The 46,325-nt window shown below is 65.3% G+C and carries 41 protein-coding genes and 4 pseudogenes; 31 read left to right on the top strand and 14 right to left on the bottom strand.

Features of this window, described 5'->3' with window-relative positions; genetic code table 11:
- Nucleotides 1–49: 49 nt before the first annotated feature.
- From OOZ63_RS27260 to OOZ63_RS27250, 3 genes are all read right to left on the bottom strand, one after another.
- Complete coding sequence (locus OOZ63_RS27260; RefSeq protein ID WP_266008832.1) at nt 50–547, bottom strand: hypothetical protein; 498 nt, start codon at nt 545–547, stop codon at nt 50–52.
- Nucleotides 548–568: 21 nt separating this feature from the next.
- Nucleotides 569–1,036, bottom strand: a complete 468-nt coding sequence (locus OOZ63_RS27255) for a hypothetical protein (RefSeq protein WP_266008830.1) — start codon at nt 1,034–1,036, stop codon at nt 569–571.
- 228 nt (nt 1,037–1,264) lie between these two features.
- Nucleotides 1,265–4,225, bottom strand: a complete 2,961-nt coding sequence (locus OOZ63_RS27250; RefSeq protein ID WP_266008828.1) for an Rne/Rng family ribonuclease — start codon at nt 4,223–4,225, stop codon at nt 1,265–1,267.
- A 751-nt stretch (nt 4,226–4,976) separates the two neighbouring features.
- Here OOZ63_RS27250 and OOZ63_RS27245 point away from each other — a divergent pair.
- The 16 genes from OOZ63_RS27245 (at nt 4,977) to OOZ63_RS27170 (ending at nt 21,995) form a co-directional block, all read left to right on the top strand.
- Nucleotides 4,977–5,987: an RluA family pseudouridine synthase gene (locus OOZ63_RS27245; protein WP_266008826.1), complete on the top strand. Its 1,011-nt coding sequence runs from the start codon at nt 4,977–4,979 to the stop codon at nt 5,985–5,987.
- Entirely contained in the window at nt 5,984–6,643 is a 660-nt protein-coding gene (locus OOZ63_RS27240) for an HAD family hydrolase (protein ID WP_266008824.1), read from the top strand. The genes OOZ63_RS27245 and OOZ63_RS27240 overlap by 4 nt, the downstream gene beginning before the upstream one ends.
- A complete protein-coding gene (locus OOZ63_RS27235) occupies nt 6,640–7,032 on the top strand; it encodes a Rieske (2Fe-2S) protein (RefSeq protein ID WP_266008822.1) in 393 nt (130 codons plus the stop codon). The genes OOZ63_RS27240 and OOZ63_RS27235 overlap by 4 nt, the downstream gene beginning before the upstream one ends.
- A 15-nt stretch (nt 7,033–7,047) precedes the next feature.
- Complete coding sequence (locus OOZ63_RS27230; protein WP_266008820.1) at nt 7,048–8,049, top strand: S49 family peptidase; 1,002 nt, start codon at nt 7,048–7,050, stop codon at nt 8,047–8,049.
- Nucleotides 8,050–8,174: 125 nt separating this feature from the next.
- Nucleotides 8,175–8,399 (top strand): hypothetical protein, encoded by a 225-nt coding sequence (locus tag OOZ63_RS27225; RefSeq protein WP_266008819.1) that lies wholly within the window; start codon nt 8,175–8,177, stop codon nt 8,397–8,399.
- The gene (locus tag OOZ63_RS27220; protein ID WP_266008818.1) at nt 8,396–8,713 is read left to right on the top strand and encodes a type II toxin-antitoxin system RelE/ParE family toxin; all 318 of its coding nucleotides are present in this window, start codon (nt 8,396–8,398) and stop codon (nt 8,711–8,713) included. Before OOZ63_RS27225 ends, OOZ63_RS27220 begins: the two co-directional genes overlap by 4 nt.
- A gap of 230 nt (nt 8,714–8,943) precedes the next feature.
- Nucleotides 8,944–9,033, top strand: coding sequence for a K(+)-transporting ATPase subunit F (gene kdpF, locus OOZ63_RS27215; RefSeq protein ID WP_137943016.1), 90 nt, complete (start codon nt 8,944–8,946; stop codon nt 9,031–9,033).
- Between the two features lies 1 nt (nt 9,034).
- Nucleotides 9,035–10,813, top strand: coding sequence for a potassium-transporting ATPase subunit KdpA (kdpA, locus tag OOZ63_RS27210; protein ID WP_266008817.1), 1,779 nt, complete (start codon nt 9,035–9,037; stop codon nt 10,811–10,813).
- 2 nt (nt 10,814–10,815) lie between these two features.
- A complete protein-coding gene (gene kdpB / locus OOZ63_RS27205) occupies nt 10,816–12,915 on the top strand; it encodes a potassium-transporting ATPase subunit KdpB (RefSeq protein WP_266008816.1) in 2,100 nt (699 codons plus the stop codon).
- A gap of 10 nt (nt 12,916–12,925) precedes the next feature.
- Entirely contained in the window at nt 12,926–13,498 is a 573-nt protein-coding gene (gene kdpC, locus OOZ63_RS27200) for a potassium-transporting ATPase subunit KdpC (RefSeq protein ID WP_266008815.1), read from the top strand.
- 66 nt (nt 13,499–13,564) lie between these two features.
- A complete protein-coding gene (locus OOZ63_RS27195) occupies nt 13,565–14,377 on the top strand; it encodes a TorF family putative porin (RefSeq protein WP_266008814.1) in 813 nt (270 codons plus the stop codon).
- A gap of 16 nt (nt 14,378–14,393) precedes the next feature.
- Entirely contained in the window at nt 14,394–15,359 is a 966-nt protein-coding gene (locus tag OOZ63_RS27190) for a magnesium and cobalt transport protein CorA (RefSeq protein ID WP_266008813.1), read from the top strand.
- A complete protein-coding gene (locus OOZ63_RS27185; protein WP_266008812.1) occupies nt 15,356–18,055 on the top strand; it encodes a DUF4118 domain-containing protein in 2,700 nt (899 codons plus the stop codon). The genes OOZ63_RS27190 and OOZ63_RS27185 overlap by 4 nt, the downstream gene beginning before the upstream one ends.
- The gene (gene kdpE, locus OOZ63_RS27180) at nt 18,048–18,749 is read left to right on the top strand and encodes a two-component system response regulator KdpE (protein ID WP_266008811.1); all 702 of its coding nucleotides are present in this window, start codon (nt 18,048–18,050) and stop codon (nt 18,747–18,749) included. Before OOZ63_RS27185 ends, kdpE begins: the two co-directional genes overlap by 8 nt.
- A 58-nt stretch (nt 18,750–18,807) precedes the next feature.
- On the top strand, nt 18,808–20,913 hold the full coding sequence (locus OOZ63_RS27175) for a TonB-dependent siderophore receptor (RefSeq protein ID WP_266008810.1): 2,106 nt from the start codon (nt 18,808–18,810) through the stop codon (nt 20,911–20,913).
- Nucleotides 20,913–21,995 carry a PepSY-associated TM helix domain-containing protein gene (locus tag OOZ63_RS27170; RefSeq protein WP_266008809.1) on the top strand — a complete coding sequence of 361 codons (1,083 nt, stop codon included), beginning with the start codon at nt 20,913–20,915 and terminating at the stop codon, nt 21,993–21,995. Before OOZ63_RS27175 ends, OOZ63_RS27170 begins: the two co-directional genes overlap by 1 nt.
- Nucleotides 21,996–22,001: 6 nt before the next feature.
- Here OOZ63_RS27170 and OOZ63_RS27165 read toward each other — a convergent pair whose 3' ends face one another.
- The 3 genes from OOZ63_RS27165 to OOZ63_RS27155 all read right to left on the bottom strand — a co-directional run bounded on the left by OOZ63_RS27165 (nt 22,002) and on the right by OOZ63_RS27155 (nt 24,450).
- Nucleotides 22,002–22,730 (bottom strand): type 1 glutamine amidotransferase, encoded by a 729-nt coding sequence (locus OOZ63_RS27165; RefSeq protein ID WP_266008808.1) that lies wholly within the window; start codon nt 22,728–22,730, stop codon nt 22,002–22,004.
- A 127-nt stretch (nt 22,731–22,857) separates the two neighbouring features.
- Nucleotides 22,858–23,874, bottom strand: a complete 1,017-nt coding sequence (locus tag OOZ63_RS27160; RefSeq protein WP_266008807.1) for a choice-of-anchor A family protein — start codon at nt 23,872–23,874, stop codon at nt 22,858–22,860.
- Nucleotides 23,875–24,039: 165 nt separating this feature from the next.
- Nucleotides 24,040–24,450: a hypothetical protein gene (locus tag OOZ63_RS27155; RefSeq protein WP_266008806.1), complete on the bottom strand. Its 411-nt coding sequence runs from the start codon at nt 24,448–24,450 to the stop codon at nt 24,040–24,042.
- Between the two features lie 420 nt (nt 24,451–24,870).
- On the opposite strand from OOZ63_RS27155, the gene OOZ63_RS27150 reads away from it, so the two are divergent.
- Entirely contained in the window at nt 24,871–25,278 is a 408-nt protein-coding gene (locus OOZ63_RS27150; RefSeq protein ID WP_266008805.1) for a GreA/GreB family elongation factor, read from the top strand.
- Nucleotides 25,279–25,370: 92 nt separating this feature from the next.
- Nucleotides 25,371–26,264, top strand: coding sequence for a universal stress protein (locus OOZ63_RS27145; RefSeq protein WP_266008804.1), 894 nt, complete (start codon nt 25,371–25,373; stop codon nt 26,262–26,264).
- Here the strand turns inward: OOZ63_RS27145 and OOZ63_RS29330 are convergent.
- The 3 pseudogenes from OOZ63_RS29330 to OOZ63_RS27135 form a co-directional block, all read right to left on the bottom strand.
- Nucleotides 26,265–26,351 (bottom strand): annotated as a pseudogene (locus OOZ63_RS29330) (PEP-CTERM sorting domain-containing protein); the annotation flags it as partial.
- Nucleotides 26,352–26,372: 21 nt separating this feature from the next.
- Nucleotides 26,373–27,200 (bottom strand): annotated as a pseudogene (locus tag OOZ63_RS27140) (collagen-binding domain-containing protein); the annotation flags it as partial.
- A 509-nt stretch (nt 27,201–27,709) separates the two neighbouring features.
- Nucleotides 27,710–28,291 (bottom strand): annotated as a pseudogene (locus OOZ63_RS27135) (IS1595 family transposase); the annotation flags it as partial.
- Between the two features lie 191 nt (nt 28,292–28,482).
- On the opposite strand from OOZ63_RS27135, the gene OOZ63_RS27130 reads away from it, so the two are divergent.
- Both OOZ63_RS27130 and OOZ63_RS27125 read left to right on the top strand, forming a co-directional pair.
- On the top strand, nt 28,483–28,686 hold the full coding sequence (locus OOZ63_RS27130; RefSeq protein WP_266008802.1) for a hypothetical protein: 204 nt from the start codon (nt 28,483–28,485) through the stop codon (nt 28,684–28,686).
- A 66-nt stretch (nt 28,687–28,752) separates the two neighbouring features.
- On the top strand, nt 28,753–30,504 hold the full coding sequence (locus OOZ63_RS27125) for a hypothetical protein (RefSeq protein WP_266008801.1): 1,752 nt from the start codon (nt 28,753–28,755) through the stop codon (nt 30,502–30,504).
- Between the two features lie 226 nt (nt 30,505–30,730).
- Here the strand turns inward: OOZ63_RS27125 and OOZ63_RS27120 are convergent, their stop codons facing one another.
- From OOZ63_RS27120 to hemP, 3 genes are all read right to left on the bottom strand, one after another.
- Nucleotides 30,731–31,030: a hypothetical protein gene (locus OOZ63_RS27120; RefSeq protein ID WP_266008800.1), complete on the bottom strand. Its 300-nt coding sequence runs from the start codon at nt 31,028–31,030 to the stop codon at nt 30,731–30,733.
- Nucleotides 31,031–31,242: 212 nt separating this feature from the next.
- Nucleotides 31,243–32,535, bottom strand: a complete 1,293-nt coding sequence (locus OOZ63_RS27115) for a DUF2325 domain-containing protein (RefSeq protein ID WP_266008799.1) — start codon at nt 32,533–32,535, stop codon at nt 31,243–31,245.
- A 45-nt stretch (nt 32,536–32,580) separates the two neighbouring features.
- Complete coding sequence (gene hemP / locus OOZ63_RS27110) at nt 32,581–32,796, bottom strand: hemin uptake protein HemP (protein ID WP_266008798.1); 216 nt, start codon at nt 32,794–32,796, stop codon at nt 32,581–32,583.
- Between the two features lie 180 nt (nt 32,797–32,976).
- On the opposite strand from hemP, the gene bfr reads away from it, so the two are divergent.
- On the top strand, nt 32,977–33,447 hold the full coding sequence (gene bfr / locus OOZ63_RS27105; protein WP_137942997.1) for a bacterioferritin: 471 nt from the start codon (nt 32,977–32,979) through the stop codon (nt 33,445–33,447).
- A 128-nt stretch (nt 33,448–33,575) separates the two neighbouring features.
- The gene (locus tag OOZ63_RS27100; RefSeq protein ID WP_266008797.1) at nt 33,576–33,809 is read left to right on the top strand and encodes a (2Fe-2S)-binding protein; all 234 of its coding nucleotides are present in this window, start codon (nt 33,576–33,578) and stop codon (nt 33,807–33,809) included.
- 24 nt (nt 33,810–33,833) lie between these two features.
- On the opposite strand, the gene OOZ63_RS27095 is transcribed toward OOZ63_RS27100, so the two are convergent.
- Nucleotides 33,834–34,745, bottom strand: a complete 912-nt coding sequence (locus OOZ63_RS27095; protein WP_266008796.1) for a LysR family transcriptional regulator — start codon at nt 34,743–34,745, stop codon at nt 33,834–33,836.
- Nucleotides 34,746–34,843: 98 nt separating this feature from the next.
- On the opposite strand from OOZ63_RS27095, the gene OOZ63_RS27090 reads away from it, so the two are divergent.
- Genes OOZ63_RS27090 through leuD form a run of 4 tightly spaced genes read left to right on the top strand, consistent with a single transcriptional unit; the run spans nt 34,844 to nt 38,751 of the window.
- Nucleotides 34,844–35,815 (top strand): tripartite tricarboxylate transporter substrate binding protein, encoded by a 972-nt coding sequence (locus tag OOZ63_RS27090; protein ID WP_266008795.1) that lies wholly within the window; start codon nt 34,844–34,846, stop codon nt 35,813–35,815.
- Nucleotides 35,816–35,822: 7 nt separating this feature from the next.
- Nucleotides 35,823–36,719: an alpha/beta fold hydrolase gene (locus OOZ63_RS27085; RefSeq protein ID WP_266008794.1), complete on the top strand. Its 897-nt coding sequence runs from the start codon at nt 35,823–35,825 to the stop codon at nt 36,717–36,719.
- Between the two features lie 3 nt (nt 36,720–36,722).
- Nucleotides 36,723–38,126 (top strand): 3-isopropylmalate dehydratase large subunit, encoded by a 1,404-nt coding sequence (gene leuC / locus OOZ63_RS27080; RefSeq protein WP_266008793.1) that lies wholly within the window; start codon nt 36,723–36,725, stop codon nt 38,124–38,126.
- On the top strand, nt 38,119–38,751 hold the full coding sequence (gene leuD / locus OOZ63_RS27075) for a 3-isopropylmalate dehydratase small subunit (protein ID WP_266008792.1): 633 nt from the start codon (nt 38,119–38,121) through the stop codon (nt 38,749–38,751). The genes leuC and leuD overlap by 8 nt, the downstream gene beginning before the upstream one ends.
- Before the next feature lie 12 nt (nt 38,752–38,763).
- Here the strand turns inward: leuD and OOZ63_RS27070 are convergent, their stop codons facing one another.
- The gene (locus OOZ63_RS27070; RefSeq protein WP_266008791.1) at nt 38,764–39,117 is read right to left on the bottom strand and encodes a hypothetical protein; all 354 of its coding nucleotides are present in this window, start codon (nt 39,115–39,117) and stop codon (nt 38,764–38,766) included.
- Nucleotides 39,118–39,699: 582 nt separating this feature from the next.
- Between OOZ63_RS27070 and OOZ63_RS27065 the strand changes: the two genes are divergently transcribed.
- The 5 genes and pseudogenes from OOZ63_RS27065 to OOZ63_RS27045 all read left to right on the top strand — a co-directional run.
- Nucleotides 39,700–40,824 (top strand): tyrosine-type recombinase/integrase, encoded by a 1,125-nt coding sequence (locus OOZ63_RS27065; RefSeq protein ID WP_266008790.1) that lies wholly within the window; start codon nt 39,700–39,702, stop codon nt 40,822–40,824.
- Nucleotides 40,821–41,822, top strand: a complete 1,002-nt coding sequence (locus OOZ63_RS27060) for a tyrosine-type recombinase/integrase (RefSeq protein ID WP_266008789.1) — start codon at nt 40,821–40,823, stop codon at nt 41,820–41,822. Before OOZ63_RS27065 ends, OOZ63_RS27060 begins: the two co-directional genes overlap by 4 nt.
- Nucleotides 41,815–42,834, top strand: coding sequence for a tyrosine-type recombinase/integrase (locus OOZ63_RS27055; RefSeq protein ID WP_266008788.1), 1,020 nt, complete (start codon nt 41,815–41,817; stop codon nt 42,832–42,834). The genes OOZ63_RS27060 and OOZ63_RS27055 overlap by 8 nt, the downstream gene beginning before the upstream one ends.
- Before the next feature lie 511 nt (nt 42,835–43,345).
- Nucleotides 43,346–44,707 carry a HipA domain-containing protein gene (locus OOZ63_RS27050; protein ID WP_266008787.1) on the top strand — a complete coding sequence of 454 codons (1,362 nt, stop codon included), beginning with the start codon at nt 43,346–43,348 and terminating at the stop codon, nt 44,705–44,707.
- A 1,315-nt stretch (nt 44,708–46,022) separates the two neighbouring features.
- A pseudogene (locus OOZ63_RS27045) lies at nt 46,023–46,199 on the top strand (IS110 family transposase); the annotation flags it as partial.
- Between the last annotated feature and the right edge of the window lie 126 nt (nt 46,200–46,325).

Raw genomic sequence — 46,325 nt, 5'->3', positions numbered from 1 at the left:
TGGTCGCACGTCACGGCCGTCACGCTCAACCCGGAGCGCGAATCGGTCGTCACTGCGGCCTCGCGTTCCCGAAATACTCAGCCATTGGCTGCATGAATGAGGCGACAGGTAGCTTGACGCGCGCCGACCCGCCCAAAGCAACTATGCGCGGTGCATCTAGCCCTTGCACATACTGCACCGACTGCTCTGCAGTTATCGAAGGCCCGGCCCAAACGTGAATCGCTTCCCCGTCCGGAATGAAGACAATGCGTGGCCAGACGAAGCCATGGTTGGCGGCCCCGAGTTCATGCGCCATGCGCCAGTCATGGCTTGGCTGCTGTGTCGGTAGAGGTTCGTGGTTCATGCGCCACCACGAGCTCGCAAACCACATAGCCAATGGGTATGCTGACAAGAATACGTTGTCGCGAACAGTCTTTGCCCACACATCCTGACTTCGCGTCAGGCTGACGTTATCGACGGAAATGTTGAGCATCCCTGCCGTTGCCGCTACTTCGGGCTCCCCCGATCCGGCGGGCATCCATTCGGCGCTGATACGAAGGTCAGCCATTGAGACGCTCCCAACGGCGAATTACTTCGTGCGATAGCGAATGTCCGGCATTGGGTAACCGTGATACGTCCCCGCAGCCGAATTCTCAAGTTGCGCTTCCATCGGAATGCCATCGTCGGTGACGGACCAGACGAGCCTTGGCCAACCGTCCTTCTCGCGGTCGCTGACCAAGCCTTTGCGCAGACCCACTCTGAGCAACTCCAAAGCCTCATCGCGCCTGAAAACCTTGGCGACATCGCACAGCGACTTGCCCTGACGTGGATCGGATGGTGGCGTCAAGTTGAAGTCGCCTGGATTCATCTTGTGCTCAGGGTTGCCGCCATACCCGACGCGTTCGGCCAATTGGTCAAACTCGTTCGCGCGCGCTTGTGCCTCCGCTGGCGTAAGCAGCTTGCGCTTAGGATTGAACTGACCATAACGCGGCTTCATGGTGTGGATGATGGGGGAGTCGCTTGCTAGCAGTTTACCGGTCGGCTCGAAGAAGCGCACTGGGGCTCCTTCCGCAGGTACATGGACGGTGCATTTCGTCTTGCACAGGGCTTTTGCCGCTGACGCGACGGGCGGTTTACCGCTCGCTTCGCACCAATCAAAGATGACTTTGCCAGACGTTTACAGCTCAGGCTCCTCCCGGAAAGACCACGCAATGAAAAAACGCCGCTCCGGGGCAACCCGGCGCGGCGTCTTTGATGTCTGGTGGCCCGCAGGCCACCGTTGCTTTCAGTGCTCGAACGGCAGCTTGGTCTGGCTCAGATCCTTGCGGGTCTCGACCAGCACCAGCGGGCCTTCGTCGACGACGACGACCGGCTTGGGCTCGCGCGGCACATGCACGGGCTTGGGCTCGGCCGCCATGGCCGCCTGGGCGGCGCGGATCTTGTCGGCATCCGAGTTCACCCACTGCAGGCCGGCAGTCTCTGCGATGTTCTGCAGATCACCGATAGCCAGCTCGAAAACGGGCACTGTGGGTGCCGCCGGGGCGGCGACCGGCTCGGCAACTGCGGCCATTGCGGCGGCCGGCGCAGCGACTGGTGCTGCAGCGGGTGCGGCAGCTGCGACTGGCTCGACCGAGGTCGGCGTTGCGTCGACAACAGGCGCATCAGCCGGAGCTGCCGCCTGCTCGTCGGCCGGCAGATCATCGCGGCGCTCGCGACGATAACGATCACGGCTGCGACGACGACGGCCTTCGCCGCCTTCGGTTTCTTCGCCGGCTGAGGGCTGCGCGTCGCCCGCCACAACGTCGGCAACACCTTCGACTGCAGCCTCTGCCATCGCCTCGACCGGCGTCTCGACGCCCGCGACGTCCTCACCATTGACGCCACGGCTGTCGTCACGATCCCGACCGCCACGGCGGCGACGGCGGCGACCCGGACGCTCATCGCTGCCCGCCTCTTCGCCGGCAACCTGCTCGGCCACCGGCAGCAGCGCCGCCGCTTGTTCAGGCATATCCAGGCTGGCTTGCAGCGGTGCCGTGTTCAGCTCCTCAGCCTTCTCCACCACGCGCTCGCCGCGCTCGGAGCGCTCACCACGCTCACCACGCGGGCGACGGTTGCCTTCGGCACCCCGGTCGCCGCGTTCGGCACGGTCACCGCGCTCCGGGCGCTCGCCGCGCTCGGGACGTTCCGCGCGTTCCGGACGGGCGGCCTCAGCCCCCTCCACCGGTTTGTCGGCGCGCGGCTCATTACGGCGGCGGCTGTCGCCACGGCTGCCTTCGCGACCCTCGCGCGGCTCGTTGCGGCCACCGCCTTCACGCTTGCCCTCACGTCCACCTTCGCGTCCGCCTTCGCTCTTGGCGCCGCGCTCACCGCGCTCACCGCGGTCGCCACGATCGCCACGATCGCCGCCACGGCGACGACCGTCACGGCCCTCGCGACCTTCACGCGGCTTGCGCTCGCCGCCCTCGGAGGCGGGCTTGGTCTCGGTCTTGGCCGGGGTCGGTGCCACCGGCTCGGCGCCGCCGAACAGCTTCTTGATCCAACCGAAGAAACCGCCACCGGCATCGGCAGCGTCCACCGGGGCCGCAGCCACCGGTGCGGTGGCCTTGACCGGCTCGGGCTTCGGTGCGGCCACCGGGGCGGGCTGCTCGGGCAGGATGCCCTTGATGACCGGCTCCTGCTTGTTCTTCTTGTCGCCCGCGTCGCGGCGGGTGATGCCCACCTCGTCGGTGGCTTCCTCGATCATCGTGTAGCTGGCCTGCAGGTTTTCCAGACGGGGGTCGTCGTGGCGCAGGCGCTCGAGCTTGTAGTTGGGCGTGTCGAGGTGCTTGTTGGGCACCAGCAGCACGGTAACGCGCTGCTTCAACTCGATCTTGGTGATCTCGGTGCGCTTTTCGTTGAGCAGGAAGGAGGTCACTTCCACCGGCACCTGCACATGCACGGCGGCGGTGTTGTCCTTCATCGACTCCTCTTGGACCATGCGCAGAATCTGCAGTGCGCTGGACTCGGTGTCGCGAATGTGGCCGGTGCCGTTGCAGCGCGGGCAGGTGATGTGGCTGCCTTCGCTCAGCGCGGGGCGCAGGCGCTGGCGGGAGAGCTCCAGCAGACCGAACTTGCTGATCGAGCTGAACTGCACGCGGGCGCGGTCCTGGCGCAGCGCGTCGCGCAGCCGCTGTTCGACCTCGCGGCGGTTCTTCGACTCTTCCATGTCGATGAAGTCGACGACGATCAGGCCGCCCAGGTCACGCAGACGCATCTGGCGCGCGATCTCGTCGGCGGCTTCCAGATTGGTGCGGGTGGCGGTTTCCTCGATGTCGCCGCCGCGGGTGGCGCGGGCCGAGTTGACGTCCACCGAGACCAGGGCCTCGGTGTGGTCGATCACGATGGCGCCGCCCGAGGGCAGGTTGACCGTGCGGCTGAACGCGGTCTCGATCTGGTGTTCGATCTGAAAGCGGCTGAACAGCGGCGCGTCGTCGCGGTAGCGCTTCACGCGATGGCCCTGGTCGGGCATCACGTGGTTCATGAACTGCTGGGCCTGGTCGTACAGGTCGTCGGTGTCGATCAGGATCTCACCGATGTCGGCGGTGAAGTAGTCGCGGATGGCACGGATCACCAGGCTCGACTCCTGATAGATCAGGAACGCGCCCTTGCCGCCCTTGGAGGCGTCGTCGATCGCGCTCCACAGTTTGAGCATGTAGTTCAGGTCCCACTGCAGCTCGGCGGCCGAGCGGCCGATGCCGGCGGTGCGGGCGATCAGGCTCATGCCCTTGGGGTATTCGAGCTGGTCGAGGTTTTCCTTGAGCTCTTCGCGGTCTTCGCCCTCGATGCGACGGCTGACGCCGCCGCCGCGCGGGTTGTTGGGCATCAGCACCAGATAGCGGCCGGCCAGCGACACAAAGGTGGTCAGGGCAGCGCCCTTGTTGCCGCGCTCTTCCTTCTCGACTTGCACCAGCAACTGGTCGCCTTCGCGGATCGCGTCCTGGATCTTGGCGGCGCGAACATCGGTGCCGTCGCGGAAGTATTGGCGCGAGATCTCCTTGAAGGGCAGGAAGCCGTGGCGGTCTTCACCGTAGTCGACGAAGCAGGCTTCGAGCGAGGGCTCGACCCGCGTCACCACGGCCATATAGATATTGCCCTTGCGCTGCTCGCGGCCCTCGATCTCAGTCTCGAAGTCCAGCAGTTTCTGGCCATCAACAATCGCGAGGCGCCGCTCTTCGGGCTGCGTCGCATTGATCAGCATGCGTTTCATGTCGTCACTCCTGGCGCGTTTTTGGTCTTTGGAGGACCTTCAAACGCGCAGCATCACTCACGTCGCCCCTGACCCTGTCAGTGGGCGACTCTTCGATGCACGTACAAACGTGGAGGAACCGAGGAAGGAATCGCCCTGGACTGTTGGTGATCGTTAGCGATCAAACCAGCAGCGTTGGCGCGCGCGTGGCAGCAGGCGGTGCATCACCTCTGGCCCCTGGACGCGCTGATAGCGCGGCCCGGCCACGGCTGCGCAGTCCGGCCTCAGCGGCATGATGCCGGGGCAGCGCTTGCGAGCGGTGGGGGGTAGGGGAGGTCAGAGGGCTCATCCGCGAGGACTACTGGAACGCTGGCACAAGGTCGTCAGATACTGGATCGACGGGCCTTGCGCGGTGTAAACCTTGTCTTGTGCCGGCTCCTGCGCCCGAAATCCGGGGGCCCGAGACGGCGTGGCTCTTTCTACGTCTGCGCTTCCACGCAGGACTCGAAGCCGCCCCCTCACTTGGGGATGGGGCCCGCTTATTGCCCTGCGCGTTGCATCACCGATTGTTGGCCCGGCTTACGCCGTGCCACCACGCCCGCGCCATTCGCTGCCGTGCCCGCTAAAATCAGGCAAATCAAACACTTACGGCGCAATTGTGGTTCGCAACATTATAAGGGCTAATAAGGCCAGGCCAGCTGGCAAGCCCGCCACAGCCGCATCAGCACAAACCAGGAGGCCGGCCCATGGGCCGGCGTCGCGCGGTGAGCGCGTGCCCACTACGCCGGCCAAGATCGCACCGGTGGCTGTCGGGCCCGCGCCAGCACCTGCCGTGCGCCGTGTGTTGATCGACGAAAACTCGGCCGGCCAGCGGCTGGACAATTTCCTGCTGCGTGAACTCAAGGGTGTGCCCAAGACCCATGTCTACCGCGTGATCCGGGCTGGCGAGGTCCGGGTCAACAAGGGCCGCGCCCAGGCCGACACGCGGCTGGAGCTGGGCGACGAGGTGCGGGTGCCGCCGGTGCGTCTGCCCGAGCGCGTCAGCGCCCCGGTCGACTTCGTGCCGGCCAAAGAGTTCCCCGTCGTCTACGAGGACGAGCACCTGCTTGCCGTCAACAAGCCGGCCGGCGTCGCGGTGCATGGCGGCTCCGGGGTCAGCTTCGGCGTCATCGAGCAGTTGCGCCGCGCCCGGCCGGAGGCCAAGTTCCTCGAATTGGTGCACCGGCTTGACAAAGAAACCTCAGGCCTGCTGCTGATCGCGAAGAAACGCAGCGCGCTGACCGCCTTGCAGGACCAGTTCCGCGAACGGGAGACCGGCAAGACCTATGCGGCCCTGGTCATTGGTGAGTGGGCCGACAACAAGAAGGTGATCGATGTGGCGCTGCTGAAGTTCACCGGCAGCGACGGCGAGCGCTGGGTGCGGGCGGTCGAGAATTCTCACGACCCGCAGGCCGACCAGGCCAAGCGATCGATCAGCCTGGTGAGGGTGGCGCGCCGGCTGGCGGGTTACAGCCTGCTCGATGTGACCATCAAGACCGGCCGCACGCACCAGATCCGGGTGCATCTGCAGCATGCCGGTCATCCGATCGTCGGTGACCCGAAGTACGGCGACTTCGAGGCCAACCGTCTCATGGCTCGCGGCGCGCTGAAGTTCGAGCGCATGTTTTTGCATGCCAAGCGGCTGAAGTTCAACCACCCCGCCGGCGGGGCCGAGATCGAACTGCTGGCGCCGCTGCCGCCCGAGTGTGAGAAGCTGTTGAAAGACCTGAGCCTGCCCCAATGAGACCGCAACGTTTTGACCTGATCGCCTTCGACTGGGACGGCACCCTGTTCGACTCCACCGCCTTGATCACCCGCTGCATCCAGGCGGCCGCCGTCGATCTGGGCCTGGACAGGCCCAGCGATGCCGATGCCAGCTATGTGATCGGCATGGGCTTGCAGGAGGCGCTGGCCCATGCCGTGCCAGGCCTGGAGCCGGCGCGCTACCCGGAGCTGGGCCTGCGTTATCGCCACCATTACTTTGCGGCCCAGCATGAGGTCACCCTGTTCAATGGCACGCTGGAGATGCTGGCGGCGCTCAAGGCTCGCCATCACTGGCTGACCGTCGCGACCGGCAAAAGCCGGCGCGGCCTGGACGAAGCGCTGAAGGTGGTCGAGCTGCAAGGCCTGTTCGACGGCAGCCGCACCGCCGACGAGACCGCCGGCAAGCCCCATCCGCAGATGCTCCATGAGCTCATGCGCGAGTTCGGCGCCGAGCCCGCGCGTACCTTGATGATCGGCGACACCAGCCATGACCTGCAGATGGCGCTGAATGCCGGCACCGCCAGCGTCGGTGTCAGCTATGGCGCTCACGACCACGAAACCTTCGACGCCTTCAATCCCTTGCACATCGCGCACTCGGTGCCTGATCTGCATGACTGGTTGATCAAGAACGCATGAGCGATACCCCGACGATAAAGCCCGATCCGCTGCCGCTGTGCAGCTCTGAAGAGTTGCAGGAGCGCGGCCGCGCCCACAGCTTCGACGTGCTGCAATGGCGCGAGCCGGCGCGCGCCTTCGCGCTGCGCTTCGACGGCCAGGTGGTGGCCTATCTCAACCGCTGCGCCCATGTGCCCACCGAGATGGACTGGCAGGAGGGCGAGTTTCTCGACGGCGACAAGCAGTACATCATGTGCTCCATCCATGGCGCGGTTTACGATCCGCTGACGGGGCGCTGTGTGAGCGGCATGTGCGGCCGCATGGGCCTGACCAAGATTGAGGTCGAGGAACGCCAGGGCCAGGTCTATTGGTATCCTTCCCGCGACACCAAACCGGCTTTTGACGAGTAAGAAAACGAACTCCGCATGAATCCCAACGACGACTTGCCGCAAGCCATCCCCGACCCGATCGGCAGCCCGGCCCGGGCCTCTGAGTCCGGCGCGCCCGCCAGCCAAGAGGCCGTGCTGGCCCAGTTTGCCCGCGACTATCTGCGCGACCGCCGCAGCGAGCGCCGCTGGCGTGTGTTTTTCCGGCTGGCCTGGCTGGTGCTGGTCGTGGCGGTGCTGTGGCTGCTGCTGGCGCAGCGCCAGGTCGGTACCGCGCCGAACACGCCGCACACCGCCTTGGTCGAGGTACGCGGCGAGATCGCCGTCGATACCGAGGCCAGCGCAGAGCTGATGCTGTCGGCGCTGAAGAGCGCCTTCGAGGACCAGGGCGCCCAGGCCGTGGTGCTGCGCATCAACTCGCCGGGCGGCAGCCCGGTGCAGGCCGGCATCGTTTACGACGAAATCCTGCGCCTGAAGGCCAAGCATGGCAAGAAGGTCTACGCGGTGGTCGAGGAGATCTGCGCCTCCGGCGCCTACTACATCGCTGCCGCCGCCGACGAGATCTATGTGGACAAGGCCTCGGTGGTTGGCTCCATCGGCGTGCTCATGGACGGCTTCGGCTTCACCGGCCTGATGGACAAGCTGGGCGTCGAGCGCCGCCTGATCACAGCCGGCGCCAACAAGGGCATGCTGGACCCGTTCTCGCCCGAGGACGAGGCCCAGCGCGCCTACGCCCAGGCCATGCTGGACCAGATCCATCGCCAGTTCATCAAGATCGTCAAGGACGGCCGCGGCAAGCGCCTGAAGGAAACCCCTGAGACCTTCTCGGGCCTGTTTTGGAACGGCGAGGAGGCCGTCAAGCTGGGCCTGGCCGACCATCTGGGCAGCCTCGACTACGTGGCCCGCGAGGTCATCAAGGCCGAGGAAGTGATCGACTACACGCCGCGCGACAACGTCGCTGAACGCCTGGCCAAGCGCTTCGGCGCCGCGATGGGCGAGGGCGCGGTCAAGGCCTTGCGCTCGCTGGCGCCGATACGCTGAGCGTCACCGCCTTGCGCATATTCAACCGTAGCTCTATTGTCGCTGTATCGCATCGGCGATACAGCGACGCATGAAATCAGCGACCATCCCCCCCGGCACGCATCGAGCCCGAGTTTCGTGAGGAGATGGAACAGGCGCTCGAAGAGGGCGAAACCATGGCCGCGCTGGTCGAGAAGGCCGTGCGGGGCGAAGTGACCCGGCGCCGTGAGCACGCGGAGTTTGTTCGCCGCAGCCTGGCTGCGATCAAGCCAACGGTGGAGGCTGGCGATGGGATCCCGGCCGACGCCGTGATCGCCAAGCTGCGAGCCAGGGTGGCGCAGGCGCGCAAGAAGAGGGCGCAGACGGCATGACTTACCAGGTCTTCTTCAGTCCTGAGGCTGAAGAGGATCTGCAGCGGCTTTTCAGCCACGCTGATGAGCGCGAGTTGCACAGCGCGGCCGGCGATCTAGACATTCCCGAGCGGGCGATTGATGCCACCGAGCAAGCCCCATCCTTCCTGCGCGTCAGTCCCTTCAGTTGCCGCAAGGTGGGTGGCAGCGGCTTGGTCCGTGAACTGGTCATTCCCTTTGAGGCGACCGGATACGTGGCGATGTTTGAGATCGCCGATGCTCGAACCGTCGTCATTGGGGCGGTCCGCCATCAGCGAGAAACTGACTTCCACTGAGTTGTTGCGTCACACCCTGGGCCGCGCCGACGCCCGTCTTTATACGATCTTGATACCGCCCACCCCAGCTTCTACGACAAGCTGAGGCCCCAATTCCTAAGCTCTGCACATCTCAACTGAGCGTGTGAGCACAAGATGATGGATTGGGTATTTCTGGGCTTGAGCCTGGCGCTGTTCGGCTTGGCCCTCGGCCTAGCCGCTGCCAGCCACAGGCTGGAGGGCGGCAAGCAATGAGCGGGCTCTATATCGTCAGTGGCCTGGTGGCCGCTGGCTTGTTTGTCTATCTGGTCGTGGCATTGTTCCGCGCCGAGGAGTTCTGAGATGAACTCCTTGGCATGGATCAATCTTGGCCTGTTCATGGCCTTGCTGCTGCTGGCGGCCTGGCCGCTGGCTGGCTGGCTGCACCGGGTGGCCGAGGGCCGCCTGCCGCGCTGGATGGGCGCAGTCGAGGGTGGGCTGTTCCGGCTGGCCGGTGTCAAGCCGGCCGATGGCATGCACTGGAAGCAGTATGCGATCGCGCTGCTGCTGTTCAATTTCATCGGCGTGCTGGCGGTCTATGCGCTGCAGCGCTTTCAGGGGCTGCTGCCGCTGAATCCGCAAGGCATGGCGGCGATCACGCCCGACTCGGCCTTCAACACCGCGATCAGCTTCGTCACCAACACCAACTGGCAGGGCTATGGCGGCGAGTCCGCGATGAGTTATCTGAGCCAGATGCTGGCGCTGACGGTGCAGAACTTCGTCTCGGCCGCCACCGGCATCGCCGTGGTTTTCGCGCTGATCCGCGGTTTCGCCGGCAAAAGCCTGGCCACCATCGGCAACTTCTGGGCCGATCTGAGCCGCATCACCCTGTGGGTGCTGCTGCCGATCGCCTTTGTGCTGGCGATCTTCTTTGTCGGCCAGGGCGTGATCCAGAACTTCGACGCCTACAAAGAGCTGAGCACCGTTGAAGCCACCAGTTACCAGACGCCCAAGCTCGGCGCCGACGCTCAGCCGCTCAAAGACGCGCAGGGTCAGGTCTTGATGGACGATGTCCAGACCACCACCCAGACTCTGGCGATGGGTCCGGCTGCCTCGCAGCTGGCAATCAAGATGCTGGGCACCAACGGGGGCGGTTTCTTCAATGCCAACTCGGCGCATCCCTTCGAGAACCCGACCCCGCTGTCCAACCTGGTGCAGATGCTGGCGATCTTCCTGATCCCGGCGGCGCTGTGCTTCATGTTCGGCCGCATGGTGGGCGACTCTCGCCAGGGTGTGGCGGTGCTGGCGGCGATGAGCCTGATGTTTGTCGCGGCGGTGTTCGCGGCGACCAGCGCCGAGCAGGCCGGCAACCCGGCGCTGACGGCTCTGGGCGTCGAGGCCGGTGTCGGCAATATGGAGGGCAAGGAGACCCGTTTCGGCATCAATGCCAGCAGCCTGTTTGCGGTGGTCACGACGGCCGCTTCCTGTGGTGCGGTCAATTCGATGCACGACTCGATGACGCCGCTAGGCGGCATGGTGCCGCTGGTGATGATGCAATTGGGCGAGGTGGTGTTCGGCGGCGTCGGCACCGGTCTGTACGGCATGCTGGTGTTCGCGTTGCTGGCCGTCTTCATCGCCGGCCTGATGATCGGCCGCACGCCCGAATACCTGGGCAAGAAGATTGAGCCTCATGAGATGAAGATGGTGTCCATCGCCATCCTGATCACGCCCATTGTCGTGTTGGTCGGCACGGCCATCGCGGTGCTGGCCACGGCGGGCAAGGCCGGCATCCTGAACCCGGGTGCCCATGGATTTTCCGAGGTGCTGTATGCGCTGACCTCGGCCGCCAATAACAACGGCAGCGCCTTCGCCGGCCTGTCGGCCAACACGCCCTTCTACAACACGTTGCTCGGTGTTGCGATGTGGTTGGGCCGCTTCGGCGTGATCGTGCCGGTGCTGGCGATCGCCGGCAGTCTGGCCGCCAAGAAACGCATCCCGCAGACCAGCGGCTCGATGCCCACGCACGGCCCGCTGTTCATCGTGCTGCTCATAGGCACGGTGCTGCTGGTGGGCTTGCTGAACTATGTCCCTGCACTGGCGCTCGGGCCGATTGCCGAGCATCTGACGCTGTGGGGAGTCTGATCATGACGACACAAGACAACAACAAACTCTCTTTCCTCGATCCCGCCTTGCTCAAGCCGGCCGTCGCGGCCTCCTTTGGCAAGCTGGACCCGCGCACGCAGTGGCGCAACCCGGTGATGTTCGTCGTCTACGTCGGCGCCGTCCTGACCAGCGTGCTGTGGCTGGCCAGCCTGAAGGATTCGGCCGTCGCCGGCACCGAGGGATCCGTCTTCATGCTGGCCATCGCGCTGTGGCTGTGGTTCACGGTGCTGTTTGCCAACTTCGCCGAAGCGATGGCCGAGGGTCGCAGCAAGGCGCAGGCCGCGTCGCTGCGCGGCCTGAAGACCAAGACCTGGGCCAAGAAGCTTGAGGAACCCAGGCACGGCGCCAAATGGCATCCTCTGCAGTCCGATGAGTTGCGCAAGGGCGCGGTCGTGCTGGTCGAGGCCGGTGACCTGATTCCGCTGGACGGTGAGGTGATCGAGGGCGTGGCCTCGGTGGACGAGAGCGCCATTACCGGCGAGTCGGCACCGGTCATCCGCGAGTCGGGCGGCGATTTCTCCTCGGTCACCGGCGGCACCCGCGTGCTGTCGGACTGGCTGGTGGTGCGCATCGCCGTCAATCCCGGTGAGTCCTTCCTCGACCGCATGATCGCGATGGTGGAGGGCGCCAAGCGCCAGAAAACGCCCAACGAGATCGCGTTGACGATCTTGCTGGTGGCGCTGACCCTGGTCTTCCTGGTCGTCACTGTGACCTTGCTGCCGTTCTCGGTCTTCAGCGTCGAGGCAGCCGGCGCGGGCACCGTGGTGTCGATCACCGCGCTGATCGCGCTGCTGGTCTGCCTGATCCCGACCACCATCGGCGGCTTGCTGTCGGCCATCGGTGTGGCCGGCATGAGCCGCATGATGCAGGCCAATGTGATCGCGACCTCGGGCCGCGCCGTCGAGGCGGCCGGCGACGTGGACGTGCTGATGCTGGACAAGACCGGCACCATCACCTTGGGCAATCGCCAGGCCAGCCTGTTCGTGCCGGCGCCCGGCGTGAGTGAGCAGCAGCTGGCCGATGCGGCTCAGCTGGCGTCGCTGGCCGATGAGACACCGGAGGGTCGCAGCATCGTGGTGCTGGCCAAGACCCGCTTCAATCTGCGCGAGCGCGAGCTCTCGGGCCTGGATGCGCAGTTCGTTGCCTTCACCGCGCAGACCCGCATGAGCGGCGTCGACCTCGGCTCGCATGCGCAGCAGCAGCGACAGATCCGCAAAGGCGCCGGCGATGCGATCCGCCGCCATGTCGAGGCCCTGGGTGGCAGCTTCCCCAAGGAAGTCAGCCAGGCCATCGACGAGATCGCGCGGCGCGGCAGCACGCCGCTGGTCGTCTGCGATGGTGCCAAGGTGATGGGTGCCGTTGAGCTCAAGGACATCGTCAAGGGCGGCATCAAGGAGCGCTTTGCCGAGCTTCGCCGCATGGGCATCAAGACCGTGATGATCACCGGCGACAACAAGCTGACCGCCGCAGCGATCGCGGCCGAGGCCGGCGTCGACGACTTCCTGGCTGAGGCTACACCCGAGGCCAAGCTCAAGCTGATACGCGACTACCAGGGCGAAGGCCGCCTGGTGGCGATGACCGGCGACGGCACCAATGATGCGCCAGCGCTGGCCCAGGCCGATGTCGCCGTGGCGATGAACACCGGCACCCAGGCCGCCAAGGAGGCCGGCAATATGGTGGACCTGGACTCCAACCCCACCAAGCTGCTGGAGATCGTCGAGACCGGCAAGCAGCTCTTGATGACGCGCGGCTCCCTGACCACCTTCTCGATTGCCAACGATGTGGCCAAGTACTTCGCCATCATCCCGGCGATGTTTGTCGGCGTCTATCCGCAGCTGGCCTCGCTGAATGTGATGGGCTTGCACAGCCCCAGCTCGGCCATTCTGTCGGCGGTGATCTTCAACGCGCTGATCATCATTGCGCTGATCCCGCTGGCCCTGAAGGGCGTGCCTTACCGCGCCATCGGCGCGGCCGCGCTGCTGCGCCGCAATCTGGCCATCTACGGCCTCGGCGGCCTGATCGTGCCCTTTGTCGGCATCAAGGCCATCGACCTGTTCCTGGTCGCCACCCATCTGATTTGAGGAGCTTGCCATGAAAGCCCATCTTCGTCCCGCGCTCGTGAGCTTCGTGCTGCTCAGCGCGATCACCGGTCTGCTCTATCCCTTGGCCGTCACCGGCGTCGGCCAGTCGCTGTTCCCGAAACAGGCCGCGGGTAGCCTGATCGAGCAGGGGGGCAAGGCGGTCGGCTCCGAGCTGATCGGTCAGAGCTTCAGTTCGCCCAAGTACTTCTGGGGCCGTCCCTCGGCCACCGGACCTATGGCCAATAACGCGGCTGGCTCCGGCGGCTCCAACCAGGGGCCGATGAACCCGGCGCTGGCCGATGCCGTCAAGGCTCGCATCGCCGCGCTGCACGCCGCCGATCCGGGCAACACGGCGGCGGTGCCGGCCGATCTGGTCACGGCCTCGGCCAGCGGCCTGGACCCGCACATCTCGATGGCCGCCGCTCGCTACCAGGCCGCCCGTGTGGCGCGCGAGCGCGGCCTGCCGCTGGCCGAGGTGCAGCGCCTGATCGCAGCCAACACCGAGGGCCGCGACCTGGCGGTGCTGGGCGAGCCGCGCGTGCATGTGCTCAAGCTCAATCTGGCACTGGACCAGCCGCGCTGATCGCGCCGCAGCCTCTGTGTTCTTGGGTCAGGCCCATCCGGGCTTGGCCGTTTTTTTGTTCAAGCCATGACCAATATTTTGAAGACGCTTTGCCTCGTTCCCAGTCTGCTGCTGGCCATGCAGTCCCAGGCACAGACCACGCCCGAGCACACCTTGACGGGCAATCTGGGCTTGGTGTCCGACTACCGCTTTCGCGGCATCAGCCAGACCTGGCGCCAGCCGGCCATCCAGGGTGGCCTTGACTATGCGCACAGCAGCGGCGCTTATGCTGGCGTTTGGGCTTCGAGTGTTTCCGGCAACAGCTACAACAACGGCGCCGGCCTTGAGCTGGACCTGTATGGCGGCTACAAGATTGCCCTCAGGCCAGACCTGACCCTGGATCTCGGCGCCCTGGCCTATCTCTACCCCGGCGCCAGGCTGAACAGCGCGCCCGGCGTCGCTACACGCGAGAAGTACGACAACCTCGATGTCTACGTCGGCCTGTCCTCTGGCGCCTTCAGCGCCAAGCTCTCGGTGGCCGCCAGCGACTATTTCGGCCTCAACAGCACGTCCGCCGGCTATGCCTACTTCAGCAGCCTGGCGGCGCGCGGGGCTTCCAAGGGCAGCAGCTATTTGGATCTGAACTACCGCTTCGATCTGGGCGCGGGCATCAATCTGGACACCCATCTGGGTCGTCTGAGTGTTCGCCACTATGGCGAGCTGTCCTATACCGATCTCAAGCTCGGCCTGAGCAAGGAGGTCGGTGGCTTCATTCTGGGCGCGGCCCTGGTGGCGACCGATGCCAAGCGCGACTACTACCAGGCCGGCAATTCCGCCGGCCAGGACGCAAAGCGTCTGGGTCGGGCCACCCTGGTGCTGAGCGCCGCTCGCACGTTCTGAAGGTGACAATGCCGCGATGTTGATCAACTGCGCCGCCTATCGCGAAGGCCACAAGGTGGCCGACCTGGCCCCCGAGGAACTGGGGGCTTATTTGGACCAGCCGGACACCTTCGTCTGGGTGGCGCTGCGCGACAGCGATGCCGCCGAGCTGGAGTCTTACCGGCGGCTCTTCAATCTGCACAGCCTGGCCATCGAGGACGCCAGCCATGGCCACCAGCGCCCCAAGGTCGAGGAGTACGGCGACGACCTCTTCGTCGTGATGCACCTGATCGACTGGGTGGGCGGCGAGCTGCAGCTCGGAGAGGTGATGGTCTTTGTCGGGCGTAACCATGTGCTGTCGGTGCGCAAGGGGAGCAAGCTGCACTTTCTGGGCGTGCGGGAGCGCTGCGAGCGCGAGCCTCAGCTGCTGCGCCAAGGCCCCAGCTTTGTGCTGTATGCGCTGATGGACGCGGTGGTGGATCGCTATTTCCCCATCGTCGACTTGCTGGAGTCGGAGCTCGAGGAGATCGAGCAAAGCATCTTCACCAGCGGCGCGGCGCGCGACAACATCCAGCGGCTCTATGCCTTGAAGCGCCGCCTGATGCTGCTGCGCCGGGCGGTGGCGCCGATGCTGGAGATGCTGTCCAAGCTGCATGGCGGCCGCACGCCGCCGATCTGCGCCAAGTCCGAGGAGTACTTCCGAGATGTGGCCGACCACCTCGCGCGCATTCACGGCGCCATCGAGTCGGTGCGCGAGACCATAGGCACGGCCATCCAGGCCAATCTGTCGATGGTGGCCATCGAGGACAGCGATGTGACCAAGCGCCTGGCCGCCTGGGCCGGCATCTTTGCCGCGGCCACCGCCTTCGCCGGCATCTGGGGCATGAACTTCGAGTGGATGCCCGAGCTGAAATGGCAATGGGGTTATCCGGCCGCGCTGGGCCTGATCACCACGGTCTGCGTCGGCCTGTGGTATCGCTTCAAGCGGGCTGGGTGGCTATGAGCGAGGACCAGCGTCCCGACCCCGACGCGCTGCTGGAGCAACTGCGCGAAGAAGAGGAAAAAGCCGCGCGCGGCAAGCTGCGCATCTACTTCGGCTCCTCGGCCGGTGTCGGCAAGACCTATGCGATGTTGCAGGCGGCCCGCAAGCTGAGTGCCGAATGGAGGGCCGACGGAAGGGCGCCGCTGGTGGGCGTGGTCGAGACCCATGGCCGCAGCGAGACCATGGCGCTGACCGAGGGCCTGGAGATCTTGCCGCCGCGCCAGGTCGAGTACCGCGGCAAGACCCTGCCCGAGTTCGATCTCGATGGCGCGCTGGCGAGGCAGCCCACGCTGATTCTGGTCGACGAACTGGCCCACTCAAACGTGGCAGGTTCGCGGCATCCCAAGCGCTGGCAAGACGTTGAGGAGCTGCTGGCCCATGGCATCGATGTCTACACGACATTGAACGTCCAGCACCTGGAGAGTCTCAACGATGTGGTGGGCGGCATCACCGGGGTGCGCGTGCAAGAGACCTTGCCCGACACCTTCTTCGATGCGGCCGACGAGGTCGTGATGGTGGACACGCCCGCCGACGAGCTGCTTGCGCGACTGAGCGCTGGCAAGGTCTACATGCCGGCGCAGGCCGAGCGCGCAGCGAGGAACTTCTTCCGCAAGGGCAATCTGATGGCCTTGCGCGAGCTGGCGCTGCGCCGCACGGCCGACCGCGTCGAGGACGATGTGCAGGCCTGGCGCAGCAAGCAGGCCATCGCCCAGGTCTGGAAGACCGAGGCTGCCATTCTTTGCGCGATCGGCCCCGCGCACGGGGCCGAACATGTGGTGCGCAGCGCCGCGCGCCTGGCCCAGCAGCTCAATGTGTCCTGGCATGCGGTCTATGTCGAGACGCCCGCGCTGCGGCGCCTTGCAGATGCGCAGCGCGAGCGCATTCTGCGCGTCGTGCGCCTGGCCCATGATTTGGGTGCGGTCACCGCCGTATTGCAGGCGCAAGACTTGGCCCCGGCTCTGGTAAGCCATGCGCGCGAGAACAATCTCTCCCAGCTGGTGCTGGGTCGCGCCGCGCCGCGACCGGCCTGGCGCCGCCTGTTTGGCGGCCTCAGCCTGCACCAGCGCCTGGCGGACAGCGCCAGCGATGTCGACCTGATCGAAGTCGGCCAGTCGGCGACGCCGGCGCCGGTGCCCGACGTCGTCGACCCCGGGCTGGTCTGGGGCCGGCAATGGCAGCGCTATGCGTTTGCGGCGCTGGCCTGCGTGGGAACCACCGCGCTGGCACTGCCGCTGCAGCCGGTGTTCGACGAGGCCAATATCGTCATGCTGTTCCTGCTGACCGTGCTGGGGGTTTCGCTGCGCTGGGGGCGCGGCCCCTCGGTGCTGGCCAGCTTTGTGAGCGTCGGCCTGTTCGACTTCTTCTTCATCGCCCCGCATCTGAGCTTCGCGGTCTCGGATGTGCAGTACCTGCTGACCTTTGTCGTGATGCTGGCCGTGGGATTGATCACCGGCCAGTTGACCGCCCATTTGCGCTACCAGGCCCAGGTTGCTGCCGAGCGCGAAGCGCGCTCCAGGGCGCTGTTCGAGCTGACCCGCGAGCTGTCTGGCGCGCTGCAGACCGAGCAGGTGGTGCAGAGTGCGCAGAGCAGCCTGTCGCGCGAGCTGCATGGCCGGGCATTGGTGCTGGTGCTGGACCTCAAAGATGCCTTGCTGCTCCCCGAGGGTGAGACCGACCCGCCCGATCTGGGCACCGCGCGCTGGGCCCTGGATCACGGCCAGGCGGCCGGCCTGGCCACCGACACCCTGCCGGGCAGCGCCTGGTTCTATCTGCCGCTGCAGGCGCCGATGCGCGCGCGTGGCGTGCTGGCCTTGCGGCCGCGCGATCTGGCCAGCGTGATGCAGCCGGAGCGCCGCGCCCAGCTCGACACCTATGCCAGCATCATCGGCCAGGCGCTGGAGCGCGTGCATTACGTGGAGGTGGCGCAGGACGCGCTGGTGCACATCGAATCCGAGCGCCTGCGCAACTCACTGCTGTCGGCGCTGTCGCATGATCTGCGCACACCGCTGGCCGTGGTCTACGGCCTTGCCGACACGCTGGCTGCCTTGCCGACCCTGCCCGAGGCCGGCCGCGAGATGGCGCAGGCGCTGCAGCGCGAGTCGCAGCGCATCAACGCGATGGTCAACAACCTGCTGGACATGGCGCGGCTGCAAAGCGGCGCGGTGCAACTGCGCCTGCAGTGGCAGCCGGTCGAGGAGGTGGTGGGCAGCGCCCTGCAGGCGATGCAGACGAGCCTGGGCGCGCATCGGGTGCAGACCGAGCTGCCCCCAGGGCTGCCCATGATCAATCTTGACGCGGTGCTGATTGAGCGGGTGCTGTGCAACCTGCTCGAGAACGCGGTCAAGTACACGCCAGCCGGCAGCCTCATACGCATTTCGGCCGAGCTGCGCGAGGCCGAGCTGTGGCTGCGCGTGGCCGATAACGGCCCTGGCCTGCCTCCCGGCCGCGAGGAGGCGCTGTTCGAGAAATTCGCGCGCGCCAAGAGCGAAAGCAGCACGCCCGGCGTCGGCCTCGGGCTGGCGATCTGCCGTGCCATCATGCAAGCCCATCAAGGCGGCATCCATGCCGAGCCGGTGCCCGGCGGCGGCGCCGCCTTTGTGCTGACCCTTCCGCTGGGCAACCCGCCGCCGCTCCCCGACATCGAAGACCATGAGTGATCCCTCTCCCGTTGCACTGATCGTCGAGGACGAACCCAGCATCCGCCGTTTCGTTCGCATGGCGCTGGAGGCCGAGGGCTGGCAGGTGCATGAATGCGAGACCGTGCGTCAGGGCCTGATCGATGCAGGCACGCGCCGGCCCGAGCTGATCGTTCTGGACTTGGGCCTGCCCGATGACGACGGCATCAATTATCTGAAGGATCTGCGCGCCTGGTCCGGCGTGCCGGTGATCGTGCTGAGCGCCCGCGCCAGCGAGGCGGACAAGATCGCCGCGCTCGATGCCGGCGCCGATGACTACCTGACCAAGCCCTTCGGCGTCGGCGAGCTGATGGCGCGTGTGCGGGTGGCGCAGCGGCGCAGCCAGTCCGCCGCTGCGGCGGGCGAGCCGGCTCAGACCGTGTTCCGCTTCGGCGCGGTCGAGGTGGATCTGGTCGCGCGCCGCGTGCTGCGCGAGGGCCAGGCTGTGCACCTGACGCCGATCGAGTACCGGCTGTTGACCCATCTGATCGCCAATGCCGGCAAGGTGCTGACGCACCGCCAGCTGCTGAAGGCGGTCTGGGGTCCCAGCCATGTCGAGGACAACCACTATCTGCGCGTCTATATGGGCCAGTTGCGCCAGAAGCTAGAAGACCACCCTGCCCAGCCCCGACATCTGCTGACCGAGACGGCGGTGGGCTATCGGTTGATGCCCTGACTCGGCCGGGACTTGATATTAGAATGCGAACAATTCGCATTAAATATATCTCGCGCCCATGTCCACCGTCCGTCTGCCGGCTGCCCGGCGCAGCCTTGCCCTGTCCACGCTGACGCTCGCCGCCCAGGCCGCGCTGGCCGCGTCGCCCAGCCTGCTCGATACCGTCGTTGTGACTGGCGAGCGTCAGAAGAGCTTCGCGCCCAGCTCGGTCCAGGTCGGCGCCTTCCGCGACCAGGACCCGCTGGACGTGCCGCTGACGAACAATGTCATGTCGCGCGAGCTGCTCGATGCGCAGGGCGCGCAAGGCCTGTTCGACGCGCTGCGCAACACCGCCGGCGTGACCCGCTCCCAGGTCAGCGGCTCGACCTACGACAACCTGTCGATCCGCGGCATCCTGGTCGAGAACCGCGGCAACTACCGGCTCAACGGAAGTCTGCCGGTGATCAACCTCATCGACATCCCCCTGGAGAACAAGGAGCAGGTCGAGGTGCTCAAGGGCGCCTCGTCGATGTACTACGGCATGGTGCCGCCCTCGGGCATCGTCAACTTCGTCACCAAGCGCGCCGGCGCCAAGCCCGTCAGCTCGCTGACGACGACGCTCAACGACCATGGTGGCGTCAAGGCCCATCTGGACATCGGCCGGCGCTTCGGTGCCGAGGACAGCATGGGCATTCGCCTGAATGCTGCGGCCGGCAAGGAAGAAAACGGCATTGCCAACTTCAAGGGCGACCGCGGCCTGCTGGCGCTGGCCTACGACTGGCGCGTCTCGCCGATCGCCAACCTGAAGCTGGACCTGGAGCACTACAGGAAGAACGTCAGCGAGCAGGCCGCGATCACGCTGCCCGCCGCTGCGGCCGGCGTCATCAACCTGCCGCGCGTGCCCGACAACAAGACCAACCTCACCGCCGACTGGGCCCGCTACGACGCCCAGGCGAGCAATGCGCTGCTGCGCGGCGACATCGCTCTGAACGACAACTGGGTGCTCAGCCTGGAAACCGGCCACGCCGAAACAAAGCGTGACCGCGTCTACACCACCTTGCAGAACTACAACAACCAGACCGGCGCGGGACGCGTCAATATCTCGGTGCTCAAAGGCCAGGCTTACACCAATACCAACCACCGGCTGGAAGCCATCGGCCGCTTCGCCACCGGCGGCCTGCAGCATGAGCTCACCCTGGGCACCAGCTACAACCTGCGCGAGTCCGACGGTTGGCGCAGCGGCGCCGCCCAGGCACCGCAGAACCTGTACGCGCCGATCGCGATCGCACCGGTCAACCCGACGCTGGCCCAGGCCGGCTATCCCTCGGAGATCCGCGACCAGGGCCTGTATGTCTACGACCGCCTCGCGCTCGGCGAGCACTGGCAGTTGCTCGCCGGTCTGCGCCGCACCGACTACCGCAGCCAGAGCAACAGCGCCAGCGGCCCCAACAAGCCCTATGCGGTGGACAAGACCACGCCCAATGTCTCGCTGATGTGGAAGCCTACCCCGGCCCTGAGCGTCTACGCCAGCTTGTTGCGCGGGCTGGAGGAGACCGGCACCGCGCCGCTGTCGGCCACCAATGCCGGCGAGATCCTGCCACCTGCGGTCAGCAAGCAAAAGGAGCTCGGCATCAAGGCCCGCGTCGCCAAGAGCCTGCTGCTGCAAGGGGCGCTCTTCGAGATCGAGCGCCCGCAGGCGACGACGATCGCCGGCGTCTATCAGGTCGGGGGGCAGAGCCGCTATCGCGGCCTGGAGTTCTCGGCCAGCGGCGAGATCGGACGCGACTTTGCCGTGGTGGCCTCGGCCGTGCTGCTCGATGCCGAGATCACCCAGGTGCTCAGCAATGCGGCCGAGCTGGGCAAGACGCCTGAGAACACGCCCAAGAACACCTTGAGCCTGTTCGGCGAGTACCGTCTGCCGGCAGTGCCGGGTCTTGCCTTCAATGCCGGCATCTACCACGTCGGCAAGCGCGCGGTGAACAACCAGAACCAGGCATGGATCCCGGCCTACGACGTGTTCTCACTGGGTGCGCGCTACCAGACCCGGCTTGCTGGCCAGCCCTTGAGCGTTCAGGCCAATCTGGAGAACGCCGCCGACAAGGACTACTGGAGCACCGCCGGCAACAATCTGCTGGGCGTCGGTGCGCCGCGCACGCTGCGCATCACCGCCAAGCTCGACTTTTGATGGCGTTGCTGAAGGCCCGCCGCGTCTGGCTGTGGCTGCACCGCTGGACCGGTCTGACCCTGGGGCTGCTGCTGGCTCTTGCTGCTGTGCTGGGCGCGGCGCTGACGGTGCTGCGCCCGCTGGACCAGGCCCTGCATCCCGAGCTGTTCAGGTCTGCTGCTCAAGGCGACGCCGGGCCAGCCGCGCTGGAGCCCCTGCGCCAGCGCCTGGCGGCCGAGTTCGGCCCCAAGACGACGCTGACCCTGCGCCCGCCGCGCGAGCCGGGCGAGAGCCTGCGCGTGCTGCTCAAAAGTCCGCAATGGGAGGGCACGCTGTATATCGACCCCGGCACCGGGAGCGAGCAGGGCCGGCGCGGTGAGCATGAAGGCGCGGCCAACTTCATCTTCGAGCTGCACAGCGCGCTGCTGCTGGGCGACACCGGCAAGGCCATCTTGGCTGGCGTGTCGCTGGCCTATCTGGCCATTTTGCTGACCGGCCTGATCCTGTGGTGGCCGATGAACGCCGCGCAGTGGCGTCATGCTTTTGCGCTGAAGCTGGGCAAGGGCACGACGCGCGCCCTGTTCGATCTGCATCGGCTGGGCGGTGTCGTGCTGGGCCTGCTGATCGCGGTGTCTGTGGCCAGCGGGGCTTGGATGGCTTGGCGGCCGCTGGGCGTCTGGGTCAGCGGCCTGGCCGGCGAGGCCCCGGTCAAGCCGCCCAAGGTCGGCAAGGCCGAGGGCCCGCCTGCGAGCCTGGACGAGATCGTTGCAGCAGCCCAGGCTCGCTGGCCCGAGGGCATGGTCGGCTATGTGCAGCTGGGGGCGGCGGCAGACCGGCCGGTGCGCGTGCGCCTGAAGCTGCCCGATGATCCGCACCCCAACGGCCTGTCCTCGGTCTGGCTGCATCCGGTCGATGGCGCCGTGCTGGCGCAGCAGCGCTGGAACAGCTTGGACCTGGGCGGGCGCAGCACCGCCTGGATCTATCCGCTGCACACCGGCACCTTGGGCGGCCCGCTGCACGAGGCGGCCACTGGCTTGATCGGGCTGAGCCTGTTCGGCCTGGGTTTGAGCGGCGCCTGGCTGTGGTGGCGCCGGCGCCGCTGAGTTCGCTCACCAGCCGCCGTGCAGCTGCACCAGGGTAGGCCGACTCAGGCCCGTGGCCCATTGCCGGTAGACGCCGCGCGCCACCTGGTGCAACTCTGCGGTGCGCTCGCGCAGGCCCTGCAGCATCTGGGCCTCGGTCTGCACGGCCGGACCATGGGCCAGGGTCAGCTCTTGGCGTGACTCTTCGCACCAGGCTCGCACGCTGGCCTCGGTGACCTCCAGGTGCGATTGGAAACCCAGATGCTTGCCGTGGACGAAACCCTTGTTCAGGCAATGCATGCCAAACAGCGTGCGGGCGGCGCCGCGCGGGATCTCGAAGGTGTCGTAGTGCCAGTTGAACAGGCTCGCGTGGGTGGCGCCGCCAAACATCGCACGGGCTGCCGGCGTCACGGCAAGCCGGGCCCAGCCGATGTTGGGCCAGGCATTGCGGTGCACCTGGGCACCCATCGCACGCGCCAGCAACTGGCCGCCGAAGCAGTGACCCAGCACCGGCACATCGCGGCTCAGCGCCGCCTGCAGCAGCGCGATCTCCTGGCCAATCCAAGGCAGGTCTTCATTGACGCTGTGATTGCTGCCCAGCACCACCAGGCCGCTGTGGTCGCTGGCCCGCACAGGCAAGTCCTGACCCTGGGCCGGATGGAAGATCTGAAAAGGGATGTCCTGCTGCTGCAGAAAATCCAGCAAGTAGCCGGGGCCTTGGCTGGCTTCGTGCTGAAGGATGGCGACTGGGCGCATGGGCCGGGCCGGCACCGTGGCCGACCTGTTGTTGCGAGGCCTTCAGTCTCCCGGCCCGCAGCTCAAGAAGTCGCCCAGCTTTTGCTTGGCAGTGTCAAGACGCCGTCAAGACGGCGGTCCGCCGGATTCAGCGCCGACGGCGCGCCGCCACGAAGCCGATCACGCCCAGGCCGGCCAGCAGCATGGCCGTGCTGCCGGGCTCGGGCACGGCAGAGATGGCGCCAGCAAAGGCGGCGTCGTTGATCTGCACCGAGCCGCTCCAGCTCTGTGCGATCACCTGGCCGTTGATCACGCCGGAGCCGGCCGTGAACTTGGCCAGCGGGGCGAGGAAGGAGGCGGTGACGCCGCCGCTGAAGCTGACCGTCTGCGCGTCGACCAGGTTGAACAGCACGCGGCCGCTGTCGAAGCCGGTGTAGCCATGGTTGCCGAAGTCGACCTTGCTGCCGTGCACATTGATGATCACGGTCGCATTGCTGCCCAGATTGCTGAGCTCGAGGTTCTTGCCGACATCGGCTGCATTCAGGTCGAACACGGCCAGTCCGGCGCCCTGGCCGTTGAGCACCATATTGCCCCAGACGTTGGCGACGCTGCCGCTGTTGGCAAAGCCGTCGAGCTGCTGCGAGAAGCTGCTCAGCCGCGCCTGCTCACCCGCGAAATCGATGCCCAGGTTCACCGTGCTGCCGGCTGCGGCTTTTTGCGGCAGCGGGTTCTGCCACTGCTGCACGCCGCTGGCGCTGCCGCCGTAGGTGATGCTGTCGGCCGTCAGCCAAGCCTTGTTGGCATTCAGATTGCCGCCCACCCGCACATCGCCGATGAAACTGGCACCGCTCTGGGTGTTCAGATTGCCGCCGACGACGGTATCGCCCCAGAGCTGGCCGCCGCTGAACTGCAGACTGCCACCGACCGCCAGGCCAATGCCTTCGTACAGCGCACCCGAGCCCTTGGTGTTGATCGAGTAGCTGCCCAGCTTGGCATTGCCGCCGACTGCGACGCGGCCCTCGACATCGCTGGAGCTGGCTGTGAAATCGTCGAACACCAGCAGGTTCAAGCCCTTGTCCAGACCCAGCGCGTTCGGCGCTGCCTGGGCCAGCGAGGTCGCCAGCAAGGTGGCGGCGAGGGCGGAGAACGGGGTCGAGCGGCGCATGGGTGAGATCCTGGCTTGAAGAGATGCGCGCATTCTTCTGGCATGCGTGCTCCGCGTAAACCCTGATTCCGGGTGTCTCGGTGCCGGACCGTGCGCTAACTCACGCTTTGCCCGAGAAAGCCCGCCGCGCGCACCCGAACGGCACTTCGAGGGGGCGGGCTTGTCTCAAACGCCGAAGCACCGGCGTGCAAGTTCTCGATGGGGTCGATCAGGGCCGTGGGGGGGGAAGTTGACCGAGCCGTTGGAGACGGTCGGGTCATCAACGACGCGTCGGCCGTTGATCAGGGTCAGCGTGTGGTCGTACCTCATGCGCAGCAGGCTCAACGCATTCGCGGCAGCGTTGAAGTTGCTGCCGAAGTTGGCGCCCGACGCGAAACCGGTGTTTTCGGTCAGCGAGCTGGCCGCATCGAAGACACCCTTGTCCTCTTGGCGCGAGCCGGTCAGCTGCACGCTGGGGGACAGACTGGATCGCGCTGCGGGGCCGCAGCGCCATCGGTAGTGGTCGCTGTAGTGGGCCGTGCATTGGCCAGCACATTGGCCAGCGCCAGCGGCGCGGACCGCCATGGAGGAACGCACGACATGGATGCACTGATGCAGGGGTCAGGTCTTGCCAGCAAGCCTAGTTTGGCTTGTGGCCCCTCGGCTTCGCAAATGAGCTGCGCAGCGTAGACAAGCCGGTGTCGGGGCCCAAGGAGGAAGCGCGCCTATGCCAAAGCGCTGCCGCCGGCCTACAATGGCGCCATGTCTGCCCCGGTCCTTGTTGCTTCTCGCTCCGCTGTCCAGTGCGCCGCTCTCGCGACGGCACTGCAGTCGCGTGCCTGCCGAGCACAAGCGGCCGCTGCGCAGCATGCCCAGCCGGCCGCACCCCTCTAAGCCCGGCGATCCGCTACCCCTCATCTTTTCGCGCACCATCGATCGCCGGGCCATCGCCCCGCGCGTCGGCACGCACCGCTTTTTCCATTGAAGCGGCGTGCTGGCTTTTGATCGGATTGCGTCATGCATACACCCAACACCGCCAAGCCCGAGCGCCTGCTCACGGCCCTGGATCACCGCCGCCTGAGCAAGCTGCTCGAAGCTCAGTCCCATGATGCCCTGCAGGCGCTGCTCGACGGCGCCGATCTGGTGGACTCCCGTCAGGTGCCGCCCAATGTGGTCACGATGTACTCGCAGGTGGAGATCGTCGGCGTCCAGAGCGGGCGGCGTCACCGGCTGACCCTGTGCTACCCGCATGACGCCGAGCCCAGCGTCGGCTTTGTCTCGGTGCTGTCGCCGGTCGGCACCGGCCTGCTGGGCTTGCCTGTGGGTTCGCTGGCGCGCTGGCAGACACCCAATCGTGACGAGGCCGCGGCCGAGATCGACGCCATCCTCTTCCAGCCCGAAGCCAGCGGCGACTACACGCTCTAGACCGATCCGGCGCCGCATCGCCTGTGCCGCCCGCTTGCGCCTTTGGCAAGCGGTTGGCCCCTCGGCATGGCGCCTTCACTCAGGACACCGAGATGCACTGCAAGAGAATTTTGACCCTTTGCGATTTTTCAGCGGGCGGCAACCGTGCGATGGAGCGTGCGGCATTGCTGGCCGCCGAACAGGCGGCCGAGCTGTGGGTGGTTTGCAAGCCGCTGTCGCGCGAGCACGGCCCGCCCGACGCGCTTGATCGTCTGGAGCGCGTTGCCCGCCAGTTGGCGCAACGCCATGGCCTGCGGGTGCGCACCGAGATTGCCGTGCGGCAGCCGGACTTCGTGGCGCTGTCGCGCCGCGCCGATCTGCTCGTGTTGGGCTGCCGGCCCGAACCCTGGCTGATGCGTTGGTTTCGCGGCCATAGTCTTGCGCGCATGGCGGACCGCAGCGCTTGTCCGCTGCTGGTGGTCAAGCGCCAGCCGCAGCGCGCCTACCGGCGCCTTATGGTGGCGCTGGACCTGGCTGAGGCTCAGTCCGAACTGCCCGAAGTCAGCTGCAGCCTGGCACCGCAGGCCCTCATCGAGCTGTTCCATGTGCTCGGCAGCTTCAATGAAGTGGCATTGCGCGGCACCGATTCGCGGCACCCGCTGATTGATGCCTACCGACGCGAGCTTCGCAGCCGTGCCCAGCAGCGCTTGCTGCAGATCAGCGATTCGCTGGATGGCCGTCGTAACCGTGTGCTGGCCACGCTTGGGCGTGGTGATACCGCCAGCCAACTACTGGTTCACCAGCAGCGCAGCGGCGCTGAGCTGATGTTGCTTGGCGGCGCCGGGCCGCGCAGCTGGCTGGGCGGTTTTCCGGGCGTGCGCGGGCGTCTGCTGGCGCACGCCAGCTGCGATCTGCTGCTGATGCCGCCTGGTGGCGGGCAAGAAAAAACCGCAGGCCGCGCTCTAGCGCGGCTGCGGTCTTGGTGCCAGGACTTGGCGAGGTCTTGATCAGGCTTGGCGGCGACGGCGCACCACAAAGCCCATCGCGGCCAGACCCGCCAGCATCAGTGCATAACTCTCGGGCTCGGGCACCGGCGAGGTCGGGATGAAGGGCTCGTGGCCGATCTCGAAGGCCTGCGATACCGACTGGCCGATCACCGTGCCTTCGACATGGCCCTGGCCCAGGAAGTTGGCGTTCGGGGCCAGGATGCTGCCCTCGATGAAGGTGTTGACGGCGATATTGCTGGCGTTCTCGAAGTTGAACAGTACACGGCCGCGCAGATCGTCGAATTGACCAAGGAAGGCGCCGGTGAAGGCCACATCGCCGCCATTGCGAACATTGATCACGACCCAAGAGTCGGCCGCGACATTGCCAAGCGCCAGCGTGCCGATGCTCTGCTTGCCTTCCCAGTTCAGCTTGGCGTTTAGATCGAACACCTCGACCACGCCGGCGCGGCCGCTACCGGTCAGCGTGGTGTCGGACCAGGGGGCGGCGACCGTCCCGGTGGTGGCCTGCTGACCCAGCTGACCGGACAAGGCGCCGAGTTGGCTCTTGGCCTGGGCGAAATCGATCACGCCGGCTTGCTGGCGCAGATCCATGCCCTGGGTCTGACCGCTGAGCGTGCCGCCATAGACGCCGTAGCCCAGGGCCTTCTCATACTCGGTGATCGGGCCGACCGTGGCATTGGTGTCCACCGGGGTCTTGGGGCCGTTGAAGATGCCGCCGTTGGCGTTGAAATGGGCGTTGCCGCCGACCACCAGGCTGGGGCCGTTCGAGCCGTGGGGCGTGCGATAGCCGATCGAACCGTTGCCGGTGAAGTCGCCGCCGACGGCCAGGCGGCCCTCGACATCGTTCTGGGCCTTCACATCACCGAAGAAAAAGCCGCTGTAGCCCTGGGCCACGCCGAAATCGATGACCGGTAGGGCTTGCGCCTGCTGGACCATCAGAGTTGCCATCAGCGAGATAACCAATTGAATACCAATTGTGGGGGCTTTTCTCTGCAAGTTCATTTCTCATCCTCCGCTATGGGTGTTATGTATATTGCCTGCCTTGTGAGTGGGCAGCGGGCGGATTCTTCCTGGGGGCCATCCCGAGGTCTACCCCTTGCTTAAGTGGTATCTATTTGGTTTTGCTCATGTGCGACGATTCAGGTCTCGGTCCGTTTCTCACCCGGGCGGACGTTCCGAGTGTGCGGGTGCGCAGCAATGGAGCCGCTTTGCTTGTTTTTCGGTGCCAATGCGAAGTCCAAGGCGTCGCTGGCAGCACAAGGCCTGGTCGCCCCCTTCCTTCGGCGCAAAGCTTGCTGCGGCTGCCAAAGGCGCAGTGAACTCTATGTTCGGAGAGGGCCGGGTTTTGAGGACTTCTTGCTGCGGCGCTCGTCACGAGACTCGTCTGCAAGGTCGAGTCGCTGATGGAGATGCGGCGCCCGTTGATTGATCAAGTCCGTGTCGATTGCATCGAGGAGAGCGGTGGCGGACTTGCGGTAGTTCAGCGAAGGAAACGCGCCAGCCAGCGAGGTCTTGAGATTGCTCAGCACGGTGTTGATCCATTTGGATTCGGGCAGGTCGCAAGGCTTGAGCGTGCCGACGACCCGGGGCACATGGACACACCCGGCATCGGCCACGGCAGCGAAGCAGCCCAGACCATCGCTGAGCACCAGCGTCTGCGGCGCCGGGTTGGCCTGCGCCCATTGGCCGATAGCGTCGAGCGTGAAGCCGCTGACCAGACTGAGCTTGAGATCGATCGGCTGGCCGCGCTCACCGAGCGAGACGGCAGCCACAAAGGGCACCTTGTTCTCTGAGCCTCGCCCTGCCTTGCCGCCAGCGCGCTCGCCACCGAGATAGACGTCATCGAGTTGCACAGCGCCACTCAGCCGCTGGCTATCGTCGTGCGCGGCCATGGCACGGTTGATCTTGTGGTGCAGCAGCCAGGCGGTGGGGTAGCTCACGCCGAGCTGGCGTTTGAGCGCTGGCGCCGACAGCCCGGTCTCGGCCTGGCTGATGAGGTAGGTGGCGAGAAGCCAGGCTAGCCATGGATAGGTTACGACGCAGTGCGGCCCCCTGATCAGGCTCTGTCCCTTCGGCAGCGAAAGGAGTACGGTCGACTGACGCGATGCCGACGTCTTGGTGGCAAGAGTTGCGCTGCGCTGATGAGATTTGTTTTACAATCCGCAGCTTGTTGCCAAGCTGCGGAGCGTCTGATGTCTCCGCAAAGAGGGGGTATGGGTTGAAAAAGGTCTTTTTTCCCAAGAGCGCAGCTCGTGCGGTCGCGGCATTCGTCGAACGCGAGGACACCCGGAAGCTGGTGACGGGCTCTGCGATTGATACGGCTTTGAAGGCCGCATCGCAGCAGGTTCGAAATCTGGCCGAGGAGCGCAGGCGCGTTCGCCAGATCGATCAGGAAGTGATGGCACAGCGCGTGTCTGTGTAAAAGAATTTGAAGAAAAAGGGCGACTTGGTCGCCCTTTTTTTTGTTGTGCGCACGAGGGAGAGGGGCATGGATATCAAAGAATTCCAGCCACTGAGTTCGCTGCTAAAGGACATTGTGGAGAACGAGTCCGCGCTGTCGAGCGATCAGTGCAAGTGCTTGAGCAAGTATCTCAAGGAGCTCGAGGCGAGCTCGGTGGTCATTGAGCCCGACTACACGGATGCCGGCTACCTGCTGGACTATTCGAACTACTACTCACGCTGCCACGACGAGTTCGTCAAGGTCACTCACCGGGTGCATTTCTTTTCATGCGCGGTGCCGGATCTCAATCGCATGTGCGATGAGGCCTTGGCCGATCCGGCGCGTGAGGACGATCACCTGATCAACGCGCATTACCTCGGTTTTATCGTGATCAAGCCGTTGCCGATGACGATCATCGGCAGGACCTGCCTCAAGACCTATCCTCGGTATGACGTGAATTCACGGCGCACGCGGAGTTTTCCGATCCTTCGTGAATACCATGTGTCATTGCACGGGATCAGCCTGTCGATTCGATCCATTGCCTTTCAAGAGCAGGATGCTGAAATCGCCGCGTGCTCGACCGCGTCGATCTGGTACGCCCTACATGGGCTGCCGAAAAAGATCACGACGCCGGAGATTCCAGCCCCTTTTGAGATCACCAGCGGCGCGTCGGCCACCTACATGAAGCGCAGTCTGGGCGAGGTGTCCAGGAAATTCCCGACGAGCGGCCTGGGGCTCGAGCAAATCGAAGCCTACTTTCGGACGCACGGCCTCGATTGCATCGTGTGTGGTGTCGCGCTCGACAAAAACTCAGCGCAACTCTGCGAGTACGTTGCGGCCTATGTGAGCGCCGGCTGGCCGATTATCCTCGTGGGCAATCTGTACACGGGGCGAAGGCGGTCTACCGATTTTGTCAAGCGAGGCCTGCATGCGGTCACAGCGCTCGGCTATGCCGAGGATCCGCAATTCGGTGCAGGCAACAGCGCCAACCGGATTCGCCGGATATTTGCACACGATGACAACCTGGGGCCGTTCACGAGCTTCCATATCGAGCAGTGCAGGGCAGGGGACTTTGTCCGAGTCATCAAGGGCGAGAACCTCGGCACACCTTCTGTGCAATCCAATGTGCAAGCCGCGATCGAAGGCGTGATGGGAACGCCATTCAGTTCGGTCGAGAAGGCGTTGACCGGGTTTCTGTCTAACAACTCCGGTTTGGCAGGCGAAGGGACGACGGCCCGAAAGTTTGCCCCTGAGTACCTGATCATTCCGATCAACCACAAGATTCGCTTCCCGTACGAGAGCGTGTCATTGTTTGCCAATCAGGTCGCGAAGACCTATGAGACCCGAGGGGGCGTTTGGTATGCGCCTGGCACGACGCCGCCGCTGATCTCCTGGTCGATCCGGCTGCTGGAGGTGTCGCAATACAGAAGTCAGTTGCGTGGATGCACGACGATCAGTCGTGACGAAGTCGTGGATGCACTCTATGAGTCGATGCCCAAGTACACATGGCAGCTGCGCTTCACCACGTCGATCGAGGCGGCGGAGGTAACGCTGATGGACTTCCTGTTTGATGCAACGGCTCTGCGACAAAGCGGCGGGCTCTACGGGATGCTCTCTCATCAGGTCGGCGGCAAGGATCACGTCTTCTTCTCAATCGTGAGCGCGCTTCTGATGGCCTACAAGGAGGATCAGATTCAGGAAGTTGAGTTGGAGATTCAACCCATCATTCGCACTGCCAGAGATATCCTTGAAGCCGAGATTCGGTACGCGCGGCAGTTCGACGGCGACCCGGCTGACTGAGGGGGCCACCCTCCTAAGAATGCACCAGCGGCGTTCCCCGTGCGGGATCGCATTGACGAGAGTGGGGCCGAGTCGAGTGAGCAGCGATACGTCCGTCGAGCTGAGGGGTCTCCTCAGGACGAAAATGGGCTATTCGGTCTTTCCCGGGGCACCACCATCCCTCGCCGGGCTTGTCGAGCGGGGCGTTGGGCTCGGCGTGAACGTGTAGCCGTCCAGATAGCCAGGCTCAATCGCCCAGAGGCTGCGCGCCGACCGGCGGCCAGACTCTACGTCTGGCGAATCCATGGCCTGCTGTTCCTTTTCGCATCGCCGGCGCGCCGGTTTCCCGCGTGATCTTCAACTGTGTGACCAACTCCTGTGACCACACCTGATCCGCCGCCGGCGCGGCATCAGAGCTAGTCTGCGCGGCAACTGAACCGAGCAGTGGCAGTGGAGCCTTATCGAGCAGCGCGCCGATGTGTGGCTCGAAGTCTGCCGGCATCACGCCCGTGCGAAGGGCCCCACCCAGCACTTCAGGCGGGATCATGCGTTTGTAGCTAGAGCTTGCCGTCTGCGCAGCCAGCTCTAGCGCAGGTCGCCGGACTGGTCTGCCGGCGTCGCTCCTGGCAAGCACAGGCAGTCGCATTTCCCAGCGCGGTGGCCATCTCCAAGGTCAGAGTCCATTTGGGTGCGTGGGTGAGCAGGGTCGAAGTCGGCCCCGCCCGCAGGCAGTTAAGGGCCGACAGCAGGTTGAGTCAATCAGTCTTGATGACCTTGCTGAAGGACTCCCGCTTCCACCTGTGGGGCGCTACCCAGAGATCCGAGAGCGCGCCGCAGGCCGCTTGCACTGGGCGAGTCAAGGTACAGGCATTTTTTGCCGTGGCGCTTGCAGTGGTCCTTGACCCGCCAGTAGGCGTCGTGGCTGATGCAGCCGGTCTGGCAGATCACCAGATCGGCGGCCGCCAAACTGGCGTCCAACTTTGTCACTGCGTCTTCCTCGCCGCCGTCATGGTGCAGAAAGCGCCCGCCGGTGCGCTCGATCAGCTGGCGGTAGATCGGCACCACGGCCTGACGACCGCCGACACACAGCACCGCGCGCTCGCTCAGCTCGGGCAGGGCCAGGTTAGGCTCGGGGGCCGCTTGCGGGGCACGTGCCAGATCCAGCATCTGCCGGGCTTCCTCGACCCGGCGGCGCTCGCGCTCGACTTGCTGCTGGGCTGTCAGCAGCGCGCGCTCCAGCTCGTGGATGCGGCCCTGCTGCAGACGGATTTGGTCCGCCTGTTCCTGGCGGTTGCGCAGGCCCGGCACGGCGGCCTCCAGGCGCTGCAGGTCTTCACGCAGACCGGCCATCGCCGTGTCGCGGCCCAGCAGCTCGCCGCGCAGGCGCAGCTGCTCCGACTGCAGGCGCTCGATCTGGGAGGCGCGCTCGGCCAGTGCGCGGCTGCTGCGCGACTGGGCCTGGGCGAGCTCGCGACCCACGATCTGGTTCTCGTCGAGCAGGGCCTCCAGGCGCTGCAGATCGGCACGGTTGGCAGCGCCCACCTGATGCTGCAGCATATGGATGTCGCGCAGCACCTGCTCCTGCAGGCCGGCGTCGCAGCGCGCATGGGTCAGCGTCGCCCACAGACTGCCGGCGACATCGTTGCTGAGCTGGGCGGCGGCCCACCAGCGCGACAAGGCCTCGGTGCTCTTGAGCTGGGCGGACTGGCGCAGTGCAATCGCGTAGCGCTGGTCCAGCTCGCGCTGCAGGGTCTCGGCCACGGCCGAGCGAGAGCCGCACTCATTGATGGCACCGCAATGCAGGTCGTAGTCGCTGGCGATGGTGCTGCCACCCAAAATTCTATCGATGCGCCGGCGCAGGACCGGCATCGGCAGGCAAACCCCGATCACTGGGCACAAGGCCTGCGACGGTAGCTCCCACAGGCGTCTGCGTCGCGAGCCGCGTGCCAGGGGCTGGGCGCTGTCAGTAATGGGCGCGGGTGTGGGCAGGGCGCCTGCAACCGTGGGCTCGTCGCTCAGCAGGCGGGAGAAGACATTGGGCTTGTCGCACATCGACGGGGTCCTCGTGGCCTGCGGGCGCAGCCGCAGCCCTGTTGCTTACTTGGTCAGGATCAGCTTGCCCAGCGAGGTCAAGCGCAGGCGATAGAGCTGGCCGCCATGCTCGATCTCGACCTCGCGCTCATTGCCCAGCAAGGCCTGGCTGCTCAGCCGTCGCCGGTCCGGCACGCCGGCCGCAGCCATGGAGGGCAGAACCGGCAGGCCGGGCTCGTGCGCCACAGCGGGGCGCGGCAGGGTTTGGATGGATGGGTTCATGCATCGCATCTTAAATGCGAACCATTCGCAATAGCAATAGGAATGATGGTGTCGTACTGCAAATAGTCAAATTGCGCCTGAGAACGCTTCGTATGCAGAGCGTGAACTCACGGGTTTGCGCTGCGGCCTTGGTCGCCAGCAAGCACAATGCTCGCCAGATTCAATAAGAGGAGAAATGCCATGAAAGGCGATGCCAAGGTTCTGGACTACCTGAATGCCCAGCTGAAGAATGAGCTGACCGCGATCAACCAGTATTTTTTGCATGCCCGCATGCTCAAGAGCTGGGGCTACGAGCGCCTGGCCAAGCATGAGTACGAGGAGTCGATCGAAGAGATGAAGCATGCCGATCGCCTGATCGATCGCATTCTGACGATCGAGGGACTGCCCAATCTGCAGGACCTGGGCAAGCTCTTCATCGGTGAGACCGCCGTCGAGACCCTGCACTGCGATCTGAAGATCGAGGTCGGCTCGCACGGCCTGCTCAAGGAAGCCATCGCCTATTGCGAGTCGGTGCGCGACTATGTGTCGCGTGAGCTGCTGGAGGACATCCTCAGCGACACCGAGGAACATATCGACCATCTGGAAACCCAGATCGAGCTGGTCGCCCAGGTCGGCGAGCAGAACTGGCTGCAGACCCAGATGACGTCCTGAGCGTTTGTGATCAATCCCGGCCATCGGCTGGGGTTATTGATGCGAACATGATTGAGAAGGGTTCGCATTTGCGCTAGAGTTCGGGGCAAGCCGGCGTGGTGCCGGTCCTGACCAGGCTTTAGCGCCCCATGATCGTCTGCCTCTGCCACCGAGTTTCCGACCGCGATATCCGCCGCAGCGTAGACGCAGGCATCCGCAACTTCGATGTCTTGCAAGACGAGACCCGTGTGGCCTCGGCCTGCGGCTGCTGTCATGACTGCGCCCGCGAGGTGTTCGACGCGGCTCTGGCCAAGAGCGGCTGCCCGGGGCTGTGTCATATCGAGCAAGCCCAGACCCAGCCGGTGATGCTGGTTCGCGGCTGAGACTGGCGCCCAGCAAAGCGCGAGCTACCAGCCGCCGCCCTCGCAGCGGTGGGGCGCAAAACGCAGCAGCAAAAAATCCACCAGCGCCCGCGTCTTGGCCGACAGATGGCTGCGGGTCGGGAATACCGCATAGATATCGGCCGAGGGCAGCGACCAGTCGGCCAGCACCGGCAGCAGCGCGCCTTGGCGCAACAGCTCGGCCACATCCCACTGCGAGCGCAGCAAGATGCCATGGCCGTCCAGGGCCCAGGCCAGCGTTGATTCGCCGTCATTGCTGCTCAGCGGGCCACGCACCTTGATCGTCTCTTGGCGCGCGCCCTGGCTCATATGCCAGGTGCCGAAGGTCTCGTCGCTCTCGCGCAGAAAAATGCAGGCATGCCGGGACAGTTCTCGCGGCGTGGCGGGCGTGCCGGCACGCTGCAAATAGGCGGGGGCTGCGCACAGCAGACGGCGGTTGCGCGCCAGCAGCCGGGCCGTCAGCCGCGCATCGGGCAGCTCACCGAAGCGTATCTGCATATCGAACCCCTGCTCGACCAGATTGACCGGCCGATCGCTGAGGTGCAACTGCGCCTCGACCTCGGGAAACTCGCGAGCAAAGACCGACAGTGCCGGCGCGATATGGCGGCGGCCGAAGCCCAGCGTCGCGCTGATGCGCAGCAGGCCCATGGGGGCGGCGCGGCTGCCGGCGACCGTGCGCTCCAGCGCATCGAGCTCGGCGAGCACCCGGGCGCCGTCAACCAGATAGGTCTCGCCCTCGGGCGTCAAGCTGATGCGTCGCGTGGTCCGGTGCAGCAGGCGTACGCCCAGGCGCCGCTCGAGCGCGGCCAGGCGCTTGCTGACGGCCGGCGGCGTGATGCCCAAGTGCTGGGCTGCCGCCGCCAAGCTGCCGTGCCGCATCAGCAGCGAGAAGAAGGCGAGGTCGGAGAAACCATCCATTGGTGAATTTGACGACCTGAAGAATTGTCGAAACAGACATTATGTGACTTCGCTTCATGGATAGCATCAGGGCACAAGATCACATCTGGAGACCGCCGATGAACAAGCGCCATTTCAATCACACTGTGCTTGCCTTGCTAGGCCTGCTGACTCTAGGCGGCGCACAGGCGCAGAGCTATCCGGAGCGGGCGATCAAGCTGGTCGTGCCCTATGCGCCGGGCGGCAGTGCCGATATCGCCGCGCGTTTGATCGCCGATGAATGGGGCAAGCAGCTGGGCGGCAGCGTTTTCATCGAAAACAAGGGCGGTGCCGGCGGCAACCTGGGTGTCGACCAGGTCGCCAAGTCGGCGGCCGACGGCTACACGGTAGGCCTGCAGACCGTTTCGCTGGCGATCAACCCGGGGCTGACGGCCAGGATGCCTTACGACACCTTGAAGGACCTGGCCCCGATCGGCATGGTGGCGAGCTCCCAGCATGTGCTGGTGGTCAACCCCAAGCTGCCGGCCAAGGACATCAAGGAATTGCTGGCCGTGCTCAAAGCCCAGCCCGGCAAGCTGACCTACGGCTCGGCCGGCGCGGGCAGCACATTTCATATGTCGGCCGAGCTCTTCAAGGCGGTATCGGGCCTGCCCATCGTCCACATCCCCTACCGGGGCGGTGGTCCGGCATTGACCGACACGATGGCTGGCAGCGTCGACATGAGCTTTCCGGTGCTCTCGGCCGCACAGCAGCATGTGCAGGCCGGCAAGCTGCGCGCGCTGGGCGTAACCGGCGCCAAGCGCTCGGCCCTGATGCCCACCGTGCCGACCATCGCCGAGGCCGGGCTGCCGAACTACGCCTTTGAGACCTGGTTCATGGTGTTCGCGCCTGCGGGCACGCCCAAGCCGGTGCTCGACAAGCTCAACAGCACGCTGAACCAGGCGCTCAACAGCCCGGCGGTCCGCGAGCGCATGATCCGCGAAGGATTCGACCCACTGCCCGGCACGCAGGCCCAGGCGCGCTCGCGGCTGGAGAAGGAAATGCCGCAGTGGGCCAAGCTGATCAAGGAGCGCGGCATCACCGCGGATTGAGGTACCTATGTCCAATCCCCTGTTCCCGGGTTTCGAGTCCCGCCTGATCACCGTCGAGGACGGCGTGCAGATCCATGCCCGCTTGGGCGGCGAAGGTCCTGCGCTGCTGCTGCTGCACGGTCACCCGCAGACCCATGCGATCTGGCACAAGGCAGCGCCGGTCCTGGCCCAGCATTTCACGCTGGTGCTGGCCGATCTGCGGGGCTACGGCGATTCGTCAAAGCCCAGCGGTGCGGCCGACCACGCCAACTACAGCAAGCGGGTGATGGCCCGGGATATGCTGACCCTGATGCGCGCGCTGGGCCATGAGCGCTTCGCGGTGCTGGCCCACGACCGCGGCGCGCGCGTCGCGCACCGACTCGCGGCCGACCATGGCGAGCAGGTACAGCGCCTGGTGCTGCTGGACATCGCACCGACCCTGGCGATGTACGAACAGACCAATGAGGCTTTCGCCCGCGCCTACTGGCACTGGTTCTTTCTGATCCAGCCCGCACCGCTGCCCGAGCGCTTGATCACGGCCGATCCGGCCGCCTATTTGCGCGATGTGATGGGCAGTCGCAGCGCCGGCATGACGCCATTCGATCCGCGGGCGCTGGCCGAGTACACGCGCTGCCTGGGCCTGCCGGGCACGGCGCACGGCCTGTGCGAGGACTACCGCGCCGCCGCCGGCATTGATCTCGCGCATGACCGCACCGACCGTGATGCAGGCCGCCGGCTGAACATGCCGCTGCTGGCGCTTTGGGGTGCGCAGGGCGTGGTGCAGCGCTGCTTCCAGCCCTTGCAGGAGTGGCGCCGTGTCGCCGAGCACGTCGACGGCGAGGCCTTGCCCTGTGGCCACTACATCCCCGAGGAAGCACCCCACGCCCTGCTGGCGCGGGCGCTGCCCTTTTTGCTGGAGGCCTGAGCCGTGGCGAGCACCCTGTATCGCAAGCTGGTTGATTCGCACACCGTTGCCGTGCTGGACGCGCAGAACGTGCTGCTGTTCTGCGACTTGCACCTGATGAACGAATACACCAGCCCGCAGGCCTTTGCCGGCCTTCACGCGCAGCACCGCGAGGTGCTGGTGCCGGGGCAGAACGTCGCGGTGGTCAGCCACATCATCCCAACCCAGCCGGACAAGTTGCGCATCATCCGCGACCCGGCCTCGGCCTTGCAGGCCAGCAATCTGAAGCGCAACTGCGATCGCCATGCGATCCCGCTGTTCGACACCAACGATGCGCTGCAAGGCATCGAGCATGTGGTTGCGCCCGAACACGGCATGATCCGCCCCGGCATGGTGGTGATCTGCGGCGACAGTCACACGACCACCTATGGCGCGCTGGGCGCGCTGGGCTTTGGCATCGGCACCTCCGAAGTCGAGCATGTGCTGGCGACCCAGACCCTCGTGTACCGCCTGGCCGAGGACATGCGCATCCGCGTCGATGGTCGACTGCCGGCGGGAACGACCGCCAAGGATCTGATCCTCAAGATCATCGGCCGCATCGGTGCCCAGGGCGCGCGCGGCTATGTGGTGGAGTTCTGCGGCACGGCCATCACGGCACTGTCGGTCGAGGCGCGCTTGACCTTGTGCAATATGGCAGTGGAGGCCGGCGCGCGCGGCGCGCTGATTGCACCGGACGCGGTCGCGATCGACTATGTGCTGGCCCGAGCACCGGATATCTGGGGCGCGCAGTGCGACGCCGCGCTGGCGCATTGGCGTGGCCTGCACAGCGATGCCGATGCCGTGTTTGCCGTTGAACACTGTTTCGATGCCAGCGATGTGGTGCCGCATGTCAGCTGGGGCACCAGCCCCGATCAGGTGGTGGCGATCGATGCTCGTGTGCCGCATCCCGAGGGCGCGCAGCGGCGCAGCACGGAGCAGGCCTTGCGCTACACGCAACTGCAGGCCGGCGCTCCGATCGAGGGCACCGCGATCCAGCATGTCTTCATCGGCTCTTGCACCAATGCCCGCATCGAGGATCTGCGGGCGGTCGCCGCTGTCGTGCGCGGGCGCCGGGTGGCGCCGGGCGTGCGGGCTATGGTGGTGCCGGGCTCCGGCGCGGTGAAGGTCCAGGCCGAAGCCGAGGGCATTGCCGCGCTGCTGCAGACGGCTGGCTTCGAATGGCGCCAGCCGGGCTGCTCGATGTGTCTGGCGATGAACGACGATGTGCTGGCCGAGGGCGTTCGCTGCGCGTCCACCACCAACCGAAACTTCGAGGGCCGCCAGGGGCGCGGCGCCATCACCCATCTGATGAGCCCGGCAATGGCCGCGGCTGCGGCGGTCACCGGTGTCATCACCGATGTGCGCCGACTGGAGAGCCTGCATGCCTGAATCGACAACGATCAGCGGCCGCGCCGCAGCGCTGCGCATCGACAATCTGGACACCGACCAGATCATGCCCAAGCAATTTCTGCGCGGCATCGACAAGGCGGGCCTGGATTGCGGCCTGTTCTACGACCTGCGCTTTGACGCCCAGGGCCGGCCACGCCGAGACTTTGTGCTCAATCGCCCCGAGCATGCCGGCACGGCGATCTTGCTGGGTGGCGCCAACTTCGGCTGCGGCTCCAGCCGCGAGCATGCGGTCTGGGGGCTGCAGCAGTTCGGCATACGCGCGGTGATCGCGAGCAGCTTCGGCGAGATCTTCTATTCGAACGCGATGAACAACCGGCTGGCGCTGGTGGTGCTGGCCGAGACCGAAGTCAGCGCGCTGATGGCCGAGGCCGAAGCCGGCCAGGCGCTGAGCATCGATCTTGGCGCGATGCAGGTGCGCGGCGCGTCGGTCAATGCCGACTTCCAGCTCTCGTCCCGCCACCGTCGCATGTTCGTCGAGGGCCTGGACGTGATCGGGCTTTCGCTGAGCTATCGCGAGCAGATCGAAGCCTTTGCGCGCTCACATTGGGAGCGCCAGCCCTGGCTGCAGGATGTAGCGCGCAGGACACGCGAGCGCCTGGTCTAGCTGCGCGCGCCCTCAGGCCAAAGCCGGTAGAGGTGGCGGCCGCCAGTTGATCTGGCGGCCTGGGCGGGCCGCAAGCCGGCCGGCTCGAACAGTGCCGGCAGCCCGGTCCAAATCGAAGGTCGGCTCGGCTGTCGCCCCAGAGCCGTCGACCGGTTGGGCCTGCAGCACCGGCGCGCCGTGCCGCAAGGCATGCTCAGCCGCCGCCACGACCATCTGGCGGGCCAGGCCCTTGCGGCACTGGTCTGCGGCAACGAACAGGCAACTCATCGCCCAGGCGGGCAGGGCGTCGATCGGCTTGAGGCTGCGCGTGGTCTCGAAATATACGCAGTCGCTGCGCGACGCCGCCGAGCAACGAGCGACCGGCACGGCCGGCCCTGCCGGTCGCCTAGCGGGCCTACTGGGCGGCCCTGCCGGTCGCCCAGCGGATCCACCGGCTGTCCTGACTCCAACAAATAGTGTCCGTCGAGAGCGACGCTCGTAAGTTCTTGATGTGTCTGCATTAACGTTGAACTGGGAAGTCCGTCGGGAATACTGAAGTCAGGCCCCCCTCGAAAAATCTATGCAAACAGAGTTCGCCGAAGCAACATTGCCGGCCGATTCGGCCTGGATCCGTGCTAAGTGGACCTCCTCTCCAGTGCCCCTGAAGCCAGCATGAAGAGCGGCTTCGCAGCGTTATGCACAGTTCGCAGTTATGAACAGTTCTCGGACTTGATCCGGCTGCAAGCCGCGACCTCCCTGGGCGGGCTGCCGGGAGGGGGCCGTTGAACTGGACATAAGTTCGCGGCCGGCGCATGGATGGCGATCTCACAACTGGAGATCGCCATGGACTTGATCCGCTCTATGCACCCGTTGGCCAGGGCTTGGCTGCTCGACGGCCCGCTGTCCTCGTACGTCGAAGCGTTCCAGACCTTGCTGGAGCGAGGTCGGTACGCCGACGGCAGCTCGGCGGTGGCCTTGCGCGCCTGGTCGCACTTTGCCCACTGGATGACGAAGTGCCAGCTGTCGGCCGAGCAGATCGACGAAGCCCTCGTCGGGCAGTTCCTAGACTCGCATCTGCCACGCTGCGACTGCCATCCCGCGGCCCTGCGCACACGCAGCGACTTGAGCGCCAGTCTCGGGCATTTGCTGGCCTTGTTGCGGGAGCAGCATGTCATCGTGGAACTGCCAGGACCCAGCGGCCCCGTCGCGGACGAACTGCATCGCTACAACGTCCACATGCGCGACGCGCGAGGTCTGGCGATTGGCACCCGAGAGGGTCGGCTCGCGCGCATCAGCCAACTGCTGCAATGCAAGGTCGCCGGCAAGGCCATCGCCATCGGCGAGTTGCAGCCGGAAGACGTCCGCAGCTTCATCGCGAGCGAGCTCACGCGGGTCAGCAGCGCGTCGCATGCCAGCGCGGTCACGGCAGCGCTGCGCGCCTACTTCCGATACCGCGGGACCTGCGGTGACTCAGTGAATGCCCTGCTCGGCGCCATATCGTCGCCGGTGCGATGGAGCCAGGCATCGCTGCCGCGCGCCCTCACCACCGAGGAAGTCCAACGGCTCGAAGCGCATTGCGCTCAAGCGAAGCGGGCGCCGCTGCGCCTGCTGGCCATGGTGCGCCTGGCCTTGGATCTCGGACTGCGCGTAGGCGAGATCGCTAAGCTGGAGATCGGCGACTTCGACTGGCGAGCCGGCACGGTGACCCTGAAGCGAACGAAGTCCCAGCGTCAGGATGTCCTGCCGCTGCCAGCCCTCACCGGACAAGCGCTGGCGGAGTACATGAGGCGCGAACGACCAGCCACCACGTTGCCGTCGCTGTTCGTCCGTCGGTTGGCGCCACACGACAGACCCATCGGCGTCGACACAGTGAGCCAAGCAATCGGGCGTGCCCTGCGAGGTGCTGGAATCTCACGCAGTTGCCACTCGTTGCGCCACACGCTGGCCTGTCGTCTGGTTAACAGCGGCAGTTCGATCAAGGAGGTTGCCGATGTCCTTCGGCATCGATCGCTGGACACCTCGCTGATCTATGCCAAGCTCGACTTGCAACTGCTTGCCGAGGTTGCTCTGCCTTGGCCTGGGAGCGCATCATGAGCGCCGCGTCATCGGGGAGCATCGACCTCACCGCCAAGGTCGAGCAGTACCTAGCTGAACGCCGGCGCCTCGGGTTCAAGCCGTGTTCATCCGATCACGCCGTGCGCCACTTCGCCCGCTTCATGGCCTGCGAGGAACAGAGCGGCGCATCGACGGTGGACGTGATGGTTCGGTGGGCGCGCCAGGTGCAGCCCCGATACCTCGTGGACGGACAGGCCAATGTCGATACCGCTGCGCGCCGGCTGGCAACGCTGCGCCCCTTCATGCGCTGGATGCAGCAGTTCGATCCGTCCATCGAAGTGCCGGACGATTCCAGCTTCGGTCCGATCCCGCGCCGCGTGGCACCGCACATCTACAGTGAAGCCGAGATCGCTGCGCTGATCGTCGCGGCCCGCGGGCTCGGACCCTCGGATGGCCTTCGCGCAGCCACCTATGCCACGCTGTTCGGCCTGATCGCGTCGGCCGGACTTCGGGTCTCCGAAGCAATCGACCTGGCCGACACCGATGCGGATCTGGACGGCGGCGTGCTGACCATCCAGCAGACCAAGTTCGGCAAGTCCCGCATGGTGCCGCTGCACCCCAGCGTGATCGGTCCGCTGGCCGCCTACCGGGCCTTGCGCCGCCAGCACGTGCCCGCGAAGCCTCAGATGACCTTCTTCGTCGGCTCGCGAGGGGTGCACCGAGGTGAGCCGCTGGGAGATCGACAGGTGCATCGAGTGTTCTGCGAACTACGCGAGCAATTGGGCTGGATCGATCGCGGCGGCCATGGTCGACCGCGGGTGCATGACCTGCGCCACAGCTTCGCCGTGAGGCGGATGATCTTGTGGCATCAGCAGGGAGCGAACCTCGACCAACGAATGCTGGCCCTGTCCACGTATATGGGCCACATCAACATCTCCAGTACCTACTGGTACCTGAGCGGCGTGCCGGAGTTGATGGCGCTGGCCGGCGCTCGATTCGAACGCTTCGCCGACGTCGCGGAGAGCGACGATGAGTAGCCCCGACCACCGCAAGCCAGCCCCGCCGAGCTTCGCGACGCTGGTCCAGTCCTTCTTCGCCGAACATCTGACTCAGCAGCGCGCGTTGAGCCCGCAGACCGTTGCGGCCTACCGGGACGCGTTCGTGCTGTTCCTGGACTTCGCCCAGGCGCGACTGAACAAGACGCCAACGACGCTATCGCTCGCCGACCTGACGCCCGCGCTGATCCTGGACTTCCTCGATCATCTGGAACGAGATCGGCACAACACCGTCCGCAGCCGCAATGCGCGACTGGCCGCGCTGCGCTCATTCCTGAAGTTCGCGGCACGTCGGGACGTGACGGCGCTGCAGCTCATCGAGCATGCGCTGGGCGTGCCGATGAAGCGCTTCGAACGGCCGATGTTCGAGTTCCTGACACGGGAGGAGATGCTGGCCGTGATCGACGCGCCGGGAGCGGATTGGGTGAGCCAGCGGGACAAGCTGCTGCTGGCCCTGCTGTACAACACCGGCGCCCGCGTGTCGGAGGCGATCGGCGTGAAGGTGGGCGACGTTGTGCTGGCCCCGGCCGCCTGCGTGCATCTGCACGGCAAGGGGCGCAAGCAGCGGTCGGTGCCGCTCTGGCGATCGACGGTCAAGGTGATCCGCGCCTGGTTGAGATTGAACCCGGAACTGACTCCGACGTCGGCCCTGCTGCCCAACCGCGGCGGACAGGCGATGACGCGATCCAACGTGACGCAGCGCCTGGCCTTGGCCGTTAAGGCCGCGGCGCTCACGACGCCGAGCTTGGCCGGGAGAACGATCTCTCCACACTGCCTGAGGCACTCGACGGCCATGCATCTTCTGCAGTCGGGTGTGGACATCAGCGTGATCGCCCTATGGCTTGGGCACGAGAGTCCGGCGACGACGCACCAGTACGTTGAGGCCGACCTCGCCATGAAGGAGAAGGCGCTGGCCAGGCTTCAGGATCCCAACGTGGTCCCACGTCGGTTCCGGGCGGACGACGATCTGTTGAAGTTCCTCAAGACCCTGTGACTATGCGCAGCTCAAAACGCGCGACCGCCGCCCTCCTGCGAGGGCGGCGACGTCGCGCTGCCGGACCAACTGTGCATAACCGCGTGCTGTGCATAACGCTGCTTATGGAAAGCTCTCCATAAGCAGCGATTGCTGTCATCCGAGCCCGGAAGCCGGGTTCACGGTCCGCGACATGAAGCCGTCACCGGCACGCCTGTCGACTCAGCGGCGCCAACGACCCGTGTCGAAGGCGCTGCGGTCTTTCAACCTCGCATGCGATCTATCACCCCGTCAATCCGCTCTGAATGTCTGCTGCTCGCAGTGCCGAACTGGTGCTGTCGACCCTCTGCAGACATCCATCTCGCAGAACTGATTGCCGAAATGCGGCCGTTCAACGTCGAAGCTCAAGATTGGCATTTCCGCCTTTCGCAGAGTGGCTGATGCTTGTCTTCCGAAGAGCCCTGAGGATGACGTTGAAGCATTCATGTTTGTATTCATATAAAATTCTCTGAACTATTCACGAGAAAAGCATGTGAACGCCACCAACCGTCAATCGAACGCCGAACTCTCTCAGGAGATTGAGCGGCAGCTTCGTTACGGGATTCGTACGGCTGCGCAACTCATTTCCGCGCTCGGGATCAGTCAATCAACGCTCTCCCGAACTATTCAGGGTCTATCGCGCAAGGTGACGAACTTCCGTGTGACGGGGGTTCGTACGCCGATGTACGGCCTGCTGCGTCAGCTTCCGATGGGCCTGAGTGCACGCCAGCGAATCTACCGGCATATGCGCGAAGGCAACATTGAGCCGTTTGCCGACGTCGAGTTCCTTGCTGGCGGCGCCACTGTTGAGCGGATCGGCGACGTGACGCGCCTCTATGAAGGCTTGCCGCCATACATGCTCTTCGCAGCACCCTCAGGCTTCCTGGGGCGGCAGCTGGCACATGAGGCCGCGAGAAACCAGCCGTTCCCGACCAGCCTCAAGGACTGGAACGACGACCATCGGGTTGCTTACCTCTTCACGCAGGGCCTGAACCTGCCCGGCAACCTGATCTTCGGCGGTGCCCCCCTTGAAAGGGAGTTGGCCTTCTTGGCCGTCCATCCAACGCCGGCCGAGGACAAGATCGACGACTACGTTGGCATGGCCACCGCTTTGCGGGGTGCTGCCTATGGCTCCAGTGCAGGTGGTGAGCAGCCAAAGTTCCTCTGGCTGACGGAGGACACCGGGCACGTCATCGTCAAGTTCGCCAAGGTCGGCAGCCGCATGGCTGAGCTTTTGCCGCTTGAGCACCTAGCCCTGCGGTCTCTGGCCGAGGTCGGCGTTCCCGCGAGCAGCACTCAGTTGCTTGCAGGAGGCGACTATGTCTTCCTGGAAGTGAAGCGCTTCGACCGCATCGGCTTGAATGGCCGAGTCGGCATGCTTTCAGCCGGCTCCGTCGACGACGAGTTCTTCGGAATGAGGGATTCCTGGTCCGAGTTCGCAGCACGCTGCGAGCAAGAGCGCTACCTCACAGCCGAAGAAGCCAGGAACATTGATGTCATGGCCGCCTTCAGCGAGCTCATCGGCAACAACGACCGGCACTTCGAGAACATCTCGCTTCTCATCCGCGAGGATGGTGAATACCAAGGCGTCGCGCCGGCCTACGACATCCTCCCGATGCGCTACTCCTCGCTAGGCGGCGGGGTGGACCCGGACCTGACTCCCATCGAGCCGAAGGTCGGCGCCATCGGCGCCCAGCCCGAGGTATGGGCACGCGCGGCCGCGGCGGCTGAACGGTTCTGGATGGCTGCAATGCAAGAGGATCTGCCGGTCCCTCTGTCGCACGAGATGCGTCAGCTGGCTCACGAGAATCTGAGGGCCGCCAGGTCGTTTGTGGCGCCACTCCTTCCGCGCTGAAATGCACGGGGAGCTGCCTCCAGCTGCGAACCGCTTGCTTCCCGCTTCTTGCTGCTGCCGTTCGGCTGTGACTGGTTGTGGCCGGGTGCGGGTGCCCGCTCGGCCAACGTCATCGCCCGAGAGCAGTCGCTCAAAGATTGCGTCCTGAACGGCCGCTTCAGGGCGAGCAATTCCGAAAGCTGGCGGGCTCGACCAGGCTGGTTGCGGTCGGTCGGATTTAGTAGTCGTGGGGCTGCAATGTGCCCAAAGCGGAAATCGGCGTGGCTCGATTGGCAAGCCCGAGCTGCCACTGAACAAGTCGAAGCCGATTTCTGGCAGCCCAGCGTTGAAGTTGAGCGGCTGACCGAGGCTCGCCGAGGGCAGTCCGCTCGGAAGACCGGTTAGGCATCGCGCCTCTACGGAGAACCAATCGCGCCCCCAATAAGCGAAGAAACGAAGAGCAAAGCCCAGCTAGAAAAGTAGACGACTATGGATCCGCGCCACACCGTCGAAAATTGCCCAAACCGCGTGCGATTCGCAATTGAGTAGAGCATTGGCCATGACAAGACACAGAACACGAGCAGCGGCAGAGCTTGAGTTACTCCGAGGAATGGAATAAGCCAAACTGGTTGACCGTGCCCGGATCCCGCGAAAGCTGTGGCAAGAGCGCCGACAAAGCATGCGGCAATCACGACGACGCCTCCAATCAGGTAAGTCACAAGTTGACCAAAGGCGTTTTGTGAGACCGGCGGTTTGAGGGGTTGGCCCTCTGGTGTCTTCGGGGCCAGTCGAGCCGGAACGGGTTTCCAACTACTTCCGTCACCGAACCCGGCATTGCAGTTGAAGCAGCCCGAAACATACATGGAATCAAGCTTGGCGAGGCACCCTGGACAGACTGGCATTCCGACGCCTAACGTTCGCGCTCAGCGGGCGGAGAAGCCGTCCGCTGCAGCGAAGGGTTATGCCTCATTCGGCAGACGAATCTCAGCAAGCACCTCACCGGTGCTTGTTCGGATGTATTGAGCATGCAGAGGGCTCTCTGTGCAGGCGACTTGGATGGTTTCGTTAGACGGAAGCGTACTAAGCCGCTCAACCAAGCGTCTCGTTGCCGCTGCGACAGCTGGATGCGGATCCGTTACGCCGGTCTCAAGCATGGACAGGCGGAGAGACATGATGCTCAGCAACTCGGACGATGTCGTGCTCATAGAAAGCTCACTGAGGCATAACGAATGAAAGGGACTTCCCCGTCCCGAACTGGCCGCATTGCGGCAAACGGCAACCAAGTGCCACGATGGGAAGTGCGATCTCTCATCAACATATTCGGAAGGGGAAGTCCATGGCTATTCTGACCGTCGGTATTGATCTCGCCAAGAACGTGTTTGCCCTGCATGGGGTGAACGAGGCCGGCAAGGCCGAGCTCGTGCGGCCGGCCGTGCCGCGCGACAAGCTGCACGAGCTGGTCGCGGCGCTGCCGCCTTGCATCATAGGCATGGAGGCCTGCTCAGGTGCCCACGGCGCGCGTCAAGCTACCTGTCGCCTCATTCATGCAGCCAATGGCTGAGTATTTCGGGAACGCGAGGCCGCAGTGACGACCGATTCGCGCTCCGGGTTGAGCGTGACGGCCGTGACGTGCGACCAG

Source organism: Paucibacter sp. PLA-PC-4 (genome assembly GCF_026241155.1).
Lineage (GTDB): Bacteria > Pseudomonadota > Gammaproteobacteria > Burkholderiales > Burkholderiaceae_C > Roseateles_E.
This window is presented reverse-complemented; position numbering and strand designations above follow the sequence as displayed.

Coding starts and splice junctions, on each gene's coding strand:
- OOZ63_RS27260 (WP_266008832.1), bottom strand. CDS start 547: ATGGCTGACCTTCGTATCAGCGCCGAATGGATGCCCGCCGGATCGGGG.
- OOZ63_RS27250 (WP_266008828.1), bottom strand. CDS start 4,225: ATGAAACGCATGCTGATCAATGCGACGCAGCCCGAAGAGCGGCGCCTC.
- OOZ63_RS27240 (WP_266008824.1), top strand. CDS start 5,984: ATGAGACCGCAACGTTTTGACCTGATCGCCTTCGACTGGGACGGCACC.
- OOZ63_RS27235 (WP_266008822.1), top strand. CDS start 6,640: ATGAGCGATACCCCGACGATAAAGCCCGATCCGCTGCCGCTGTGCAGC.
- OOZ63_RS27230 (WP_266008820.1), top strand. CDS start 7,048: ATGAATCCCAACGACGACTTGCCGCAAGCCATCCCCGACCCGATCGGC.
- OOZ63_RS27225 (WP_266008819.1), top strand. CDS start 8,175: ATGGAACAGGCGCTCGAAGAGGGCGAAACCATGGCCGCGCTGGTCGAG.
- OOZ63_RS27220 (WP_266008818.1), top strand. CDS start 8,396: ATGACTTACCAGGTCTTCTTCAGTCCTGAGGCTGAAGAGGATCTGCAG.
- kdpF (WP_137943016.1), top strand. CDS start 8,944: ATGAGCGGGCTCTATATCGTCAGTGGCCTGGTGGCCGCTGGCTTGTTT.
- kdpA (WP_266008817.1), top strand. CDS start 9,035: ATGAACTCCTTGGCATGGATCAATCTTGGCCTGTTCATGGCCTTGCTG.
- kdpB (WP_266008816.1), top strand. CDS start 10,816: ATGACGACACAAGACAACAACAAACTCTCTTTCCTCGATCCCGCCTTG.
- kdpC (WP_266008815.1), top strand. CDS start 12,926: ATGAAAGCCCATCTTCGTCCCGCGCTCGTGAGCTTCGTGCTGCTCAGC.
- OOZ63_RS27195 (WP_266008814.1), top strand. CDS start 13,565: ATGACCAATATTTTGAAGACGCTTTGCCTCGTTCCCAGTCTGCTGCTG.
- OOZ63_RS27190 (WP_266008813.1), top strand. CDS start 14,394: ATGTTGATCAACTGCGCCGCCTATCGCGAAGGCCACAAGGTGGCCGAC.
- OOZ63_RS27185 (WP_266008812.1), top strand. CDS start 15,356: ATGAGCGAGGACCAGCGTCCCGACCCCGACGCGCTGCTGGAGCAACTG.
- kdpE (WP_266008811.1), top strand. CDS start 18,048: ATGAGTGATCCCTCTCCCGTTGCACTGATCGTCGAGGACGAACCCAGC.
- OOZ63_RS27175 (WP_266008810.1), top strand. CDS start 18,808: ATGTCCACCGTCCGTCTGCCGGCTGCCCGGCGCAGCCTTGCCCTGTCC.
- OOZ63_RS27170 (WP_266008809.1), top strand. CDS start 20,913: ATGGCGTTGCTGAAGGCCCGCCGCGTCTGGCTGTGGCTGCACCGCTGG.
- OOZ63_RS27165 (WP_266008808.1), bottom strand. CDS start 22,730: ATGCGCCCAGTCGCCATCCTTCAGCACGAAGCCAGCCAAGGCCCCGGC.
- OOZ63_RS27160 (WP_266008807.1), bottom strand. CDS start 23,874: ATGCGCCGCTCGACCCCGTTCTCCGCCCTCGCCGCCACCTTGCTGGCG.
- OOZ63_RS27150 (WP_266008805.1), top strand. CDS start 24,871: ATGCATACACCCAACACCGCCAAGCCCGAGCGCCTGCTCACGGCCCTG.
- OOZ63_RS27145 (WP_266008804.1), top strand. CDS start 25,371: ATGCACTGCAAGAGAATTTTGACCCTTTGCGATTTTTCAGCGGGCGGC.
- OOZ63_RS27125 (WP_266008801.1), top strand. CDS start 28,753: ATGGATATCAAAGAATTCCAGCCACTGAGTTCGCTGCTAAAGGACATT.
- OOZ63_RS27120 (WP_266008800.1), bottom strand. CDS start 31,030: ATGATCCCGCCTGAAGTGCTGGGTGGGGCCCTTCGCACGGGCGTGATG.
- OOZ63_RS27115 (WP_266008799.1), bottom strand. CDS start 32,535: ATGTGCGACAAGCCCAATGTCTTCTCCCGCCTGCTGAGCGACGAGCCC.
- hemP (WP_266008798.1), bottom strand. CDS start 32,796: ATGAACCCATCCATCCAAACCCTGCCGCGCCCCGCTGTGGCGCACGAG.
- bfr (WP_137942997.1), top strand. CDS start 32,977: ATGAAAGGCGATGCCAAGGTTCTGGACTACCTGAATGCCCAGCTGAAG.
- OOZ63_RS27100 (WP_266008797.1), top strand. CDS start 33,576: ATGATCGTCTGCCTCTGCCACCGAGTTTCCGACCGCGATATCCGCCGC.
- OOZ63_RS27095 (WP_266008796.1), bottom strand. CDS start 34,745: ATGGATGGTTTCTCCGACCTCGCCTTCTTCTCGCTGCTGATGCGGCAC.
- OOZ63_RS27090 (WP_266008795.1), top strand. CDS start 34,844: ATGAACAAGCGCCATTTCAATCACACTGTGCTTGCCTTGCTAGGCCTG.
- OOZ63_RS27085 (WP_266008794.1), top strand. CDS start 35,823: ATGTCCAATCCCCTGTTCCCGGGTTTCGAGTCCCGCCTGATCACCGTC.
- leuD (WP_266008792.1), top strand. CDS start 38,119: ATGCCTGAATCGACAACGATCAGCGGCCGCGCCGCAGCGCTGCGCATC.
- OOZ63_RS27060 (WP_266008789.1), top strand. CDS start 40,821: ATGAGCGCCGCGTCATCGGGGAGCATCGACCTCACCGCCAAGGTCGAG.
- OOZ63_RS27055 (WP_266008788.1), top strand. CDS start 41,815: ATGAGTAGCCCCGACCACCGCAAGCCAGCCCCGCCGAGCTTCGCGACG.